Source organism: Amycolatopsis pigmentata (genome assembly GCF_042684065.1).
GTDB lineage: Bacteria > Actinomycetota > Actinomycetes > Mycobacteriales > Pseudonocardiaceae > Amycolatopsis_E > Amycolatopsis_E pigmentata.
Window position 1 is genome coordinate 909,105 of the sequence record NZ_JBHUKR010000004.1, and the last position, 57,671, is coordinate 966,775.

Sequence of the window (57,671 nt, forward strand, 5' to 3'; positions counted from 1 at the left end):
CGCCTGCGCCGCCGCGATGTCCTGTTTGACCGCGTTCGCGTCGAAGGCCGCGCCGTCCTGGAACTTCACCCCCTGGCGCAAAGTCATCGTGAGCACCGTGCCGCCGTCCGAGAAACTCCACTCGGTCGCCAGCCCCGGCTGGATCTTCCCGTCCGGCGTCCGCGTGATCAGGCTGTCGTACACCGGCTCCAGGAAGAGGGTGTCGAGGGTTCCGGACTTGCGCGGGTCCAGCGATGTGGGCTGGTACGTGCCGTAGCGCAGCACACCGCCCGAGCCGGACCCGGCGCTCTGCCCACCGGAGCCGCACGCGGCCAGCACGAGACAAGCCGCGACCGCCGCGCTCGCCCGGGTCCTGAGGGTGAATCTCATGGTTTGGCCCCTTTGCCAACTGTCTGATTCGAGTCCTTTGTGGCCAGTCGTTCGGCCGCCAGTTTCGCCGCCCACGCGCGGCTGACCTTGCCGGCGGGGCTGCGGGGAATCTCCGGGACGGTCACTACCGACCGCGGATACTTGTACCGGGCCAGACGGCCGTTCAGGTGGGCCGTGACCGTGTCACGGTCGACGGTCGCGCCCGGCGAAGGGGACACCACCGCGGTCACCGACGCTCCCCAGAGTTCGTCGGGGACGCCGACGACCACGACATCGGCGATCCCTGGGCAGTCGGCGAGGAGTGCTTCCACTTCTTCGGGGAAGACCTTTTCGCCGCCGGTGTTGATCACACCTTCCTTCCGGCCGATGAATTCGAGCGTGCCGTCCGCCGCGATCGACGCCAGGTCTCCCGGGACGCAGTGACGAACCCCGTCGAGACTGCGCCAGACGCGGCCGGTTCTCTCGGGATCGCCGAGATAACCGACCGCCTGGGCGCCTCGGCTGGCGAGGACGCCCACTTCACCGGACCCTGGCCGGACATCCCGGCCGTCCTCGGTGACCACCCGCGCGGTCGGCGCGAGGTGGAAGCGCGCGGCCTCGACGTCGTCTCCGCGCGAGACGATCGACAACCCGTAAGGGCCGCCTTCGGAGGCCGAGATCATGTCGAACAAGGAGACATCGGCGTAGTCGAGCAGCCCGCGTTTGACCGCGGGGGTCCACGCGACTCCGGCGCTGGAGATCCGGCGCAGGCTGCTCAGGTCGTAACCGCGGCCCTCCGCTTCGGCCGCCCTGAGTTCGGCCAGCAGCCGGGCGCCGAACGCGTCGCCGACGATCGCCAGGTCGGTCACCGACCGCCGGGCCACGGCCGACCACGCCTCACGGGCATCGAGCGTCTTGGACTCGCAGAACACGACGGTGCCGCCGACCTGAAGCGTGCGCAGGGCATTGAGCAAGCCGGTCCCGTGGATCAGGGGCGCCAGCGGCATCATCACCGGCAACGCGCGCTCGGCCCGCAAGCGGTCGATCAACGCGACCTGCTCCGGCCACGACCGCGGCCGGTCGACCTTGAGCAGGACGAAGACCGAGGAGATGATCTCCATGACCGCGGCGTGGTTCCACACGACCGCCTTGGGACGGCCGGTGGTGCCTCCGGTGAGGATGTAGAGCATCCGCTCCGCGCGGACCGGCTCCTCCACCGGCGTGGCCGACGCCATCAGGTCGTCGTAGCGCTCGGCTCCCTCGATCTCCTCCGCTCCCGTGTGGACAAGGACCTCGACGCCGGACGCGGCGACCGCCTTCGTCGCCTCGGCGGCCACCGACGGGTCGCAGACGAGGACCTTGGCGTCGATGTCGTTGAGCACATAGGCCATTTCCTCGGCCACATACCGGTAGTTGATGTTGGCCACGATCGCGCCGAGCTTGAACGCGGCGAGCACGCACTCCAGGTACTCCACCGAGTTGTAGAGGGCGAGCGCGACCACCGCGCCGGAGGAGATGCCGCGTTCCCGCCAGGCACCGGCCAGCCGGGCGCCGCGCGCATCCCACTCGGCGAAGGAAAGCGACTTCTCTCCACAGTGGACGGCCTTCGTGCTCGCCGGCAGATGCCGGGCGAGTTCGGCGATGGCGTCAGGGAAGCGTTCCAGCGGTGTGGTCGGCATTTCGTCCCCCGGCCCTATCCGTCGAGGCCGAGCAGGAAGGCGGGATTGACACAGGCCATCTGGTGCAGTTCCTCCGCCGTCAGGCCGAGTTCCAGCAAGATGCCGCCCACCCGCAGGAAGCCGTCGACCGGCATCGGCCGCCCCTTCTGACCGAGGTCCGAGGCGAGCACGGTCTTCGACGCGCCCACGGCACGGATCCAGTCCAGCAGATCGGCGGGATCCCACTTGATTTTGCCCGCGGGGTCATAGGCACCCAACTCGTGTTCGATGTAGACACCCATACCGGCCAGGCCGATACAGTCCTGCTGAGTCGCGCCGACGACGTGGTTGGGATGTGTCACCACCATCCGCTGGACCCCTCGCGCGGCTCCGGCCTCGAACACCCTCCGCGCTTCGGCGAAGCCGAGATGCCCGGAGGAAAGCAGGCAGTCGTTCTCCGCGATGAGGTCGAGCACTTCGTAGACCTCGTCGAGGAGCTTGCCGTCGTCGTCGGCGATCTCCACGATCCGGTTCGGCAACTCGACCGCCATCGGCGGGTTCTTCGGACCGTGCGCCACGTGCTGACGGCTGGAAAAGGTGGGAAACCAGACCGCCTTGCCTCCCATGCGCAGCGACATCGCGACCGCGTAGGGGTTGATCCCACCGACCTGCGCGTTGAGGGCGATTCCGCCGAAGGCCTTCGTTTCGTACTTCTCCAGGGCCGGGCGCATCGCCAGGAGGTCCATCACGGTGTTGTGGTGATGGGACTTCATCAGGATGGCGCGCATGCGCAGGCGGGCGCCGTCGGCCACCGCCTCGACGTGGTCGAACTCCCGCAACAACGGGTTCGGCCCCGAATGGCAGTGCAGATCGACCGCGCCGTAGAGCGCCTCCGCCGCCTCGCTGGTCACCGCCATCAGGCCCTGCCCCTTCCGGCCGTGACGACGGGAACCCCGTCTTCACCGGGAGGTGCCAGGTAGGGAATGTCGGTACGCCAGTCCGCCGGACCGTCGTAGGGGATCTTGACGTGCACCGGTTCGTAGACCGGCACGAAGTTGCCGTCGTAGGGGAAGCCGCAGAAGATGGCCGGGCGGAGCGCGTCCCAGCGGATCTTTCCGGCGGGGTCGTAGCAGTCCTCGTCGATCGAGACCGCGACCACCCGCCCGACCGCCATCAGCCGGTTCTCCCACTCGTGGATCCAGTCCACTTTGCACTCGAAGTGCGCCTTGCACTCGGCGATGCGCGGAGGCTTGACCTCCAGGGAAGGGATCGGGGTGAGGCCGGCCTTGTCCAGCTCGTTCACCTCGTGTTTGAAGGGAAGGCCGGCGACGCGCACCTTGCCGAGCATCGTTTCGTCGAACGGCACGACGTTGACCACCCATTCACCGGTGGCCTTGAGGTTCGCCGCGGTGTGCGAGTAGGCGCTCACCGTCACCGCGAAGGAAACCGGATCGTGGCAGACCCGGATGGCCGTGGCATGCGGGGCCGCGTTGACGAATCCGTCCTCGCTGACCGTGGTGTCGAGCACCAGGCACGAGCTGGGCGCGAACATCGCGTCCCACTGCTCGCGCGGGACCGTGATCTTGTTCTGGTTCATCGCGGGTACTCCTTTCTCCGACATCGCGCCCCGGCTCATGTCCACCCGAGCCAGTCGCTGACTGCCTTGCCCATCACCAGTTCGAGGTCTTCACCGTCCAAAAAGGTCAGTTCTTCGGTGAAATGGGTCACGGCCTGGCGGTAGTCGCAGGGCAACCGCGTGAGGTCACTGCCCCAGAAGACCCGCCTCGGACCGAAGGCGTCCACCACCCGCCGCACGCGGTCGCGCAGGGAGGGAAACGGGTACTCCTCGGAGGTCAGGCTGGGCACGCAGGTCGCCTTGACCGCGATATTGGCGAACTTCGCCACCTTGACCAGTTCGTCCAGTTCGGGGTCGACCTGTTCGTCGCGGAACCGGGGATGCACGGCCAGGTGGTCCAGGACCAGACGAAGGCCGGGATGCCGCTCGGCGACGTCGGCGACCTCGGGCAGGAATCCCGGCGGGTAGAGCATGACCGGCACGTTCGCCGCCTCGGCCGCGGCCCAGAACCACTCGCAGGTGCCGTCGCGCAGCCAGTTCATGGACTCGCCGAACCCGAAGGTGAGCCGGACGCCGAGCATTCCCGGGTTGTCACGCCAGCCCGCCACCGCCGCGGCGCCCGACGGGTCGGTCAGGTCGATGCGGCCCATCACCCGGAACCGGTCCGGATGAGCGGCCGCCGCGGCCAGACAGAAGTCGTTGCGGTCGCCCTCGAACGAAGGAGGGACCAAGATGGCCCGGTCCACGCCCGCCGGAAGCATCCGTTCCAGCAGTTCCTCCGCCGAAAACGGCGGCCCCTGCGGGCGCGGGCGGGTCGCCGGTGGCGGCCAGGGCCGCTCCGGCGTCTCCGGGGCCCACACGTGTACCTGCGCGTCGGTGACCAACATCGTGCGTGCTCCTATTCGAACAAGCCGGGTTGGGCGGCGGCCAGTTTGATCAGGCCCCCGGCCTCGAGCATCTGGAGCAGGAAATCGGGCGCGGCCGGGGAGGTGCGCACCGCGCCGGTGGTGAGGTTGCGGAACTCTCCGGAGGAGATGTCCACGCTCACCTCGTCACCGTCGGAGACCAGGCCGGTCACCCCGTCCACGGCGAGCGCGGGCAGGCCGATTTCGAAACAGTTGCGGTAGAAGGTGCGCGCGAAGGTGTCCGCGACGACGCAGCCGATTCCCGTGGCCTGAAGCGCTTTCGTGGCGATCGCGCGTCCGGACGACTGTCCGAAGTGGCGTCCGGCGATCACGATGTCACCGGGCTGGACCGAACGCGGGAATTCCGGGTTGAGATCCTCCAGGACGTGCTTGACGATCTCTTCCATCGGCTCCAGCACGTACTTCGACTTCACCAGCCGGTCGGTGGGGATGTTGTCGCCGAACTTCCAGCACCTGCCCGTGAACTTCATCGCTGTTTCTCCGCAAGTTTGCGCGCCCCCGCGATCGTGTCGACAGGGCGCTCCTTACCGACACACCTCACGTCGAGCGGATGGGCGCCCTGCCGCCCCGATGAGGGGGTCTGGGGGCTTGCCCCCAGCGGGGGGTGCGGGGGGCCGTGCCCCCCACAGAACAGCGGAAGGAAAGGGCGCGCTCTTTGGTCACCTCGACAGCCGCGAGTTGACACCATCATCAGTTTCCCTTCAGTCCGGCGGGATCGGTCACCACGCCGGCGACCGCGGACGCGGTGACCGAGGCGGCCGAGGCCAGATACATCTCCGCGTCCGGGCTGCCGTTGCGTCCCGGGAAGTTGCGCGAGTGCGTGGAGATCATCGTCTCGCCCGGTGCCATCGCGCCCATGTTGTAGGCCTGGTTGCCACCGGTGCTCGGCGGGAACCAGGTGGCGCCCGCCTCGTGCAACGCGGAGACCAGTCCTTCGCTCAGCGCTTCGCTGAACACCTCACGGCTGGACGGCACGATGTTGAACCGCACGGACGGGTTCACCCGCTGCCCGTCCAGAATCTTCGCGGCGATCCGGATGTCCTCCAGCCGCCCTCCGCCGTGTCCGCCCAGTTCGGCCCAGCCCAGCGGTTTCCCGGCGACCGAGGAGACCGGCTTGACGTTGCCCACCGTCGGCGGGCAGGCGATCTGCGGTTCCACTTCGCCGACGTCGAACCTCAGCACCTTGGCGGCTTCTTTCCCGTCACTGCGCGGAAAATCCGCGGGCATGGCACCGGGCAGCGACCGCACGTACGCCTCGCTGACGGCGTCCGGTTCGACGAAGCTGCACTTCGCGCCGAGGTCCACACACAACAGCGGGAACAGCCAGCGGTCCCAGAACCCCAATTGTTCGAGGTAGGGCCCCGCGAACTCGACCGCGGCATAGTTCAGTTCGCCCTCACCGATCTGCCCGACCAGCCACAGCGCGATATCGCGCGCCGTGGTCTCCGGGCGCGTCCGGCCGTGCAGTTCGACGCGCACCGTCTCCGGCACCTTGAACCACGCCTTCCCGAAGGGCAGCACGGTCCCGGCGTGGGAGTCGTTGCCGAGCGCGACCGCGAACGCGCCCACCGTGCCGTGCACCGGGGTGTGGCTGTCGGACCCGACGACGATCATGCCGGGCTTCACCAGCCCCCGTCGCACCAGCACGTGGTGCAGGTTGCCGTTGCCGCAGTCGAACAGGTGGATACCGTGCCTGCGCGCCCATTCCCGGTTGAACTCCAGCACCGACGCCTGTTGCTCGGTGGGCGGCGAGAAGTGATGGTCGAACACCATCACCACGCGGTCCGGGTCCTTGATCTTCGCGCCGTCCTGCTTGTCGAACACGCGCGCGGTGAGATAGCCCGAAAGGTCGTGCATGATCAGGCGGTCCACGTTGGCGATCACGATTTCGCCGGGCTCGACCGAGGCGCGGCCGCTCGCGCGGGCCAGGATCTTTTCGACGATGTTCACCGGGCCACCGCCGCGGCCACCTCGGCCGGGTGGGTGATGCTGCCCCGGATCGCGGTCGCCGCGGCCGTCGCCGGGCTGCCCAGGTAGATCTTGGAGTCGTAGCTGCCCATCCGGCCCTGGAAGTTCCGGTTGGCGGTGGAGAAGGTCACCTCGCCGTCGGCCATCGCGCCACCGTTGCCGGCGCAGGCCCCGCAACCCGGGTTCGTGATCATCGCACCGGAGTCGATGAGGGTGGCCAGCACACCGGTCGACGCGGCCTTCGCCATCACCTCGGCCGAGGCCGGCGTGACGATCAACCGCACCCCGCTCGCGACCCGGTGGCCCGCGAGCACTTCGGCGGCGATCATCAGATCGTCGTACTTGGCGTTCGCGCAGGAACCGATGAAGACCTGGTCCACCTTGGTCCCGGAGACTTCCTCGATTCCCACCACGTTGTCGACCGTGTGCGGCGCCGCGACCTGCGGGGAAAGCCGCGACCCGTCGATGGTCACCGTCCGCGCGTATTCCGCTCCGGGATCGGGCAGCAGGACCTCGTAGCTTCCCGGATCGGCACCCGCTTCCCCGAGGTAGTCCAGGGTCTTCTCGTCGGGGGCCACGAACGCGTTCTTCGCGCCCATCTCCATCGCGAGGTTACAGAAGGTCATGCGTTCCGAAACCGACATGGACCGCGTGAAAGACCCACCGAACTCGACGGAGCAGTACGTCGCGCCGTCCGCGCCGAGGTCGCCGATCAGCCGCAGCATCAGGTCCTTCGGGTAGGTACCGGGCGGCAGAATCCCGTCCACGTCGATCTTGATGCTCTGCGGCACCTTCATCCACAGCTTGCCGGTCACCCACGCCGCGGTGATCTCACTGAACCCGACACCGGTGCCGAACGCGCCGAGCGCGCCGTAGATCGTCGAATGCGAGTCGGTGCCGATGATCAGCTGGCCCGGTTTGACCAGGCCGTTCTCCATCAGCACGATGTGCGCGATGCCGGCGTTGACGTCGAAGAAGTTCTTCACGCCGTGCCGGCGCGCGAACTCCCGGCAGAGCTGGTGGTCGGCCGCCGTTTTCGCGGTCTGCGCCGGCGAAATGTGGTCCATCACCATCGCGATGCGGTCCACGTCGAACAGTTCGTCGACGCCCATTCGCTCCAGGGTCCGGATACACCGCCAGCTCGCCGTGTGGCTCATGTAGAGGTCGGGGAAGGCGTCGACGATCCGGCCCGGTTCGAGGTCGCTCTCGCCCGAGGCACGCTCGAGCGCCTTCTGCGCGAAGGTCTTGTTCATGCTTTTGCCGTCCCTTGCGCGAGTTTGCGCGCACCCGCGATCGTGTCGACAGGGCGCTGCCTACCAGCCCGCATCACGCGGGACCGATAGGCGCCCTGCCGCCCCGATAGCGGAAAAAGAGAGCGCGCGTTCTGGTCACTTTGATTGCCGCGACTCGTCATGGCATTGCCTTTTCTGACTTGTTCCGCATCAGGTAAGGGATCAACCCACCACTGGCCAGGATCGCCTTGAGGCCCTCCGGATAGGGCGCGAAACCGAAGGACTGTCCGTCCACTTCGACCACACCGGTGTCGTAGTCGACCCAGATCGACGAGTCGTCCCGCACCGCGGCGGCCGCGTCCGGGCATTCCACCGCGATCAGTCCGGTGTTGATCGCGTTGCGGAAGAACACCCGCGAGAACGAAGCGGCGACCACCGCCTTGATCCCCGCACCCAGCAGGCAGCTCGCGGCCTGCTCACGGGCGCTGCCGCAACCGAAGTTCCGTCCGGCCACCACCACGTCACTGGCGCGCAGCCGCTGCTGCACCTCCGGCCCGAGCGGCTCGAAGGCGTGCTCGGCCAGTTCCTTCGGGTCGATGCTGACCAGGTACCGCCCGGGAATGATGACATCGGTGTTGACGTCATCGCCGAACACGATCGGTACCCCGCCCACGCGGGTCGTCACTGTCTCCTCCGTCACGGACTCGTCTCCTCGCAGAACCATTCAGTCGGAACCTCGTGCCCCAGGCCGCGTTCCTCGGCGAGGGCGAGCGTGCGCGCGCACACCGCGGCGAACTGGATGCCCATCCCGGTGTTGTTGGCGAAGATCGTCACGTCGTCCGGGTTGCGGCGCGCGGGGGCGTCGTCGGCGAGGACCTCACCGAGTTCGGCGATGTCCTCCCACGCCATCCGGCCCCGTTCGACCGGGCCGAGGATGTCGAACTGCTTGTCGTGATGCACCTGCTCCCGCGAGAGCACCACGATCCGGTCGGCCCGGTCGAACGTGGCGTCGTCGAGTTCGCGCCGGGTGGCCGTGCCGTCGGGTGAGGTGATCGCGGTGATGTGCGTGCCGGGCTCGATCCAGCGGCCGTCGAAACACGGGTCCATCGCCGCCGTCGCGCAGGTGACGATCCCGCAGCCCTCGACCGCCTGGCGCGGATCGTCGACCGCAACGATCTTCCGCCCGGTGCGTTCGCTCCAGACCTTCGCGAACTCGATCCGGTTCGCCGGCGTCGGGCTGTACACCCGGACTTCCTCGATCTGCGGCCGCACCATCAGCAGGCATTCCAGGTGCGCCTGTGCCTGCCAGCCCGAGCCGAACATGCCGGCCACGCGGACGTCCTCGCGGGCGAGTTCACGAATACCCAGCGCCGATGTCGCGCCCACGCGCATCTTCTGGATGAAGCTGTCGTGCAGGATCGCCAGGGGCTCCAAGGTGGTCATGCTGTAGAGCGTGACCAGCCCGACGTACCGGCCGCCGGGTGCGGCGGGAATCAGGCGGCGCCGCTTGACCCCGTTCGCCAGCGTTTCCACGCCGGCGAGGTCCGAGGTGATGCGCAAGGCCCACACACCGGCGGAGACGTTGCCGCCTTCCTGCGACTTGAAGCGGAACCGGAAACCGGGATAACGCTCGTCCTCGACCGGGAAGTAGGTGTGATTACGCGGCCGGTTCGCGCCGAGGCCCGCCGACAGTTCCTTGTACGCGACCTCCAGCGCGGACATGGTTTCGTCCGGGGTGAGCACCTTCTCGACGTCCTCATTGGACAGTATTCTCATGCGCTCACCTCCGGCGAGGTCAGGTTCTCGGCGCCGGTCGCACCGATCAGCACGGTGTCGGAGGCGCCGAGTTCCTCCGGCCCTCCGACCGAGATCACCACCACTTCCCCGGCCGCGAGCACCCGGTCGGACGAGGAGTCCGCGTACTCGCCGTCGGTGGTCAGGTCCACGTGGTCGATCACGCGCAGGTCCCACGGCGCGACCGCGCCGGCCAGTTCGCCGACGGTCACACCGTCGGCCGCCCGTGCGACCGCCGACCGCAGGGCCGCGGCCGCGTCACCCCGGCCCACGCGAAGCCAGCTGGTGCGGTGCTGGCCGGTGATCTCCACCGCGCCGTCCTCGGCCCGGACGATCACGTCGGTGAACCCGGCGTCGCGCACGATCCGTTCCGCGACGGCGATCCTTTCCCCGTCGGGCAGCCCTTCAGCGGTCGCCGCGCCGATGGCTTCGGCCAGCACGGCCCCGGCACGCCGGAGCAACGCCACTTCCGCCTCCGAGGGACGCTTCCGCAACTCGCGCACCAAGGACCCGAGCGGACGCACGGTCCAGTCCGCGGCGGCGGCCTTCACCTCGTCGACGACCGACTCGGCCCAGAGCTGCCCGTCGATCAGCCCGATCGTGCCCGGCTTGCGGCCTTCGATCAGACCCTTCACGAGGGACTCGAAACTCTTGCCACTGCGCAGATCCGTCAGCGTCGTGGTCTGGCGCATCCAGGTGTGCACCCGCGGCGAAAGCTTCGTCAGAAGCGTCACTTCATCCGCGCCGCCGTCGGTCGGAATGGCGAGCACACATTCGTTCCAGTAAATGCAGAGGTTCGTCAGATAGTGGATGTCGTCCGAACGGAAGACATCGCCGTAGACCAGCGCCAGGTCGACCCCTTCGGCCGCCATCAGCTCGCGCACCCGGTCGGCCCGTCCGGCCCATTCGGCCTCGGAAACCTCGTCGTGATCCAGAATCACCAAGCCACGCTTCACGCTGTTACCTCCGCGATGTAGCTGTAGTCGCCTGGATGGCCGCGCCTTGAGTTGACGAGTGTCATGCGGCATCCTTTGCGGTTTCGAAGAGCTTCCGCTCGGTTTCGACGAGAATCTCGTAGCCGTCGGCGGTGACCCGGACCGGATCGCCGAGCACGTGGTAGCCGGCGATCGGGGTGAAGGTGTTGGGGTGGACGATGAACACCGCGTTCTCCGGCAGGACGGTGTGATTGCCTTCGATGATCGGGGCTTCGTCCAGATGCAGCCCGTGCCCGTGCCCGCGCACCCGGGTGTACTGGCTGGTGCAGTACTCGCCGTAACCCTTACGGCGGAACACATCGTTCTGCGCCACGGCCACTTCGTGTGCGGTGATTCCCGGCCGTACCACCGAAAGTCCCGCTTCCACCGCCTCGTTGAACAGGTCGAAGGACCGGCGCTGCGCGTCGCTGGCCCGGCCCACGATCGCGGAGCGGCAGATCTGCAGCCAGTACCCGTCCATCTGCGGGGTCAGCTCGGTGCGCACCATGTCGCCGTCGGCGAGGAGACGGTCGCCGGGCGGGACCATGCCGCGGACCTCGTCCTTGCCGGAGGCGATGAGCATGAAGTTGTCCTCCGCGCCCAGCCGCTTGACCTCCGCCTCCACCGCCGACACGATCCGGTACTCGGGCAGCCCCGGCTCCAGCACGTTCACGAACGCTTGCCAGCCCGCGGCGCAGACCTTGGCGCTGCGCCGCATCCTCGCCAGCTCCCAGTCGCTCTTCACCATGCGCGCATCGTCCATAAGGGACGTCGCGGACACGAACTCCGCGCCAGGCAACGCTTTCCGCAGCAACTCCGCCCACACCACGGGCAGCAACTCCTGGTGCGCCACACCGACCCGTTTCGCGCCGCTGCCCCGCAACCACTCGACGAGTTGCTCCGCCCGCCCCGGAGTCGCGAAATGCACGTCGGTCACCCAGCCACTCCCGGCGATCACCGGCACGTCCTGCCGCCGCGTCGTGAACGCGGCAGGCGCACCGGACCCGGGCACCGCCACGAAGGCCGCGCTGGCGCCGACCGGGGCGTCCGCGAGATAGCGCACGTTTTCCCGCCGCCAGCCCGGTCCGAACGCCAGCAACACGTCCAGCCCGGCCTCGGCCATCGCCGCGCGAACCTTGCGATAACGCAGTTCGCGCTCAGCCTCATCCTCGGCACTGATCATTTTTTCACCGCTCACCCGTAGTCGAGCCGATCTTCTGTCTCTTGGTAAAGCCGTCGCATGAACGCGAGCAGATTCGCGCGCACGTCGTCGTCCAGTTCCCCGGTGAGTTCGGAGCTGAACTTCTCCAGCGCGAGGCTGCCCGCCTCGGCCGCGGCACGGCCCGCCGGGGTCAGCGCGAGCACCATCGCGCGGCGGTCCGACTCGTCGGTCTCCCGCGTGAGAAGTCCTTGCCGCACAAGCTTGTTCACGCTCTCCGACATCGTCGGCGGGTTGCGATGCGCGAGGCGGCACAACGCCATCAGCGACGTGTGCCCCGCGTCGACACGGCGGAGGATCCGGTACTGCCGGATCGTGAGCGGCACCGGAAGGCCGGCCAGGATCTCGGTCTGCAGACGGTAGATGCGTCCCGAGAAGGACAGCAGCATCTCGCCGAACCGCTGCGCGGTGGGGACATCAGCGTTGTTCACGCCACACCACCATTGGCAACCTCACCTCGTGCGCGGACCCGTTCGGTGAACTCATTTCGCCACCCAGAAATTTCGGCGACCGAACTATTAAGGAGGAGTGTACCTCCGGTTTCGTTGGCTCACAAGGGTTCTAGGACGCTACGCTGGATGCTCGCTTGCCGTCACGGTGAATGCACGCCACGAAGTGGTCCTGGCCCACCTTGGTCAGCGCAGGGTCACTGCTCGCGCACTCCGCCGTCGCGATCGGACAGCGGGTGCGGAACCGGCACCCGGACGGGATCGCGATCGGGCTCGGCGGATCGCCGGCCAGGACCTGCCGCCGACGGTGCCGTTGCGCCGCCGGGTCGGGCTCCGGCACCGCGGACAACAGGGCCTGGGTATAGGGATGTCTCGGCGTGTCGACGACTTCGCCGACCGATCCCTCCTCCACCACGCGGCCGAGATACATGACCGCGACCCGGTGCGACAGGTGCTTGATCGTGGTCACGTCGTGGGAAATGAGGATCATCGCCTGTCCGGAGTCCTGTTGCAGGTGCAGCAGCAGGTTGAGGATCTCCGAACGGGTCGACAGGTCGAGCGCGGAGGTCGGTTCGTCCGCGACGAGGACCTTCGGGTCCAGAGCCAGCGCCCTGGCGATACAGACCCGCTGCCGTTGACCACCCGAAAGCTGGGCGGGATAACGGTCCACAATGGCCGGATCGAGCGCCACCCGCTCCAGCAGTTCCCCCGCTCGCCGGTTCATGTCACGGCGGGACACCCGCCCGTGCACCAGCAACGGCTCGGCGACCGCGTTGCCGATCGTCTTCGTCGGATCCAGGGCGCCATAGGGATTCTGGAAGATCATCTGCAGGTCGGCCCGGGCGCGCCGGGCCGCGCGCCCGCGTGTCTTCGTCAGCTCGCGGCCGGCCACCTCGACCGAGCCGGAATCCGCGATGAGCAGGCGCGACACCACCCGGCCGAGCGTGCTCTTGCCCGAGCCCGATTCACCGACGATGCCCAGCGTCTCACCGGGATGGACGACGAGATCGACGCCGTCGACGGCATGCACCCGCTGGGTCGGCCTGCCGAAGGCGTTGCGCCGCACCGGAAAGGTCTTGACCAGGTTTCTCGCCCGCACGACCGGCGCCGGCGCGTCGTCGTCGACGCTCACCTCTCCGGCGGTCGGCTTGGTCCGCGGCACCGTCATGACTTGCTCCCTAGCACCAGGTCGCCGTCGGCGACACGGTCGCAGAACGTGAAGTGGACGTCACTGGTGTTGCCGTGCTGAGCGTGCCGGCACGGCTCGAGCGCGTAGCCGCACCGCGGCCGGAACCGGCATCCCTCGGGCAGGCTCCCGCTGGGCGGCACCCGGCCGGGCACCACGCTCAGCATCGTGCGCGCCCGGCCCGCCTGCGGGACGGCACCGAGAAGCGCCTCGGTGTAGGGATGCCGCGGCGTGCCGAACAGCGCGTCCGTGCCCGCCCGCTCGACGACGTGCCCCGCGTACATCACCACGACCTGCTCGCAGAAGTCGGCCACCACACCGAGGTCGTGGGTGACGAACAGGATGCCGAGGCCGAGATCCTTGCGCAGATCTTCCAGCAGTTGCAGGATGTCCGCCTGCACCGTGGCGTCCAGCGCCGTGGTCGGCTCGTCGGCCAGCACGATCGCGGGATCGCAGGCGATCGCGGCGGCGATCATGACCCGTTGCTGCATACCGCCGCTCAACTCGTGCGGGTAGGCGCGGGCGCGCTCACCGGCGTTCGGAATGCCGACCCGGTCCAGCAGCTCCACGGCCTTCACTCGCGCGCTCCGGCGGGACTCGCCGAGATGCAGCCTGCGGGACTCGCCGATCTGGTCGCCCACGGTCATGGTCGGGTTCAGGCTGCTCATCGGTTCCTGGAAGATGGCGCCGATGGTGCGGCCCCGCAGGTCGCGCAGCTTCCGTTCGCTCGCGCGGAGCACGTCGACCCCGCCGAGCACGATCGACCCGCTCGCCACCCGCATCCTCGGGGGCAGCAAGCCGAGGATCGCCAGTGAGGTGAGCGTCTTGCCGCACCCCGATTCGCCGATCAGCGCGACCGACTGACCGGGCAGCACGTCGAAGTTCACGCCCTGCACGAGCGCGGGCTGCGCGGGGCGGCCTTCGAAGTCGATCACCAGGTCACGAACGGAAAGGACCGGAGTGTTCACGCGCGCCTCCCGGCGGTGATCACGTCGCGCAAGGTGTCACCGAGGACGTTGAACGCCAGCACGGTCAACGCCAGCGCGATACCCGGCGCCACGGCGGCGAACGGCGCGTCGTACTGGTTCTGGTAGGCGTCGGACAGCATCGAACCCCAGCTGGTGTCGGGCGGCTGGACGCCCAGGCCGATGAAGCTCAGGCTGGCCTCGGCGAGCAGGGCGATGCCCATCAGGATCGTGGCCTGGACCAAAAGCGGCGCGGCCACGTTGGGCAGCAGGTGTGACCACAGGATCCGCTTGGTACTGCAGCCGATGGACTCCGCGGATTCCATGAACGTCTCCCGCGAAGTCGCCAGCGCGGCCCCGCGCACGACCCGGAACAGCGTCGGCGCGAACGCGATCCCGACCGCGATCATCGAGTTGACCAGTCCCGGGCCGAGCATCGCGATGATGGCCATGGACAACGCGAGGGCGGGCAGGCTCATCACGGCGTCGGCGAACCGCCCCGCCACGGCGTCGACGAAACCGCGCCGCAGTCCGGCCAGCAGCGCGACCGGGACGCCCAGCACGATGGCCGTGGCGATCGCGATGGCCGGCGCGAGCAAGGCGATCCGCGCGGCCGACATCATGCGGCTGAGCACGTCCCGGCCGAACTGGTCGGTGCCCAGGAGATGGCTCGCGCCCGGCCCCAGGAACTTCTCGCCGAGGCTTTGCGCGGCGGGGTCGTAAGGCATCACCAGTGGCGACGCGACCGCGAGGAACACCAAGAGCAGCAGGAAGGCGAGCGCGGCGAGGCTGGCCGGGCTCCGGAGAAACCCCCGGCCGATGTCCTTCAACGGCGAACGGGCCGGTGCGGCCACCGTCGTGGTCACCGGAAGCACTGTCGTCATGCTCGTCCCTCCACAAGTGCTGTCATGCGGCACGCACCTTCGGGTTGACCCACTGGTACGCCATGTCGACGACGAGGTTGACCACGACCATGACGACCGCCACGAACAGCACGTAGCCCTGGATCATCGGGTAGTCACGGTCCTGGACCGCGCGCAGCGCGAGCGTGCCGATCCCGCTGACGCCGGCCACGGTTTCCACGATGATCACCCCGCCCAGCAGGTGGCCGGTCTGGAGGCCGATCACGGTCAGCACGGGGATCGACGCGTTGCGCAGGACATGCCGCCGCACGAGCACGGAACCCGAGGCACCGCGGGCACGCGCGGTGCGGACGTAGGGCTCGACCATCACATCGGCGACGGAGCCCCGGGCCTGGCGCGCGATCTGCGCGGCCGTCGCGAGCGCGAGTGCCGCGCCGGGCAGCAGAACGTGCTGGAGCCACGGCCCGAACCCGTCACCGAGCGGGCTGTAGCCGGTGGCGGGCAGAACGTGCAATTTCATGGCGAAGATCGAGATCAGCACCATCGCCACCCAGAAGCCGGGCATCGCGATGCCGGCGGTGGTCACCGCCGTCACCCCGCGATCGAGCCAGCCTCCCTGGTGCAACCCGGCGACGACCCCGGCCGCGACCCCGAACACGGTCGCGAGGACCAAGGCCACCAGGGTGATCGACAAGGTCGCCGGGATGGCATTCATGATCGTCGCGGCCACCGGCCGGGACGAGGTCAGTGACGTGCCGAGGTCACCCTGGAGGACGCTGCCGAGCCACCGAAAGTACTGAACCAGGAGGGGCCTGTCGAGCCCCAGTTGCGCGCGGATGGCGGCGATGTCCGCGGCCGACGCGTGCTCTCCGGCCACAGCGGCCGCGGGGTCGCCGGGGATCAGGCGGACCATCAGGAACGTCATGATCGACACGATCCAGAGGACCAGCAGACCGGCGCCCAGCCTCCGGGCGACTACGACCAGGCTCATCGGGGCCCCCACAGCGCACCGGCCGATCGCGACCCGGCAGCGTTCAACGGGCGGCGAACCATGGCGTTCCCTCCGTAACTTCGTTGTCCATATTGCGAACACCACGTTCAAAACGACGCCTGCAGCCTATGTCGGTAGTGGCGCCGGACACAAGCACCCGGCGGCCACGATCGGAGCCGGACCGCTCCCCCACGGCCACCGTGTCGCACACGGCGCGGCCGGGCCGCCGCGTCCGCCACCCAGGCAGGCCGGACCGGCGGCCGCACTTCGCGGCCGGTGAACAATCGTCGAACTTCGCCGCCGTTTGTTATTCCTTTGCGGCGAGATCTCTTACAGGCCTTGACACTTCCCCAGAAGAATACGCCTCCGAGCACCGAAAGAGGTGACGTATAGATCGTTATACACATGTCCACTGTGGACGGACCTATCGGCGTCCGATTCCGGCGGGCCCGGACGGCGGGCGGGCAAGGGGCCTATAGTCCCAGCGTGGCAAGGCATTCGTCGGTGCATCTGGCCAACCTGGACCTCAATCTCCTGGTGACGTTGCGGGAACTGCTCCGCGAGCGCAACGTCACGCGAGCCGCCGCGAAGCTGGGGGTGACCCAGCCCGCGGTCAGCGCCTCGCTCGCCCGGCTGCGCCGCCACTTCCGCGACGAACTGCTCGCGCGCACCAGGAACGGGTACACGCTGACCGCGCTCGCCACGCAACTGGCCGATCAGGTCGAGAAGGTCTGCGACGCCGCCGAGCGGCTTTTCGCCACCGGGCACGACTTCGACCCCGGGGTGTCCCAGCGGGAGTTCACCCTGTTCATGGCCGACTACACCATCGAAGTGCTGGCCGCGCGGCTGTCCACGCGCCTGGCCGAGCAGGCACCGGACGTGCACCTGCATGTCCGCCTGGTCCGCGAGGCATTCGCCAGCCACGTCGCCGGCACGATCCGGCTCATCGACGGCATGGTCGCCCCGCCGGTGAACCGGTTCGAGGTGCCCGACGTGCGCTCCGTCGAACTGTTCACCGATCGCTGGGTGTGCGTCGTCGACGCGGCGAACCCGCACGTCAAGGACGACGAGCTGACCCTGGACCAGCTCACGGGAATGCCCTGGGTCGCGCCGTTCCAGCCGGATCGCGGGTTCACCCCGGCCGCGCCGATGAGCCGCCAGCTGGTGCTGCTGGGCATCCAGCCCCCGATCCAGGTCCGGGTGGAGAGTTACCAGGCGGTGCCGCATTTCGTGGCGGGCACGGACCGGGTGGCGCTGCTTCAGGAACGGCTCGCCACCCGGGTCGCCGGGCGGCTCGGACTGCGGGTCCTGCCGTGCCCGGGAGAACCGGAACCGATCGTCGAACGGTTCTGGTGGCACGCCGACTACGACGACGACCCGGCTCACCGCTGGCTCCGGCAGGTACTCACCGAAGTCGCCGTCGACCTTTGATGACCGGGCACTGCTGTGCCGATCGATACCAATCCGACCACAGCCACGGCGGAAACAGTGTCTACGAGCACATCGGCTGAGGACCGTCTCCGCCTACTTTTGGGTCGGATCGGTATAAATGGCGTTGATGCGCCCGCAGCGACATTGTCTATTTCCAGGCAGTGGAATACCCGGCTTACGGTGTGATCCATGCCGCATCCGCTCACCGACCTGAAGGTCCGCACCGTCCGCAAGCCTCCCGGCCGCGCCGCGCACCAGGCGAACGCCGACTGTTGCGTCGTCGGTGCCGGGATCTCCGGGCTCTCCGCCGCGATCGAGTCGGCGCGCCTCGGCCGCAGCGTCGTCCTCGTCGACGCGCTGCCGGTACTCGGCGGCCAGATGGTCAACTCGCTGATCGGCCTGTTCTGCGGAGTGTTCGGCAACGCGCCCGAGTATCACCAGCTGACCCACGGCATCTTCGACGACATCTTCGGCGACCTGGAGGCCACCGGCAGCCTGTTCTACTCCCGGCGCCACACCATGACCGTCGGCTACGACGAGGTGGCGCTCGGGCGCTGGGTCGAGAACACCGTCAGCGAACTCGGCATCCAGGTGATCACCAACGCGTCGATCACCGGCGTGGTGTGCGACGGCGAACGGATCGAATCGGTCTCGTTCGCCACCCGCTACGGCACCGTCGAGGTGAGCGCGACGGGTTTCGTGGACGCCAGCGGTGACGCCTCACTGATCTGGGAGGCCGGACTGCCGTGTCGTGTGCCGGAACGGGAAATTTACGGCTCACAGCAACTCGTCGTCGAGCACGTCGACGAAGACCGCACACCCCCGCCGGACGAACTCGCCGCGCGCGTGAACGCCAAAGCCGGGGAGTACGGACTGCGCCGCCACGACGGGCTGGCGTTCTATTTTCCCGGCCGCGGCACGGCGGTGCTCAACATGACGCACATCGAGGCACCGCTCGACCCGATCGCCGCCGCCAGGGCCCAGCTCGAAGGCAAGACCCAGGCCGACCGGGCGGTGGCGTTCCTGCGCGCCGAATTCCCCGAGGCGTTCAGCCGGATCCGCGTGCGGGCCTACGGTTTTCCGGGCAGGCGGCAGACACGCTGGGCCCAGGGCGTTCACCAGCTCACCATCGACGAAGTCCGTGCGGGCACACGGTTTCCCGACGCGGTGGCGCGCACCGCGTGGCCCGTCGAATTGCACGACGCTCCCGAAGGCTATGTCTGGGAAACCTTTGGTCCGGACCACGTGCATTACGTGCCACTGCGGTCGATGACCCCGCCCGGCACGCACAACGTGCTCGTCGCCGGCCGCTGCGTGGACGGTGACGCGGCGGCGCTGTCGAGCGTGCGCGTGATGGGCCCGTGCGCGGCCATGGGCGCCGCCGCAGCGCACGCGCTGGATCTGTCCGGAAAGGACAGTGTGCACGACATCGCCTACCCGGAACTGGCCGCCCGCCTCACCGCCAATCTCGACAGCTGAACGGGGAAGATCCTTGGTACGCAGCAACTTCACGCCGGGAACGGTGCGGTGGGCGACCCGCCGGGCACAATGGCGGGCACTCGGTCTCACCGACGAAGACCTCACCAAACCGAAGATCGCGGTCGTCAACTCCTCGTCGGAGCTCGCGATCTGTTTCCGTCACCTCGACGAAATCGCCGCCAGGGTCAAGAAGGGCATCGCGGCGGCGGGCGGGCTGCCGTTCGAGGTCCGCACGACCGCGCCCAGTGACTTCATCCACTCGGCGGGGCACGGCGGCGGGTACATCCTGTCCGCGCGGGACCTCATCGTGAACGACATCGAGGTCGGTGTCGAAGGCGCTCAGCTCGACGGCATGATCTGCCTCGCCAGCTGTGACAAGACCGCGCCCGCCCAGCTGATGGCCGCGGGACGGCTGAACATCCCGACCCTGCTGCTGGCTTGCGGTTATCAGGCCAGCGGCTGTTTCCGGGGCGGTCACTGCGATATCGAAGAGGTCTTCCTCCACGCCTGCGCGGTCGGCGGAACCGCCTCGCTCGACGAACTGACCGAGATGAGCGACAACGCCGTGGGCGGCCCGGGCGTATGCCCCGGCATGGGCACCGCGAACTCGATGCACATCGTGGCCGAGGCGCTCGGCATGGCGTTGCCGGGCAGCACACCGGTCGCGGCCAACTCCCCCGCCATGTGGGCGGCGGCGGACGCGGCGGCGATCCGTGTCGTGGAAATGGTCCACGAAGATCTTCGCCCCCGGCAGGTGCTCACCGAGGCCGCCTTCCGCACTGCCGTCCGGGTCGCGCTCGCGATCGGTTCGTCGATCAACGTGGTCAAACATCTGCAGGCGGTCGCCGAAGAGTCCGAAGTGGACGTGGACGTGCTCGCGCTGTTCGCGGAATTCGGCCCGCGCACCCCGGTCCTGTCCGCGGTCCGGCCCAACGGCCCGCACACCATCGAACAGTTCGAGGCCGCGGGCGGCGCCGCCGCGGTGATGCGGCAGCTCGGCGACCTTGTCGATCCGGCGCCCATGACCGCGACCGGCCGCACGGTCGGCGAAAACCTCGCGGGCATCACGGTGGCCGACGAGGAGATCATCCGCCCGCGCCAACGGCCCTACGCCACCGAACCGTTGATCGTGATCCTGCGCGGCTCGCTCAGCCCGTCCGGCGGGATCGTCAAACTCGCGGTCGGCGACGAGCGCCCGGCCACCTTCACCGGTCTGGCCCGCTGTTTCTCCACACAGGAAAGCGCCGTCGCGGCGCTGGCCGAGGACAGAATCGGCCCCGGGGACGTGGTGGTGCTCCGCGGTCTCGGGCCGCGTGGCAGACCGGGAATGGGCATGGCCTCGCAGATCGTCTTCGCGCTCGATCGGGCCGGCCTCACCGGAAAGGTCGCGGTGGTCACCGACGGCCAGCTCTCCGGGCTGGTCAACCGCGGCATCGTCGTCGGCGAAGTACGTCCGGAAGCCGCCGAGGACTCCGCACCGTCATCCACCGCTTTCGCTCCGCCTCTCGCGCTGGTCCGCGACGGCGACATGATCCACATCGACATCGCGGCGCGGGTGTGCGACCTGGTGGTCGATCCCGCCGAACTCGAAGCCCGGCGCCCGGAATCCCTCCCCGAACACGACGAGACCGGCTGGCTGTCGGTCTACCGGCGCACCGTGCGCCCCCTCGGTCAGGGCGCGGTCCTCCGCCCAGGACACCGCTGACCACCGCCTTCGACGGAGGTCCCGCACTCCCCCACCCACCACCAGGAGGCCGCGATGGCTGAAATCGCACCACCCGGCGTTTCCCCCGCCACCGTCATCACCGAGGCCGACGAGCGGCGATCCGCCCGCGGCGCTGTCTTCTCGATGTTCGTCGACAGCTTCGACGTCTACCTGCCCGCGCTCGTGCTGCCCGCGGCGATGGCGTACTTCATGCCCCCGGGTCTCTCGCCCGCGATCCGCGCCACGTTCACCACGCTGCTGTTCACCATCGGCCTCCTCGGGCGGCCCATCGGCAGCGTGATCTTCGGCAACCTGTCCGACCGGATCGGCCGCAAACCGGTCACCATGCTCAGCGGCTGGGGTTTCACCATCGCGACCCTGGTGATGGGCCTGCTGCCGGGCTACTCCGCGTGGGGCTTCGGCGCGATCGCCGTGTTCGCCGTGCTCCGGCTGATCGGCGGGATCTTCCTCGCCGGCGGGTACGCCGCGCCGATCCCGCTGGCACTGGAGCAGGCCCGCCCGGCCCGCCGCGGCCGCATCGGCGGACTCATCGGCATCGCCGCGCCCGGTTCCGTCCTGGTGGTCAACCTGCTGTTGCTCGGCGAGCTCAACGCGTTGCCGCACAGCGGTTTCCTGTCCTGGGGCTGGCGGCTCCCGTTCTTCCTCGGGTTCGTGATCGGCGTGGTGTACCTGTGGCACTACCGCCATGTGGTCGAAGACTCCTCGGTCATCGCCGGGCGGCCGAAGGGCAGGCAGCCGGTGGTCGAACTGTTCACCACGCACCGCAAGCTGATCCTGGGCGTGTTCCTGTTCACCTGCGGCTACTGGTTCGCCACCCAGATGTCCGTGTCGTTCATGCCCACTCTGCTTCTGCAGGTACTGGACCAGAGTCCCAAGCTGTCCACCACGGTGGAGATCATCAGCGCGCTCGGCACGATGGTGATGATCGTGGTGCTTTCCCTGATCGGGCAACGGATCGGGCGGCGCGCACTGCTCGTGCGGTGGGCGCTGGTGATGACCTTCGCGGTCGGCGGCGCGTTCACGCTGCTGCCCGTGGCCGCCAAGGCCGGCGCGCCCGCCTGGCTGATCGGGCTGATCGCGGTGGCCGCGAAGGTGCTTCCGTCCGCGCCGCTCGGGGTCATCCTGGTGTACCTCAACGAACGCTTCCCGGCTTCCGTGCGAGCCAGCGGCTACGGCATCGGGTACATGTTCGGCCTGATCCTGCCCGGTCTCTACACGTTCTGGCTGCTCGGGCTCAGCTCGTTCATGCCCTACGCCTACACGCCGGTCGTGCTGATCGTCTTCGGCGGCCTGCTCATGTTCTTCGCCGTGCGGCGCGGCCCGGAGACCAACGGGCCTGCCGTCGAACGGGAGGAGGAAGCCCGGTGATCCTCACCGACGAGGAGAAGGCGATGCGCGACGGCGCCGAAGGACCGGCGGTCGCGGCGGCCATGGACCTGCTCGTCCGCTACGGCGAAGCCCTGGACGCGGAAAAACTGTGCGACACGCGCAACGTGGCGGGCACCACCACGCAGCCGTCACCGGTGAAGGCGAAACTGGTCGCCGAAGGCGGTTGGCACAAGGCGTTCGCCGTGCTCAACCTCGAATGCGACGACGAGATCGCGATACCGGACATGAAGGTGCCGACCTGCCAGCTGCAGCAGGGTTTCGGCCCGGACTCGGTCGGTATCGCGCCCTATCCGAAGGAGTTCGTCGAACTGCAGAGCGACGCGGAATCGTTCTACGGGCGGCGCGGCGTCAACATTCTCGCCACCTGCACGCCCTACCAGGTGGGGAACCTTCCGGTCCGGGGCGAGCACTGCGCGTGGATGGAGTCCTCGGCGGTCGTCTACTGCAATTCCGTGCTGGGCGCGCGGACCAACTGCGAGGGCGGCGCCTCCACCGGCGCGGCCTCGCTGACCGGCAAGATTCCGTGCTGGGGCAACCATCTTCCGGAAAACCGGTTCGGCACGCATCTCATCGAAGTCGACGACGGCGTCCGCGACTTCCTCGACTGGGGCATGCTCGGCTACTTCGCCGGTGGCCTGGTGCAGGACGAACGGCCGGTGATCAGTGGCGAATTCGCGCACCCGGATCTCGTCGACCTCAAGCACTTCGGCGCCGCGGCCGCGTCTTCGGGTGGTGTGGAGCTCTACCACATCCCCGGTATCACACCGGAAGCGCCGACCCTCGAAGCCGCGTTCGACGGCAGGCGACCGTCCGAAACAATCCACTATGGACTCTCCGAGCGACGGCGGGTCTACGAAACGCTCAACAACCAGGGCACCTCGACCGACGTGGACTTCGTGCTGCTGGGCTGTCCCCACGCGTCCATCGACCAGATCCGCGCCGCCGCGCGGGCTCTGGACGGCAAGCGGCTGCACTCGGGAACCCAGCTGTGGATCATGACGCCCCGCGCGCTCAAGGCGGTCGCCGACCGGAGCGGTTACACGGAGATCATCGAAGCGGCCGGGGGCAGGCTCCTGACCGACTCGTGCCCGGCCATGTCCCGGGTGGCGCCCCCGGGAACCAGGGTCTTCGCCACCGACTCCGCCAAGCAGGCCCACTACCTTCCGGCGATCCTGGGCATCGAGGCGTGGTTCGGCTCGCTGGCCGACTGCGTCGATGCGGCCGTCACCGGCCGCTGGCGAGGAGAGCTGCGATGATGGTCGCCGCGGAACAAGGAGAGCTGCCATGAATACCGGGGTGATCACCTTGCACGGGCGGACGGTGGTGCCGGGTGTCGTCGAGGGTGAGGCACTGGTGTCGCACGAGACGATTTCCGGCTGGGGCGGCATCGACCCGGCGACCGGGACGATCATCGAACGGCGGCACGAGCTTCACGGCGTCTGCTTCACCGGGAAGATCCTGGTCTTCCCCGGCGCCAAGGGATCGTCCGGCTGGTCGGGGTTCTTCCAGTCGACCCGCCTGCTCGGCACCGCGCCGGCGGGCCTGATCTTCACCGTGACCACCACCAAGGCCGCGCTCGGCGCCGTGGTGACCCGGGTGCCGTCGATCAGCGATCTCGACCGTGATCCGGTCGAAGTGATCGGTACCGGCGACTGGGTGCGCCTCGACGCCGACCGCGGCATCGTGGAAATCAAGCCCCGCTGAGATCAGCCCGCGCGATCGTCAACATCAAACCCGGCCGCGTCGGCGGTTACCTGGAAGCACGACGAGTGCACGACGTCGGCCGCGCCGCGGGAATTCCGGTCTGGGCGGGCGGCATGCTGGAGACCGGCATCGGCCGCTCGGCCAACCTCGCGCTCGGCGGGCTTCCCGGCTGCACACTGCCGTCGGACATTTCGGCCCCGGACCTCACCGAACCCGTCACGATGAGCGAGGACGGTCTCATCGAAATTCCCACCGCACCGGGCATCGGGATCGAGCCGGTACCGGAGATCCTGACCGAACTCACCGTGTCCGCGCGGACTTCCCGGCCGTGACCGAAAAGCGGGTCAGACCTTCACGGTGCCGAGTGCCCGCTCGTATTCGCCGAGGCTGCGCTTGATGCTCTCGCCGACGGCGAGCATGTCGAAGCGGAAGTGCTCGGTGAGCACGCTCCCCTTGGCCATCAGCTCGCGGAATTCCTGGTTTTCCAGGAGCTCGAACACGTGGGTCACTTCGCCCTTGAGGATGAAGAATCCGGCTTCGACCTCGGCGTCACCGCTGGCGAGCATGAAGGGTTCGCAGTAGCTCAGCTTCCCGTCCGTGACGAGGGAACGAAAGAACTCGTTGTTCTTGCGGAAGAGGGCAAGGGCCTCCTTTTCCCGCCCCTGCCTGGGCATTCCCCACCTGATCAGGATACCGGTTTCCATCTGTCGCCTCCTTGCCTCGTCCGTCACCGCCGCTCACGGCGGCCTTGCGTCCACGGAACGCGCCCGGAGCGCCCGCGGGCAAGAGACCAAGGTCCTTGACCGCGGGCCGTTTCGCCGACCGGTATCGGACCCGGGTGCCTACGGCGTGTCGGGCGCGGGAATCTCGAACGCGTTGAGCAGGGCCGCCATCGCCAGGTAGATGCCGATCAGGTGCACCATGTCGATGACGCCGGTCTGCCCGAACTCCTCCAGCGCGCGCCGGTAGGTTTCCTCGCTGACCCTGCGTGCGCGGACGAGTTCGTCGGTGAAGGTGTGGGCGGCGAGTTCGGCGGCGGAGAAGTCGTCGTTCGGCTCGTGGTTCAGCAGTCCCTCGATCACCGATTCGGACATGCCGACATGCCGGGAGACGGCCTTGTGGGAGTAGATCTCGTAGTCGGCCTGCCAGAACGCCGCGATGGTCAGGATGATCGACTCGCGCACGTTGCCCGGCAGTGACGACGCTTCCCGGTCCGCGCGGATCCAGTCGTTGAAGGCCCGGCCCGGCCCCGGCTGCTGGGTCAACAGGCTCCACGGCCCGATCAGATACCCGTCGTCGGTGGTCGCCACGAACCCGGCCTGCTCCGCCCAGGGCACCGAGAGTTCGTGCAACCGGTCGGCGAGCGCGCGCTGCTTGTCGTCCAACGTTCCTGATTCGGCAAGGGGCAGCCGCCCGCCCCAGTCCCGCTCGCCGGTCGATGGGTGCTTGAGCACGAGGAATCCTCTCCAGCCACGATGATTGTAGGGCGATCCTACAACCACTGATGGCCCCTTCCCCGCCGCTCGCGGGCACCCCGGCGATCAGCGGATGACCGCGGTGAGGACGTCGATTCCCAGGTGCATGAGCCGCTGCAGGTTGAGCCGGTGGTAGACCATGCGCCCGTCGCGGTGCGAGATCAGCAGTCCGGTCTCCCGCAGGCCACGCAGGTGACGCGAAACCTGGGGCGCCGTCATCGCGGTGCGGGCGGCCAGCTCCGACGTGGTGATCGGTTCGTTGACCAGATGACGGCACAGCGCCAGCCGCGCCGGGTCGGCCAGCACCGCGAGCCGGAGCCGGACCTGCGCCAGCCGTTCCGGTTCGCTGCCGGACGCGCTCTTCACCGGAAAGTGCACCACCACCGGAAAAGTCGGCTCCACCTTGACGATCAGGTGCGGTCGCGCGTGGACCGAGGGCACCAGAAGGCAGCGGCGGCCACGGAGGTCGGCGCGGAGCGACTGAAGCTTGTCGAACACGACCGCCGGAGGGTTCTGGCGCACCACCGCGTTCGTCGACAACGACGCGAGCGTCTCGGGGACGGGCAGGGCGTTGACCCGCGCGCGCACCTCCGAACACTCGCTTTCCAGCCGATGCCGGACTCTCGGCCATTCGTCGGAGAAGAACTCGTCGGCACACCGCCGCAGCAGTTCGAGCAGTCCGCCGCGCAGGTTTTCCGGATCGCGGACGAGGTGCCGGGCGAGTTCTCCCCGGCTGAACGATCGCCGTTCGCACGATGCGACAAAGGCGTCCTGCGCGGCGGTGTCGTCGGGCAGGACACCGATGTCCATGTCGATCCCGTGGATCGCGTCGGCGGCGATCGCCGTGAACCGGCTCAGCGGCAGGTTCGCCAGAAGGGCGAGTTCGTCCTCGAGCGTCCGGCCCAAGGGGAGTTCGAAGGGCAGCAGGAGCCGACACCGGCGGCGGGCCCAGAGCGGGGCGAAAGTGGTCAACTGGTTCTGCAGTCCGGGCGTCAGGCCGCCGCGGACGCGCTGGAGCCAGGAACGGCTTTCCACGTGATGCTCCGGTTCGGCGATCGCGTGCAGGCACGCCATGAGTTCCGCCAACGGCGAGACACCGACCACCAGGTCGGCGGCGGTGGCGCCGACCGTGTTGAGGACTACGGCCACCACGGCAGCGTAGAGGCAACGCTTACCGCGTGCGCGGTAAGCGTCCACCGTATCGCCGCCGGCCGGACTTAACCTTTCCACCACCCGCCGGCCGGGCCCGGTTTCCTTCGTTGCCCACTGACAGGAAGACCAGAAAGTGCGTGACTTCTTCCATACGTTCTTCGATTTCCCCGAAATACTGGGAATTCTTCCGGCGATCCTCACCGAAGGGTTGCGCAACACCCTGCTGATCGCGGGGCTCGCGATCGTCTTCGGGGTGGTCGCCGGGATCGTGCTGGCCATGTTCCTGCTCTCGCGGCGCCGGCTCGTCCGGCTTCCCGCCCGCCTCTACGTCGACGTGTTCCGTGGTCTTCCCGCGATCGTCACGGTGAGCCTGGTGGGCGTGGGCCTTCCCGCGGCCGGGATCCGTCCCTTCGGCCGCGACCCGCTCGGGTACGCCGTCCTCGCCATCGGGCTCATTTCCGCCGCCTACTCCGCGGAGATCTTCCGCTCGGGTATCCAGGCGGTCGCGGCCGGTCAGCTCCACGCCGCCCGCAGTCTCGGCATGTCCTACCTCACCGCGATGCGCGTGGTCGTCATTCCCCAGGGCGTGCGCAACGTCCTGCCCGCGCTCGCGGGCCAGTTCATCATCGACATCAAGGAGAGCGCCCTGGTGTATCTGCTCGGACTCGGCGTGGGGCAACGGGAAATCTATTTCCTGGCCCAGGAACGCCAGGCCGCCACCTACAATTCGTCGGCCCTCGTCGCGGCGGGTCTGTGCTACCTGCTGCTCACGGTTCCGTTGACCTACGCGGTCAACCGGCTCGACCACCGCATGCGGGAAGGCCGCCGGGCACCCGTCGCCTCCGCGGCCGCCCTGACCGAAGAGGTGGGCTGATGCGGACACAGACCACGACCGAAAAGGACAGTGTGGGTAACACCGGTGAAGAAGTGCCCGCCGTTTCCGTGCGCGGCCTCCACAAGCGTTACGGGGCGCTCGAAGTGCTCCGTGGCGTCGACCTCGACGTGGCCAAAGGCGAGACGATCTGTGTGATCGGCCGCTCCGGTTCGGGGAAGTCGACCCTGTTGAAGTGCCTCAACCTGCTGGAACCGCCGGACGCGGGCGAGATCCGGCTCGGCGGGGAACGCATCACGGGATCCGGAGTGGACGCCGACGCGGTACGCGCGCGGGTGGGCATGGTCTTCCAGCACTTCAACCTGTTTCCCCACATGACCGTGCTCCGCAACGTGACCGCCGGGCTGCGGCACGTCCGGTCGTTCACCAGGCAGGCGGCCGAGGCCGCCGCGATGGCGCAGCTGGACCGGCTGGGGCTCGGCCCGCTCGCGCACCAGCGCCCGAACCGGCTCTCCGGCGGGCAACAGCAGCGGGTGGCCATCGCCAGGGCGCTCGCGATGGAACCGGAAGTGATGTTGTTCGACGAGGCCACGTCGGCGCTCGATCCGGAACTGGTCAAGGACGTTCTCGATGTCATGCGGGCCCTCGCCGGCTCCGGCATGACGATGGTCGTGGTCACCCACGAAATCTCCTTCGCCCGCGAGGTCGCCGACCGCGTGGTGTTCATGGACGAAGGTCTGGTCGCCGAGACCGGCCCCGCCCGTCCGACACTGGAAAACCCCCGCACCGCGCGGTTGCGCGAGTTCCTCGCCCGGGTCCTCTGACCCGGGCCTCACCCCTCTTCCAGGAGGATTCCCATGCCTGCATCACGACGTCGTCTGCCGGCCGCGGCCCTGTGCGGCCTGTTGCTTTCCGCCTGCGGTGCCGGACCCGCCCAGCCCGCGAACGGCAACCCCTACGGGTTGATCGACCCGGGCACGATCCATGCCGCCACCCAGACCACCCTTCCGCCCTTCTCCTACGGTGACCCGTCGGGCAAGCCCGTGGGCTTCATCATCGAGGTGAGCGACGAAGCCGCCCGCAGGCTCGGGCTCAAGGTCGACTACAAGACCACGACGGTCACTTCGGTCCTGGCCGGGCTGACCACCCACCAGTACGACCTGGCCGCCACGGGACTCGGCGTGACCGAAGAACGGCAGAAGACCGTCGATTTCACCAAGCCGCTGTTCTGGAGCACGACGGCGGTGCTCACCACCGCGGCGAACGCCGGAACGGCGCTCACCGGATTCTCCGGCAAGAAGGTCGGCGTGGTGACCGGTGCCGCGCAGGAACCGTTCGTACCGAAGAACATGCCGGGCGCGTTGCCGATCGGGTTCCCGAACTCGAACACCGCGGTGAGCCAGCTGCTCAACAACAACATCGACGCCTTCGTCGTCGGCGGCCCCGACGCCGAGCAGTTCATGAAGCAGTATCCGGCCCTGAGGGTCACCGCCTCCGTGCCGGTCGACCACCCGACCTCGATGGCCGTACCCAAGGACCACGGCGCTTTGCTCAAGGCGCTGAACGACCAGATCGCCGCGATGGTCGACGACGGAACCTACGTCCGGCTGTACCGGAAGTACTTCACCACCGCGCCCGAGCCCGAACTTCTCGCCGCCTGGCCCACGCTCGCCGCGCGGTTCGCCGGAGACAAGTGATGCCGGTGACCGAGCGTGAATGGGAACACGTGCGCCTGCCCGGCGGACGATCGTGCTGGCGGCTGGTCGTCGACGTTCCCGCCCGCGACGGGACGATCCTCGTCGCCGATCTCTATGCCGAGGCGCCCGGGCCGGCCGCCGGACCGGTGATCCTGGAACGGACACCGTACGGGCGCCGGGACGCCCGGCAGTCCGACGGCGCGTTCGGCGGCGACCTCCCACCGCGGCCCGAGATCGTGGCGGAGCGCTTCGTGCGTGGCGGGTACCGCCTGGTGCGTCAGGACTGCCGCGGCCGGGGCGATTCCGGCGGCACGTTCAGCAAGTACCTCAACGAGGCCGCCGACGGTTACGACACCGTCGAATGGATCGCCGCGCAAGACTGGTGCGACGGTCGCGTCGCGACAATGGGAGTGTCCTATTCGGCCCATGCGCAGGCGGCGCTCGCGTCGTTCTCGCCGCCGCATCTGGCGGCGATGTTCCTCGACTCCGGCGGGTTCGCCAGTGCCTACGAAGCGGGCACGCGGATGGGCGGGGCGTTCGAGCTCAAGCAGGTGACCTGGGCCTTCCACCGTGCCCGCAACAGCACCAAGGTCCTGGCCGATCCGGTGCTGCGGTCCACGCTGGCCGGGGAGGACCTCAAGGCGTGGTTCACACGGATGCCGTGGCGCCGTGGCGCGACCCCGCTGCGGTTCGTGCCGGAGTACGAGCACTACCTGCTGGAGCAGTGGGAGCACGGCGCGTTCGACGAGTACTGGCGGCAGCCGGGGATCTACGCGCGCGGCTACTACGACGATTTCCCGGACGTGCCCAGCCTGCACATTTCCAGTTGGTACGACCCCTACATCCGAACCGCCACCGAGAATTTCCTGGAGCTGAGCCGCAAGAAGCGCAGCCCGGCCTATCTGGTGCTCGGACCGTGGACGCACGGCGCGCGCAGCTTCGCCTACGCGGGTGACGTGGATTTCGGGCAGCACGCACCACTCGACGGCAATCTCGACGAGGACTACGTGTCGATGCGCCTGCGCTGGTTCGACGCCCACCTCGCCGCGACGCCTGCCACGGAACCTCCCCCGGCCGTGCGGTTCTTCCTCATGGGCGGAGGCTCCGGACGCAAGAACGCCGACGGACGTCTCGACCACGGTGGTCGCTGGTACACCGCGAAGACATGGCCGCCGGAGAACACCGACCACCGGGTCTTCGAACTTCACGCCGACGGTTCGCTCGCCGCCCCCGGACACCCGCACCCGGACGGTCCGTCCTATTTGGAGTACGACTTCGATCCGCACGATCCGGTGCCGTCGATGGGCGGGCAGATCACCTCGGGCGAACCGGTCATGGCGGGCGGCGCGTTCCACCAGCATCCGGACGAGCGGTTCTTCGGGGCGTCTCCCCCGTATCTGCCGCTGGAGAGCAGACCCGACGTCCTGGTGTTCCAGACTCCGCCGCTGGAGGAAGACCTCGCGATCGCCGGACCCATCACGGTTCACCTCGCGGTCTCGTCGTCGGCCGCGGACACCGACTTCACCGTCAAACTCGTCGACGTCCACCCGCCCACCGAAGACTATCCCCAAGGATTCGCCATGAACCTCACCGACGGCATTCTCCGGTGCCGTTACCGCGATTCCTTCAGTGCCCCGGAACCCCTGGCCCCCGGCGAAACCTACGACATCGTGGTCGAGGCCCCGGACACCGCCAACCTTTTCCTGGCCGGGCACCGGATCCGGCTCGACGTCAGCTCCAGCAATTTCCCGCGTTTCGACGTCAACACGAACACCGGACGCCCCGAGGTCGGCGACCGCCGGAAGGTCGTCGCGACCAACCGGGTCCACACCGGCGGCCGGTCCTGGCTGACCCTGCCGTGCCTGCCTTCTCCGGCAGGTGGCGCGTGACCGTTCCCGACGGCAAGCTCGCACCCTCCTGGCGGCAGGCGAACGTCCCCGGCGGCTTCACCCTCGCCGCGGTCGGTGACCTCATCGCCGACGACGAGCTGACACCGGTGCTCCAGCGGCGGGACCCGGATCTCTTGGCTCTGCTGCGGTCGGCGGACGTCACGTTCGGCAACTTCGAAAGCACCGCGATCGACTTCACCACGTTCACCGGCTGGCCGGAAGCCGAGTCGGGTGGCGCCTGGCTGGTCAGCTCTCCCCGGGTCCCGGCAGATCTGCGCGGGATGGGTTTCACCCTGATGTCGCGGGCGAACAATCACACCACCGACTGGGGCGTCGCGGGTATGCGGTCCACGGACCACCTCCTCACCGAAGCGGGCATCGTGCACGCCGGAACCGGTGAGAACCGCACGGACGCCTGCTCGCCACGGTTCCTGAACACGCGGAGCGGCCGCGTCTCGCTCGTGTCGGTCGCGACCCGGTTCGAACCGATGTCCCGGGCCATCGACCCGCTGGGCCGGGTGCGCGGACGGCCGGGGGCGAACACCCTGCGCACGACGCGAGAGGTGTGCGTCCGTCCGGAGTGGCTGGAGGAACTCGCCCGCGTCCGGGACGCTCTTCCCGCCGGGTCGATCCGCCCGTCGATCGCCAAGGCCGACGCGGACAACGGCACGGTGACCCTGTTCGGGACCACTTACGCCGCGGGAAAGTCCACGATGGACACCGTGGAGTTTCGCTTCACACCTCATGAAGCCGATCGCCGGGAACTCCTGCACTCGATACGGCAGGCGAAGCAGACATCGGATTTCGCGATCATGGCGATCCATACCCACGAACCCGGGAACTACAGCGACGTGCCGCCGGACTTCCTTCCCGTCATCGCCCGGGAAGCGATCGACAACGGGGCGGACGCGGTCATCGGCCACGGCCCGCACCAGCTCCGGGGCATCGAAGTCTACTGTGGACGACCGATCTGCTATTCCCTCGGCAACTTCGTCTTCCGGGAAAACACCCAGCAACCGCTGACCCGTGACGAATACGAGAAGAACGGAATCCTGCCCGGAGAGACCGAAGCCGAACACTCGGAACGCAAGCGGGTCCACGGCGTGTTCGCCGAACGGATCTGGTACGAAAGCGTGGTCACCGTGGCCCGTTTCCGGGACGACGGCCGGCTCGACCACCTCGAGCTCCATCCGGTCGAACTCCGCTGGGAGGGGCCCCGGGACGCCGATCGCGGTATCCCGAGGCTCGCCGAAGGAGAAGTCGCGGCCCGGATCATCGGGCGCCTCCAACGGCTGTCCCAGCCCTACGGGACGGCCATTGCCTTCGACGGCCGGATCGGGCGTATCGCGATGTGAGGAAGGCGGACCGGCCGTGTTCCGATGTGGACGGCCGGTCCGCCGGACCGGCAGGGTCACCGGCAGTCGAACAGGAGCCCGGCCGACGCCGCGTCCGGCCCGATCCGCGCCGGGGGAACGGGCCGGCAATGGTGGGTGAACCAGCCGACCCGCGCCACGATCTCGTTGTCGTCGCCGACGCCTGCCGTGCCGGTCCGGTTCTGGTCACCGCCGCCGAGGTGGAGGAAAACGTCGGGAAGGAGCACGAACCGGACCCGGCCGGTGCGCACCCAGTCCGCCAGCTGTCCGGCCGTCGGCGCGGGGTCGAGGCCGAGATACCCGCCCAGCGCGACCACCTGTGCGTCAGTGTTGAGCAGGAAGGGATCGGTGCCGTAGGTGCCGCCCTCGACCGCCAGCGAAATCGGTGCGTGCGGGTCCTGCGCGGTCGTGTAGGCCAGGATTTCGCGCTGACCGGCGGAAAGCCGCGTGGCGGCCTCCATGAACCGCACGTAGGCGCGGGCGGCGCTGCTCCCCAGGGCAACCTGCGCACCGGCGCTTTCGTCCGATGTGGACGGTCCGGCGGAGGGGTCGGCGGCGCTGACGACGTCGGGATGGGAAGCGGCGGTGTCCACCACGAACGCGGCGGGAGCCGCGATCATCGCGAGCGCGCCGGTCACGGCCACGAAGACCATTGATCGGCCGGTGCGGGGCTCAGCGGCGCCTGGTTGTCCGGCATTTCGATTCCAGCGCGCCGGCACGAGCATGGCCAGGGCGGCGAGGACACCGGCGACGAGGATCGCGAACCGCAGCCACGGCAACCAGTCCGGCGTGCGGTCCAGGAGCACGAACGCGAGCAGCGCGGTCCCCGCGATCGCCGCCGGAAGCAGCAGACCGGCGCGCTTGCCCGCGCGGTACCACCGCAGGCACGTCACCAGCCCGGCCGCGGCGCAGGCCGCGACCGCGGGGGCCAGCGCGCAGGTGTAGTAGGTGTGGAAAATGCCGCCCGCGAAGGAAAACACCAGCCCATAGCAGACCAGCCAGCCTCCCCACAGCAGCCAGCCCGCGACCTGGACCCGGGTCCCGGAGCGGGAACGCACCCCGATTCCGGCGGCGATCAGCACGGACACCAGCGCCACCGGCAACAGCCACCCGATCTGCCCACCGACCTCCGCGCCGAACAACCGCAGCGGCCCCGGAGAACCACCGAACTGGCTCCCCATGACGTTCCCCAGCGCACCGAGCGGGCTCGTGTCCGTGCCCAGTACGCGGCCGAAACCGTTGTAACCGAAGATCAGCCCCCAGATGGAGTCGTCGGCGGTGCTGCCGACGTAGGGCCGGTCTCCCGAAACGCTGACCAGTAGTGGCCACGACAACGAGACGACCAAGGTGATCGCCCCGGCGAGCGCGAGTTGCCAGGCTTTCCGGCCCGCACGGACCGGTGCCGCGAGGTAGGCCACCGCGAGCGCGGGCAACACGACCCAGGCCGCGAGCATTTTCGCCAGGAAGGCGAACCCGGCCAGCGCACCCGCGGCGGTCAGCCACCCCGTACGTCCGCCCTCCACGGCGCGGGTGACGCAGTAGGCCGCGAGCAGCAGGAGCAGCACCAGCAGCGCGTCCGGCTGGATGTCCCGGTCGATCGCCACGGTCACCGGGGACAGCGCCAGTAGCGCGGCGGCGACCAGCGCCGTGGTCTCCCCCGCCCACCGCCGCACCGTGCGGTGCAGCACGAAGACCGCGGCCACTCCCTCCGCCGCCTGCACCAAGGCCACCAGCCACGTGTGGTAGCCGAAGACCGAGGCGAAGACGGCCTGCACCCAGAACGCCATCGGCGTCTTGTCGACGGTCACCACGCCCACCGGGTCGTAACCGGCGAAGGAGAACGCGGGGAAACTCCGTGCCATCGAATGCACGGCCGCCGCGTAGTACGGCTGGACCGTCCGCCCCGTCAACGACCAGCAGTAGAGCACCGCCGCTACGGCGAGTACCCCGGCCAGCACCCCGTTTTCCCAGCGCACGCCGGGTTTCCGGATCACCCCAGTTGTCATGGACCCATGACAGCGGGTCACGAAGCCCGCGTCGTCAACCCACGGGTTGAGCCCAGGCTGACTTCCGTGCCGTCAGGTTCGACCGTGGTGTCACCCGTGTGCGACACGATGAGACGGAAGCCGGCGTCCCACGGTGCGCCGTCCCAGCGAGTAACCGGTGCCGATCTCGTCGTAGAGCGCCGTTGTTGCCACGTGTGCACCCTGGCCTGCCCAGCAGAACCGCCCGGCGGGGCCGTGTCCTGCCGAGGCCACACCGGGATCGCCCTGGCCGAGTTCTGTCACCCGGCATCGCCGAGCGGGCGGAGGACGTTTCAGGCATACCTCATTTTATCGAACGCACAGGCGACCGAAAGGCCAAAGAGTTACACGAACAGGTGACGTCGTGTCAGGACGATCCGTCCTGCGCGGGGGGAACCTCGGCAACGAACCACACGAATCCGTGCACCGCAACGAAACGCGGCAACTGATCCGAGGCTTCAAACACCAGCTCAACCATCGGAGGGTCGTGCACCGAACCCGTCAGGTGCCGAGCCGGAAGGGGTCCCGGTCACTGCCCGAAAGGTCGATCATCGTGTTCTTGGTGCGGGTGTACTCCAGCAACGCTTCGGTGCCGCGCTCGCGGCCGTAGCCGCTTCGTTTGACGCCGCCGAACGGTGCCTGCGCCGCGCTCGTGCGGTAGGTGTTGATCCACACGGTGCCGGCCGCGAGACGCTTGGCCACGCGGTGCGCGCGGGTGATGTCCGTGGTCCAGATGCCCGAGGCGAGCCCGTAGTCGGTGCCGTTGGCCATCTCGACCGCTTCGGCCTCGTCCCGGAAGCGCATGATCGCCAGTACCGGCCCGAACACCTCGTGCTGGGCCAGCCGCATTTCGGGGGTGACGTCGGCGAACACCGTGGGCCGGACGAAAAGCGCGTCCGGGGCTCCGTCCACATCAGAGCGACCGCCCGCCACCAGGCGCGCGCCGTCGGCGATCGCCTCGTCGATGCGGCTCAGCACGTATTCGTACTGTCCCCGGTGCGTGATCGGGCCCAGTTCGGTCGCGGGGTCCATCGGGTCGCCGAGGCGGATTTCGCCGGCCCGCGCCGCGAGCGCGGTGACGACCTCGTCATAGATCGTGTCCTGGACCAGGAGCCGGGAACCGGCGATGCAGGTCTGGCCACCGGCGGCGAAGATGCCCGCCACCGCGCCGACGATCGCGCGGCCGAGGTGCGCGTCGTCGAAAATGATGTTGGCCGACTTCCCGCCCAGCTCGAACACGCACGGCACGAGGTTCGGCGCCGCGTTCGCCGCCACCCGGCGGGCCGTGCCGACCCCACCGGTGAAGCTGATCTTGCCGACCCTGGGATCGGAGGTGAGGGCGTCCCCGGTCTCACCCGCCCCGGTGACGACGTTGATCACACCGGGCGGGAAACCCGCTTCCTCCGCCAGGCGCGCGAACTCCAGTGTGCTCGTGCTGGCGTGCTCCGACGGTTTGACCACCGCCGTGTTGCCGGCGGCCAGCGCGGGGGCGAGCTTGTTCGCGAGCTGGCTCAACGGCGAGTTGCAGGCGGTGATCAACGCGGTGACGCCGATCGGCTCCCGGGTGGTGAAGTCGACCATGTCGTAGTTGTCGAGCGGTTTCGACTCGCCGGTCAGTTTGTCCGCGTTGCCCGCGTGGAAATGGTAGTTCCGCGCGGCGAACGCGATCTGCGCCTTGTTCTCGCGGTAGACCTTTCCGCTGTCGTGCGTCTCGATTTCGGCGAGCGCGTCCAGGTTGTCGCGCAGCGCGCCGGCGAGTTCGTCCAGCAAACGGCCCCGTTCCACGCCGGGCGTGCGCGCCCATTCCGGCGCCGCCTTCTCCGCCGCGCCGATCGCGCGTGCCACGTCCTCGCGCGTCGCGGAGGTCAGCCGCACCCACTCCCGGCCGGAAAACGGGTCGACGGAAGAGAATTCGGGACCGGAACCCCGGACCCACATGCCGTCGACGAACTGATTCGTGTAGTCCTTGGTCATCGGGATTCCTTCACCCAGTCGGCGACCCGCTCACCGATCATGATCGCGGTCAGATGCGTGTTGGCCCTCGGCACGGTCGGCAGCACGGAGGTGTCGGCCACGCGCAGGTTCTCCACACCCCGCACGCGGCACTCCAGGTCCAGAACCGCCGGATGGTCCGGACCACCGATCGAGCATCCGCTCGCGGCGTGCGCCGTGTCGCGGATCACCGCGGCCGCCCAGCCGTCCAGTTCGGGGTCGGACATGGCGAGGTCGACATCATCGCCGTTCACGTCGACGAACGACGTTCCCGCCGGGAAACCGCCCGCCCGCACCAGATCGAAGGCGTGCCGCAAGGCGAACCGGGCGAGCGCCACGTCCCGAGGGTCTCCCAGCAGGTTGAAGTCCGCCGACGGCGGTGTTTCCGGGTCCCGCGAAGAAATCCGCACCGAACCCCGCGAATGACAATGCGCCAGCTTGCACAGCAGGCCACCCAAATCGCCGCCGGGCGCCACATTGACGTCGGTGAGCAACAGGTCGCCGAACCCGGAATCCGGAAGGCCCGAACTGTGCCGCACCGTACAGTTACCCCGCCGCCTGCCACTGGCCGCCGGGCGCGCCCGCGGGATCTTCAACAGCAGTTCGAAACCGGCATGGTCCTGCAGCCCGACCCCCACCGGGAGATCGGCCACCACCGGAATGTCCAGTGCGGAAAGCAACCCCGCGGGACCGATCCCGGACCGTTGCAGAATGGCCGGGCTGAGCAGCGCACCGGCGGACAGGATCACTTCGCCCGCCCGGAACTCGCGAGGCTGACCGTCCACAATAGCCGAAACACCGGTCGCCCGGCCCGCGGTCAGCAGGACGCGGTCGACCAGCGCGTTGCCGACGATGCGCAGGTTGTCCCGCTTGCGCGCGGGCTCCAGATAAGAATCGTTCGTGGTGGCGCGAAGCCCGTTTTCGATGTTGGAGGCGGTCAGCGCGACACCCTCGGTCCGCGGCGCGTTGTGGTCGGCCTCCCACTTGTGGCCCAGCCGCAGCGCGGAATCGCGCAGCCCTTCGTCGATGCTGCCCCACTCCTCCTGCGGCACCCGCGTGATCGGCGTGGGCCCGTCCTGACCGTGATAGGGCTCGTCGGGGAAGTCGGCGTCGCGTTCGAGGCGCGCGAAGTAGGGCAGGACGTCATCGGGACCCCAGCCGTGGTAGCCGGCGGCGACCCAGTCGACGAACTCCTCGACCGGTGGCCGGATGGCATAACAGCCGTTCACCGACGAGCAGCCGCCCAAACCACGGCCACGCAGATACGGTGCCGCGGAACGACCGGCGATCCGCCGCGCCGACTGGCCCTGCCACTGGTATTCCGGCGGCACGGCACCCTGGGTGGTGACGTCCCACTTGTACATGTTGGTGGGGTTGCGCAGGGTGGGCGGGCAGTCGGCCGCCAGCCAGTCCGGTCCCGCCTCGAGCACGAGCACCCGCAGCTCCGGCCGCTCGCTCAACCGGCCGGCCAGTGCCGCGCCCGCCGAGCCCGCGCCGACGACGATGACATCCCAGTGATCGGACTCCATCTGCCCCTCCTGTAACCGAATTCAGGCTCGCGAGACCGTTTCGCTGACGATGGTCCGCGCCGCGACCGCGTCCTCGTCGATCGTGATCCCCAGTCCCGGACCGGTGGGCACGTCCACCTTCCCGTCGGAGATGGTGAAGTCGCTCTCCCCCACCAACGGGTCGGCCCCGGCCACACCGAGCCCGAAGATGAACTCCGCGCCCGGCATCACGTGGCGTTCCGGCAGGCTCGCGCAGAAATGCGCGCCCGCGGCGGCTTCCAGCTGCGACTGCACCGCGAGACCGCCTATGTTGAGCCGGAGGTGGCCCGCCTCGGCGATCGCGGCGATCCGCTTGGCCTGATGGATGCCGCCGGTCTTGTAGAGCTTGATGCACAGCACGTCGACGGCCTCGGCGCGGGCGAGTTCGTAGGCGTCGCGGATGGTGAACAGGCTTTCGTCCGCCATCACCGGAACACCGGCCGCCGCCGCGCGGACCCTGGCCAGGCCCTCGATGTCGCGCCGCCCCACCGGCTGCTCCACGTACCCCAGGTCCAGCGGGGCGAGCGCGGCCATCGCCTGGATCGTCTCGTTGACCTGCCAGCCGGTGTTCGGGTCGACCCCGATCACCACGTCCGGGCCCACCGCCTCCCGGACGGCGGCGAAGTTCCGCACGTCCTCGCGCCAGCCGCCGCGCCCACCGGCCTTGAGGCAGACCACGCGGATCCCGAACTCGTGCACCGCGCGCTCGGCGTCGGCGACCATCTTGCCCACGTCGTCGGCGAGACTGACCGACCACTCCAGGGGAATGCGGGACTGGCACAGGCCGCCGATCAGCTTGTGCACCGGCAGTCCCACGGCCTTCCCCATCGCGTCGTGCAGCGCGAAGTCGACGGCCGCGCGCGCGTTGGAGTTGAACGGCAGGAGGAGATCGAAATCGGCCCAGATCGCGTCGATGTCGAAGATGTCCTTGCCGATCAGATACGGGGCGTAGATGTCCCGGACCGCCGCCACCACGCTGTGGACGGTGTCCGGGACGAAGTGACCAGGCGCGGTGGGTCGTACCTGGCCGTAACCTGTGACGCCTTCGGCGTGTATCCGCACCAGGACCGGTTTGCCCATCGGCGAACCTTCCGGCCCGGTGTCGTAGGAGCCGCTGGACATCGTGCGCCGCACGCGTCCGGCCAGCTCCGTGACGACGATGTCAACCCGTTCGATCTTCACACGTCACCACTTTCAGTCGAACAAAGCCAGGGCCCGTGCCGGGGCGCCGTCGCCGCCGAGCACCCGCAGGGCGCCGAGGAAGAGCGTGACCCAGCGATCCGGGATTTCGTGCAGCACAAGGTTTTCCACGATCAGGGTGCCCGCGCGGAGCAGCCGTCCGTGTACTTCGTGGGTGTAGTCCGGCGGACGCATGCCCATCGGATACTCGGGCGTGATCGTGTCGACGCCGACCAGCCGCAACCCGGTTTGGGCGGCCCAGTCCGCCGCGTCCGGGGTCAGGTAGGCGTGCCGGTCCACATAGTCCGGTTCGTAGTACCGCTCGTCCCAGCCGGTCCGGATCAGCAACGCGTCACCGTCCCGCAGCACCACTCCGCTTTTGTCCAAAGTAGACCTCAGGTCCGCGGCCGACACCGGGTCCGGTCCCTCACGCAGCGCCTGCACGCAGTAGGCCCGCCCGATCAGGGCCGAGGGGGGCACCTGGTCGATCGTCGCCCCGTCCTCGACGAAATGCGACGGGGCGTCCAGATGCGTGCCGATATGGGTCGGCATGTCCAGGCGCATCGCCCGCATGTGATGCTCGGGCCAGGTGCGGACCTGGGTGAACTCGGCCGCCGGGATGGTCCGCGCGTGCGGCATTCCCGGTTCCAGCGGACGGGTCAGATCGGCCACGCGAGCCATGGACATCGTCGTCCCTCCTCGAAGCCACTCAGTCACGGAAGGGATCCGCCGGTTCTTCCGTGGACAGATCGACGTACACGGCCTTGGTCTCCGTGTAGTCGTCCAGCACCTCGAGCCCGTTTTCCCTTCCGATACCGCTCATCTTGAATCCGCCGTAGGGCAACGCGGGCAGGATCGGCCGGAACGTGTTCACCGACACCAGTCCGCAGTCGATACGGGCCGCGACGCGATGGGCACGGGCCACATCGGACGTCCACAAGCCACCGACGAGACCGTAGGGCGTGCCGTTTGGCCATGTCCACCGCGTCGTCCTCGGTGTCGAACGGCAACACCGACAACACGGGACCGAAGACCTCCTCCTGCGCGAGCCGCGACGAGTGATCCACGTCGGCGAACACGGTCGGTTCGACGAAGTAGCCCCGTTCGAAACCCACGGGCCTGCCGCCTCCGCACAGCAGCCGGAAACCCGCCGAGCGTCCGTAGTCGATATAGGACTCGGTCTTGGCGCGCTGCTCGGCCGAGGTATGGGGACCGATGTGCGTGCGCGGGTCCCTCGGCAGGCCGACCCGGATCCGGCGGGCCCGCTCGGCCAGCGCGGCGGCGAAGTCCTCGTACACCGGCCGCTGGACCAGCACGCGGGACGCCAGTGAACAGGACTGCCCGGTGGAGCGGAAGGCGCTGTGCACCGCGACGGTCAGAGCACGGTCCAGATCCGCGTCGGCGAACACGAGGTAGGGTGATTTTCCCCCGCACTCGAAGGAAATCCGCTTCAGCGTGCCCGCCGCCGCGGCCATGATCTTCTGCGCCGTCCGGTGTTCGCCGGTGAAGGTAATCTTGTCGACGCCGGGATGCGCGGCGAGCGCCGCACCGGCCACGTCACCGTAACCCGGCACCACACTGACCACACCGGGGGGAAAACCCGCTTCGGCCACGAGCCGGGCCAGTTCCAGCGCACTGACCGGGGTGAGTTCGGCCGGCTTGAGCACCACGGCGTTCCCCGCGGCCAGCGCCGGTGCCAGTTTCCACGAGGCGAGCGAAATCGGGGAGTTCCACGGCAGGATCGCCCCGACCACGCCGACCGGCTGACGGCGCGTGTAGGCGTGCGCGCCCACCCCGACCGGAACCTCCGCGCCGCGGATCTTGTCGGCGGCACCGGCGAAAAAGGTGAACCAGTCGGCCGCGCGCAGCATCTCCCCGCGCGTGTCGCGGACCGGTTTCCCGTTGTCCCGGCTTTCGATCTCCGCCAGGCGATCGGCGTCACGGCGCAGCAGTCCGGCCAGGCGCAGCAGGAGCGCACCTCGCCGGGCCGGCGTCGTCTCGGTGGTCCACGGCCCGGACATCGCCGCCCTCGCCGCGGCCACCGCGGCGTCCACGTCTCGCTCGTCGGCCTCGGCGACTTCCGCCCACACCGCCTCGGTGGCCGGATCGATGGAACGAATGACACGGCCCGAGTGCGCCGTCACCCATTCACCGCCGATGAAGATCCGGTGGTACTCGGCGACCCCTTCTCCCGCGAGCGTCTGTGTCACGGGTGACCCGCCCGCACCATGGCCAGCGCCTCACGGACCGGCGTCTCGCCCGGCAGCTCCGCCAGTCCAGCGGCGATCTTCCGGGCGCGGTCGCCGAAGAGCCACGCCGTGTTCCGCTCGAACTTGTCCAGCACGTCGTCGTCGGACAGCGGCGCTTCCGGACAGCCCGGGTGGTAGGGCACGCGCTTGTGGAACGTGACGCCACCGGCCTCGACCGCGATCACGGCCGGGCAGTGCGCCGGATAGTCGGAATCGGGGTCTTCGCCCGTGACCACCTTCGAAGCCAGCGCGTGCACGGCCGGATCGGCCAGCGCCGGTTCGCGGAACGTGGAGAGGTCGACGTCGCCGCGGATCAGCGCGCTGGCCACCACGTAGGGCAGGCTGAACCGTGCCTCGTGCGGCTGGGACGGGTGCACCTTCCGCTCGGCAGGCTGTGTCACCAGGGTCAGTCCCGGCTCGGCCAGGAGACACCTCACGCTGTCGATGTCCTCCACGCGCACGCCTGCCTGTGCGAATTCCCGCAGCAGTTCCTTCACCCCGGCGATGAAGGCGTGCAGCAACTGGCAGCAGGGGTAGGGCTTGATCGCCGTGTCCGGCAGGTACCAGCGAGAGCCGAGGCCCGCCTCCGCCTTCGCCCAGTCCAACTCGCCCTCGATCGGGGTCAGATGGGTACGGAAGAACCCGAACTCGCCCTCGAAGACGCTGTCCGGCCCGGTGATTCCGGCGGCCGCGAGGTCCACCGCGGCGATCCCGGCATGCGCGCCCCAGCCGCCGTGCAGGATCTTCGAGGTCGAACCGGTGCGGGTGGACTCCTGGATACCGGAGGCGAAGGTGCCCGCGATACCGAAGGCGTCGGAGATGCCGTCCGCGCCCAGCCCGGTCAAGGCGCCCACGGCGGCGGCCGCGCCGAATCCGCCGATCAGTGAGCTGGTGTGGTAGCCACGAGCGAGAAAACGCTTTCCGGCGACGAACCCCAGGCGGATCATGACCTCGTAACCGGCGACCATGGCGGTGAGCACCGCACCGACCGTCGCGCCACGATCCTCGCCTACCGCGAGCACGGCCGGTGTGACCGTGGACCCGGGCCGCGCCAGCGAGGAGCCGTGCTTGTCGTCCATTTCCAGCGCCTGCGCGAGCGAACCGTTGAGCAACGCGGCGGCTTCGGGCCGCACGGTGGTCCTGGTGCCCAGCACGGTCGCGCCGGTGCCGGTGCGCCACTGGCGCGCCACCTTGGCGAGGGCATGGCCGCTGGGCTCCTGAGGATCGGCGCCCGCGATGGCGACGCCGATGGAGTCCACCAGGTGCCATTGGGCGGACCGGCGGACTTCCGGCGGCACGTCCCCGGCCCGGAGCCCGGCACTGAACCCGGCGAGCGCGGACGAGAGATTCTTCGACACGCCCTGGCCTTTCACTCGCGTACCTGCTGAACGAGCCCGGCCAGTTCGGTGGCGGGCTCCGGCCTGCCGTCCAGGTCGAGCACCGCCTGCCGGATCCCCTCCGCGGCGTCGTCCGTGATCACCCTGGTGGCCAGGTTCTCGAACTTCGCGGCGATGTCGGAGTCGGACAGGGGATTCTTCCAGTGCCCGCTGCGATAGGTGACCGCCTCGGTGAACACCGCACCCGACTTCGTCGTCAGCTTGACGCGCACGGCGCGCATTTCGTCTTTGCCGCCGGCGTCGAGATCCGGCGCGACGACCACCTTGACGCGATCGGCGAGCGCGAGGATCGCCGGGTCCGTGAGCCGTTCGTCGGTGTAGCCGTCGATGAACGCGGTGCCGTCGATCAGCGTCACCGCCGCCGTGTAGGGCAGGTTCATCTGCGCGGCGATGGTTTCACCGTTGGGCACGTACGGCCAGCCACAGTGGACGTAGACCATCTCGGTGGTTTCCACGAGCACGCTTTCGACGTCGTCCGGGGAAATGCCTTCGCGGGCCCGGATGGCGCGCAATGCGTCCACACTGGTCTGGCTGCTCGCCAGCGACGAGTACTGCTTGAAGCCGTTGCGCAGGATTTCCCAGTGCTCGCCAAGACCTTTCGTGGCGTAGTCGAGGTCGTACTCCGAGGCGTAGGTGGAACAGAAGCCCCCGTACGGCGCCTCCAGCACGTTCCGCACGCCGGTCAGGCCCTCGCGGGCGGCCAGCGCGGCGATGATGCCGTTCTGCGCGGCCTTTCCCGAATGGAATCGCTTCGCCATGGCCCCGAACTGCGACGCCATCAGGCCCGCGGCCTGGGAACCGGCGAGGCCCAGCGCGTTCACGTACTGCTCGGCGTCCAGCCCGAGCAGGGTGGCGATCGCGGCGGCCGAGGCGAACGTACTGGTGAGGCCGCACGGATGGAAACCACGATGGAAGGCGCTCGGACTGACGGTGTTGCCGACCCGGGTGCCGACCTCGTAACCGGCGGCCACGGCCGTGACGACCTGCTTGCCGTCGAACGGGCCCATCGCCTCGGCGACGGCAAGCACGGCCGGAACCACACCCGCGCCGTAGTGGGACATGGACTGGTCGTGACAGTCGTCGAGTTCGTAGCCCTGCGCGGCGGTGCCGTTGATGAACGCGGCACCCAGCGGGTCGGCCTTCACCGGCCTGCCCCAGGCGCTCGCCGTCTGCGCCTGTCCCAGCAACCCGACGGTGCGGACGACAGCGTCGACCCACGGAGTCGCCGAACCGTAGATGCCACACCCCAGGCTGTCGAGCACGCATCGCTTGGCCATCGCGATGACGTCGGCGGGCAGGCTCTCGTACCGCATTTCCGACGCGAACGTGGCCAGTTCCCGGGTCACCGGCCGGGCCGCGATGTCACTGACTTCTTCGACAGTGCCCGTCATGCTCGTTCCTCCGCGACTTTGCGCGCCCCCGCGATCGTGTCGACAGGGCGCTCCCTTCCGATGCCAGTCACGCGGTGCGGATGGGCGCCCTGCCGCCCCGATAGCGGACTAAGACGGCGCGCTCTGTGGTCACCCTGACATTCGCGAGTTGCCAAATGGGCCGTCATGCGCTGAGGTTCCTTTCGCTGGTTTTCGTCCCCGCCGCGAGCGCCGCGCTCGCGCCGGCGAGGCGGCCGAACACCGCGCCGCTGGTCAGTCCGCTGGCGCCGGGATAGTTGTGGTAGAAGATGCCGCCGACCATCTCGCCCGCGGCGAACAGGCCGGGAATGGTGTTTCCGTTGACGTCGACCACCTGACCGTGGTTGTCGATCTTCACGCCGCCGAAGGTGAAGGTGATCCCGCAGGTGACCTCGTAGGCCGTGTAGGGCGGGGTGTCCAGTTTGACGGCCCAGTTGCTGCGCGCCACCGGCAGTCCGTCCGCGCTGCGCCCGTCCTTGACGTTGGGGTTGAACGGAACCTCGTCGCGCACCGCGGCGTTGAACTCGGCGATCGTGCGCAGCAACTGCGCACCGTCCAGTTCGTCGCCCAGCTTGGCGGCCAGTTCCTCCAGCGTGTTCGCCTTCACCTTCGTGACGTGCCGGGTGCGGTACTCGTCGCGCATCAGGTGTTCGGTCTTGCTGTCGAAGATCTGCCAGGCGACCTGGCCGGGCTGGTCCAGGACCGCGCGCCCGTACTTGGCGTAGGTGTAGTTGCGGAAGTCCGCGCCCTCGTCGATGAACCGCCTGCCCTCGCTGTTCACCACCACGGCGAAGGGATAGTTGTGCCGCTGGAACTGCGGTGTCAGGACGAGATCCCCGAAGTCGGAGGCGTTGCGCTCCCAGGCCACCGCGTGGCAGCCCGACCAGTGCCCGAACGGTTGCGCCCCGGCCCGCAACGCCATCTCGAGCCCGTCGCCGGTGTTGTAGCGGCTCCCCCGCACCTTGGCCAGATCCCAGCCGGGACCGAGATACCGCGTGCGCATCTCGGCGTTGGCCTCGAACCCACCGCAGGCGAGCACCACCGAACCCGCGCGGTATTCACGGGTGGCTCCGTCGACCTTGACCAGTACGCCGTGCACGCCGTCGTCGTCGTGGATCAGGTCCCGCACCCAGGCTTCGTAGACCACCTCGACGCCACGCCGGTGCGCGGCCTTGTACAGCGAGTCGACCAGGCCGGGGCCACCGGCGGCGACCGCGATGGTCGCGCCGCCCCAGAACGTGAACCTGCCGTCCACTTTGTACGCTTGACGGCCGAAGTTCGGCATGAACCGCACACCCTGCTCGCGCATCCACAGCAGCGTCTGCTTGCTCTGCTTGACCAGGATCTCGCACAGGTCCGGATCGGTGCGGTACTGCGTGATCCGTCCCATGTCGTCGAAGAAGTCCGACTCGGTGTACGCGCCGAAGTCGCTGATCGCCATTTCCTCGTCGGTGAGGTCGGGGGCCAGCGCCCGGATGTCCTCGGCGCCGTCGTAGACCACACGCATCAACCCGTCGGTGAACACGCTGTTGCCGCCGCGCTGTTTCTCCGGCGCGCGCTCCAGCACGATCACCCGCGCGCCGTCCTGGGCCGCGGACAGCGCCGCGCACAGGGCCGCGTTACCGCCTCCGACGACGATGACATCGGCGGAAACCACGTCCGCCGGTACTGTTCGGTCTGCCATCCGGAAATCCCTCCCGCCAGGCCCCGCGACCGGCCATCAGGGAGCGTATCACCAAAACGCATACCAGAGCAGAACATTATGCTATAGTGGCATACTGAACGTGAATACTGAGGGAACCCGAAAAGCCGGAAACCGAAAAGCGGAGCGTGCGGTGAAACTACAGCAACTGCATTACGTGCTGGCGATCGTGGAGCACGGAAATCATCTCTCCGCCGCGGCGCAGGCGCTGCACACCTCGCAGCCGGGCATCAGCAGGCAGTTGCAGCTCCTCGAAGCCGAGCTGGGTTTCGAGATCTTTTCCCGCAGCCGCAACCGGATCGAGGGGCTGACCCCACCGGGCGAACTCGTGGTGGAGATCGCGAAACGGATCATGAGCGACGTCGCCGCGATTTCCGCACTGAAAGCCGATCTCGCCGCCGCAGACGAGGGCACCCTCACCATCGCCACCACGCACACCCAGGCGAACTATGTCCTGCCCAAGGTCATCGGGCCTTTCGTCGCCGATTTCCCCAAAGTGCAGGTGATTCTCAAACAAGGCGATCCGGAAGGAATTTGCGCGCTCGTCGACGCCGGTGAAGCCGATATCGCGATCGGCACCGACACGCTGCATTCCTTCCCCGCGCTGATCAGCCTGCCCTGTTTCGCCATGCCGCGTACCGTGGTCGCGCCCGCCGGGCACCCCGTCCTGGACGGGGAAGAACTCACCCTGGCCAGGATCGCGCGCTACCCGATCATCACCTACGACTCCCGCTTCAGCGGCCACCGCAAGGTCCGCACGGCCTTCGAACGAGCCGGGCTGGAACCCAAGGTCGTGCTCAGCGCGATCGACGCGGGGGTGTGCAAGACCTACGTCAAACTGGGACTGGGGCTGGCCATTCTCGCGAAGATCACGTTCGACCCGGAGGAGGACACCGGTCTGCGCGCGATCGACGCGGACCATCTGTTCGAGTCGAGCACCACCTACCTCAAGCTGCGCCACAACGCCTATCTGCGCCCGTACCTGCTGGAGTTCATCCGCCGGTTCGCACCACACCTGACCCCGGAGGTCGTGCGCGCGACGCTGCGCGAGCGCCGCCAGGTCAGCTCTTGAGCGGACCACCGTTGATCGCGACCCGCAGCCCGTAGCGGGTGTGCGGATAGTAGTCGTAGAGTGCGTGATGCTGGACGCACCGGTTGTCCCAGAACACCAGCGTGTCCGGCTCCCAGCGCACGCGGCAGGTCAGCATCAGCCGGCGCTGCACCAGTGAGCACAACAGCTCGAGCAGCGCGCGGCTCTCGTCCTTCGACAGCTGCGGGATGTGCGAGGTGTAGGCGGGATTGACGAACAGCACTTCGCGATCGGTGTCCGGATGCCGCACGACGACCGGGTGTTCGCTGGTCTTCATCACGTAGTTCGGCGGGGGCGTGAGACCCCGGAAGGCGTAATGGTCGTCGTGCACGGCGGTGAGGCCGTCCAGCATCGACTTCATCTTGGGGGACAACATGTCGTAGGCGAGGTGCATGTTGGCAAAGCAGGTGTCGCCGCCACTGCCCGGCTCGGGGATGTTCCTGACATAGAGCATCGACCCCAGGGAGGGCTCCGGCGAGGAGGTGCCGTCGGCGTGCCAGCCGTCACCGGCCACGGCGGTCGCCGCGGGAGTGGTCTGGACCGCCATCACCGAGGGATCACCCACCTGTTCCTCCGCCGGTTCCACCACCTGGGGCTCGCCGAAGTAGGTGGCCAGTCGTTTGTGCTGGGCCGGTGTGATCGCCTGGTCCCGGAACACCAGGACGTGGTGGTCGGTGAACGCGGTCTTCACCTCGGCGAGCTGATCGTCGGTGAGCTCCTTCGAGAGATCGAGGCCGGAGACTTCGGCACCGATGACCGGGGTCAGCGACCGCACCTTCAGCGTGCGGTAACCCCGCGCCGGCCGCGTGGTGACGCGCTTGACGGCTTCGAGTTCGTAGTCCTCCATGGTGCCCTCCCGATTCACTGGTCTCCGATCACCGAGCCGGTGCTGATCGCGCCGGCCACGGCGTGCACGTGGGGTGGCCGCACGATTCCGTAGTGCGTGGTATCCAGCCGCCGCCACTGGCTCGGCTCCGGCAGCACGTCCCGCCAGCCCGTTTCGTCGCTGTCCGAGGGAAATCCGGGTTCCGGGCGGCCGGCGAGCCAGACCCGGCTGGGCGTGGCGGCCAGCCGGGGCAACTCGTGTCCGGCCATGCTGCGGAGGTTGTGCCGGCACGCGCGCGCGAGCCGCTTGGCGTAGTCGCCCGCCGTGCCGCCGGAGGCGCCCAGTTCGCGCTCGAACACGGCTCGGAGGCCACTTTCGTCGTCCTCAGCGAACCTCGTGCCGGGCGGGGGCGGGTCGATCAGGTGCAGCGCGCGCAGCGGGCGGCCGCCTGCCTCGGCTTCGGCGGCCATGCCCAGCGCCACCCACGCGCCGAACGACCAGCCCGCCACCTGCCAGACCCCTTTGTCGCCGGGAAACCGGGCCCGCAAAGCCGCGTGGTAACGGCGGGCGCGCTCGGCGACCGACCAGCCGAGCGGTTCGTCACGACGCAGCGCGGGGTCGGCGATGACGCACACGGTCAGGGCGGACTCCAACGCCGAGACCAGCGGCCGGTACGCCTGGACGTCTCCGCCGACGGGATGGACCAGGCACACGATGTCTTCTCCGGTGCCCTCCCGCCATACCTGCACCGTGACGTCGTCGCCCCCGGCGGCCTCCGCTGTCCCTGCCAACCGGGCGAGCAAGCCCGCCAGCGTGACCGTGGGTTCGAGCCAGGCCAGTTCCAAATCGACGTGGAAAAGCCGCTTCACCGAGTCGACGACATCCAGCAGCGTCAAGGAATCCGCGCCGAGGTCGTACAGCGGCACGTCCGGATCGAGTTCGTCGATGCCGAGCAACTCGCGTATTTCCTGGGAGAGCAGTTCGGCGGCCGACTCGTCCGGAGCCGCGACGGGCACGGGCGAACGCACCTCGGGCTCGTAGAACGAGCGGGCGTCGGCCAGGTCGGTGGTGGAGACGTAGAGCCGCGGCAGCCCGGCACCGAGAGCCCGCCGGAACACCCGCTTGCCCTCCGCGTTGGTCAGGCCGACGGCCAGGTGCGCCTGGTGACGCGCGTCCGTGTTCAGCGCCGACAGGGGGGCCACGGCCATGCCGGTGTCCCGCCAGACATCCCAGTCGATCCCGATCCGGGCCGTGGCCGCACCGGTTTCGTGCTGGGCCAGCGCGTCGAGGAAGCCGTTGGCGGCCGCGTAGTCCAGTTGCCCGACGCCACCGAAGTGGGCCGCCATCGACGAGCAGTACACGGCGAGAGCGGGCTGGTGCCGCTCGATCAGCCGCTCCATCAGCAAGGCCCCGGCCAGTTTCGCTTCGGCGCCGCGCCTCGCTCGCTCCGGATCGCGCGAGGCGATCAACCCACCCGACGCCACACCGGCCGCGTGGACGACCGTGGCGATCGGTCCGCCGAGCCGGGCCGAGATCTCCTCGGCCGACACCGTGGTCAGATCGGCCCGGACCAGGCTGACCCGGTCCGCCCATGGTGTCAGCGATTCCGGCAGAAGCGGATTCCTGGCCACGAGCACCACCCGGCCTCCGGCGCTCGCCAACAGCACCTCCGCGACAGCCGAACCGATCCCTCCGGTTCCGCCGAGCACGAGGTGCACTCCATCGTCCACAACGGACTCTTCGACGGGAGCGTGAACCGGTGAAGTAACCTGTTCCCACCAGAAACCGTCGCGTAGCGCGAGAAGTGACGGTGGCTCGGGACCCGTCATCAGTCCGGTGAGCCGCGATGCCCACCGCTCGAGGTCCTCGTCGGGCAGATCGACCCACCAGCCTGGCACGCCGGTCTCCTGCGGACCGACGGCGGTGACCCCGGCGAGCAGACCGGCCTCGGGACGGACCACCGGACCTCGCGCCGAGGCCGCCCCGGCGGAGAGCCACCACGTGCGCAGCCGCCGCGGTCCGGCGGCGCGCAGCACCGCGGCCGGTGCGTCCAGACACGCCCACCGTGCCGCGCTCAGGGATTTTTCGCCCAGCGGACCCGAAATCCCGAGCGGCAGGACATGCAGCCAGTCGATGTCCTCATCGCCCACCTCGGCCAGCACCCGCCGGATCGACTCCTCCTCGACCGGGTCGGCCTCGAAGACATCGGCGTCGAGCCGAGCGAACACGCTCGACGCGTGGACCACCACGACGCGCGAAAACCCGGATGCGAAGGCCGCGGTGTTCACCAGTCTGTCGGTCATCACCACCAGCACCCGTGAACCGCGCGCGCGGGCGATTCCGGCGCGCCGCAGGCGAGTCCAGTGTGGCTGGTGCAGCCACTCCCCCTCCGGCAACCTGCTGACACCAGCACTGCGGCGGGTGAAGTCGTAGTCGGAGAGGTCGAACGCGGGCGGCGGAAAGTCCCACGGTGCCGGGGCGGACTCGCGTCCCCAGTCGACACGCTGCCCGCTCAGCCACGCGTCCATCGCCTCAGCCGGGTCGGTCGAACCCGCCACCGTGTCCTCCGGTTCGACCACGCGCGGCTCGGCCGTCCGCAACCATTCGACGGCGCTGGCCGCGTCCGCGCAGACGGCAGCGACCCGCCAGCGACGGGCCGGGCGGCCGGCCTGGAGGTGCCAGAGAACGTCCTGATAGGACTCCGGGTGATCAGCGAGATAGCCGGCGATCCGCCGCAGGTCCGTCCGCAACGCGGTTTCGCTGCTGCCGGAGAGCACCAGGCACGGCAAGGGGGTGCGGACGACCGGGCTTGTCGCGGCCTGCTCCATCACGACATGAGCGTTCGTCCCGCCGATGCCGAAACTGCTGACGCCCGCGACACGATCCCCGTCCGGCCACGGCTCGGCCGTGGTGGGGACGCGGAAGGAGACCAGTTCTTCCGCGAGCCGCGGGTTGGGCGCCCGGAAATCCGGCGTGGGCGGGATCAGTCCATGATGGACGGACAGGGCGACGCGGATGAGGCCGGCCACTCCGGCGGCCGCGCCCAGATGCCCGATCTGGCTCTTCACCGAAGAAAGCGCGCGGTGCCCGCGCGCTGCGGGTCCGAGGGCGTCCCGGAGCGCGGCGACCTCGATCGGGTCGCCCAACTGGGTGGCCGTGCCGTGGGCCTCGACGTAGCCGACCTCCGGGCCGGTCCGCCCGCTGCGGCGCAACGCGGCGCGGATCACCTCGCGCTGTCCGGCCGGGGACGGCGCGCTGTAACCCATCTTCGCCGCGCCGTCGTTGTTCACCGCCGAACCTGTGATGACGGAGTAGACGGTGTCACCGTCCAGACGAGCCTGCCGCAACGGCTTGAGCACCACCACGCCGACACCGCTGCCGCCGACCGTGCCGCCCGCGTCCTCACTGAACGGACGGCAGTGACCGTCGGCGGAAAAGATGTGCTGTGGCCGGTAGCGGTAGCCCTCCGCGAGGGACAGGTCGATCAGTACGCCGCCGGCCAGCATCACGTCGGCCTCACCGGCGCGCAGCATTCCGGCGGCGAGATGCACGGCGACCAGCGAAGACGAACAAGCCGTCTGTGCGCTCAGCGCCGGGCCGGTCAGGTTCAGGTGGAAGGCGACCTTCGTCGCGAGGAAGTCCTTGTCGTGGTGGAGCGCGAGCTGGAACCCGTCCGGCAGCGTGTCCGGGTCCGCCTCACGCAGCATGTCCTGGAAGTAGGTGTTCTCCCCGCACCCGGCGATCAGCCCGACGCGCCCGGACGGCTCGCCGATCCCCGCGTGAGCCAGTGCCTGCGCGCAGCTCATCAACAGGTGCCGTTGTTGCGGGTCCATCAGCGCGGCATCCCGTTTGCTGATACCGAAGTGCGCGGGGTCGAAGGCGAGCGGGCCCTCGAGCATGCCGCGGGCGCCCACCAACCCGTCGGCCGCCGCGAAATGGTCGATGCCCCGCCTGCCTGTCCGCGCCAGTTCCCAGAACGCGGCGAGGTCCGGCGCACCGGGCAGCCGGACCGCCATCCCGATCACCGCGATCGGCTCGTCGGGGCGAACCGCCTCGCCGGGAACGGAAAGGCCCCCCTCACCGCCAAGGGCACGCGCCAGCTCCCGCACGGTCACGCGCTCGAACAGGTCCGCGACCGTGAACCGCAGGCCCTCCTCGGCGCACCGCAGATGGAACCGCATCAGGCCCAGGCTCGACGCTCCGGCGGCGAAGAACGTCTCGCCGGGCCCGATCGGCGCGCCGGTCACCTCCTCGAACAGTCCGGCCAGCCGGCGTTCCCGCGCCGAGAAGCCCTGGGCCGAGCCACGGCGCAGGTCCTCCCCCGGTGCCCGCGATGCCGCCTGACGGTCGAGCTTCCCGCTCGGCGTGCGCGGTAAAGCGTTCATGACGCGGAAGCGGTTGACGCGGGCGTGCGGCGGCAAAAGCGGGCTGAGATGTTCCGCCAGTTCCTCGGCCGTGGGTGTCCGGCGGCACTCCAGGCACGCCAGCAGTCCGTCGCCGTCGTGCACCACCACGGCGCCCGCGATGCCGGGGTGCCGCAGCAGAGCCGCCTCGACCTGACCCAGCTCCAGCCGGTGACCGCTCACCTTCACCTGTTCGTCGGTCCGGCCCGCGAAATGCAGCAGACCGTCCCGGTCGAACCAGGCCAGATCCCCGCTGCGGTAGAACAATTCCGGCAGTTCGGCGAACCGCTCGCGGTTGAGCGCCGCATCGCCGAGATAGCACGGGTTGGCCATCAGCCCGCCGATCAACAACTCCCCGAGTCGTCCCGGCGGCACGGGCGCGCCCGATTCGTCGGCGACCCGCAGCACCGCGCCCGCCACGGGCCTGCCGATGGCCGGGTGCTCGGGCCATCGCGCGGGATCGCCTTCGAGGCACAGACTGCTCACCACGTGCGTCTCGGTCGGACCGTAATGGTTGTACAGCCGCGCGTCGGTCAGCCCCGCGAACCAGCGCCGGATCGCGTCGGTGCAGACGAGCCGCTCCCCGGCGGTGATCACTTCGCGCAGCTTCGACGGGTACCGGCCGAGGCGCACGCCGTGCTCGGCGAGCAGTCGCAAAGCGGCGTAGGGCACGAAGATCCGCTCGATGCCGGCGGTCTCCAACCGCTCCAGCAGCGCCGGCATGTCGTGGCGCCAGGCGGGACGGATCAGGTGCAGACAGCCGCCACCGCACAGCGTCGTGAAGATCTCTTGGAACGACACGTCGAAGGCGAGCATCGAGAACTGCTGGGTCGCCATGGCCGGTGCCGCCTGCCACCGCACGAGGTTGCACAGGGTGCGGTCCGGCACGCGGACGCCCTTGGGCACACCGGTGGAGCCGGAGGTAAACAGCGTGTAGAGCGGACGACCGTGATGACGAGCCGGGACTTCGGGGGCCGGACCGGCGGTCAGGATGACGAACTGCCGTTCGACGCCGGAGCCGATCGCGTCGAAGTCCTTCTCCGTCCCCGGCGCGAGCAGCACGAGGCTCGGCTTGACCTGGTCGAGAACCTGGCGCAGGAGCACGGGCGGGTAAGCCGGATCCAGCGGCACCGCGGTCACGTTGAGGCGTGCGAGCGCGAGCAACGCGACGACGTGTTCCACCGACGGTTCGAAGTACAGCGCGATATCGGTCGCGTCCGGGGGCAGTTCGGCGGCCAGAGCGGCGGCGTAGTTGTCGAGACGCGCGTAGCTGACTGGGCCTTCCGCCGTCCGCAGGGCCGGAGCGTCGGGAGTTCGCTCGACCTGCGAGGCAAAGCCCTCGGCGATCGTCTCGTACCCCTGACCGGGCGGCTCGCCGCGGCCGTGATCCGGCAGCGTCTTCCGATAGGGAGCGGCCAGTTCGGCGGGCGTGGCGCTACCTTCGGAAAGGCTGTCCAGGGCACGGCCGAAAAGCCCGGCGAGCGCTTCGGTTTCGGCGGCGGTGAGGCGGCCGTCGCAGTACTCCCACAGACAGTCGAATCCGTCCGCGCTCTCGACCACGGAAAGGGTGAGCGCGCATTTGGCCTCGGCCGCCTCTATCCATTGTGGACGAACTACGCAGCCGGGCAGGCTCAGCGTTTCGTATTCGGTGTTCTCCAGTACGAAGAGAAAGTCGAACGGCGTGTCCATGCGGCCGCTCAACACGTCGGCGAGCGCGACATCGGACCGGTCGAGCACCTCGCCCGCCGTCGCAGCCAGGCGGGGAAGTTGCGCGCGCAGGTCTTCGTCCGGCTCGACGGCGAGCGGGACCAGCACGGTGTTGGCGAACATCCCGACGCTGTCTTCGAACTCGCGAACCGGCCGGTTCGCCACCGGCGCGGCGATCCGCGGGCGAGTCTGTCCGGTCACGCCGTAGACGACCCCGGCGAACACACCCAGCAGCAGTTGGAACCGGGTCAGGCCGAGTTGCGCGCAGCACCGGTCGATTCCCGCACGCCGCGTGGCGTCGAGCCTGCCAAGCAGGAGCCTTCCGTCGTTCGATTCGGGGACAACCTCGCGCCGAGGAGACTCCTGTCCACTGTGGATACTTCGCAGTTCGTCCCGCCGAGCGAGGTAGACGGGTGAAGCGAACCATTCCGCCTGCCAGAGGGCGAAGTCGAGCGGCGAGGCCACCGTTCCGTGCGGCGGGCGACCGGCGTACGAGGCCGACAACTCGCGGAACAGGACGTTGAGCGACCAGCCGTCGACCGCGATGTGATGCAGGCACAATCGCAACGTCCCGCCGTCCGGTTCCGGCAGCCATGCCGCGCGCAGCGATCTTGGCCGGGCCAGGTCGAACGGTGCCGCGAAGAACTCGCGTTCCGGCAGTTCGGTCCACGGGTCGTAGGGCTCGCCGACGATCTGGCGCAACCCCTCGGCCGTCGCCTCGAAGGACGTCCGAAGGGCCGGATGCCGCTCCACGAGCCCGCGCACGCCGTTTCGCAGAGCCTCGACGTCCACGGGTCCGGTGATGCGGAACGCCAGTGGCACGTTGTAGGCCACGGACTCCGGTGCCCGCTGCTGAAGCAGCCAAAGTCGCTGCTGCTCGCTGGTGGCCGGGGCCGACATCGTCGTCGTGGGCTCCGTGGGAACGGGGTATAGCGTGGCGCCCGCCTCCGTGATCGCGGCGGCGAGGTCGGCGAAATTTCCGCGCTGCACCGAGGAATGTGGCAGATCGGCACCCCATCGTTCACGGACGGCGAAGCGCAGCCGGAGCGCCTTGAGCGAGTCGCCGCCGGAAGCGATCCAGCTCTCGTCCGGTCGTGGATCCGCGATGCCGAGCACGTCCCCCACGACGCCGAGCACCTCTCGCTGCCACGGTGTCGCGGCTTCACGTGTGCCCTCCGGCCGCCACGGCGGCGGGTCCCCGCTCAGCAACGCCGCCTCGTCGACCTTGCCGTTGGCGGTGCGGGGCAACGCGGCGACACGGAAGACGTGGTGGGGCCGCATGTATTCCGGCACCCCGGCGGCCAGGTGCTCATCGAACCCGGCGAACGTCAGCCCGTCGGCCACCAGGAAGGCGAGCAGTTCGTTCGGGCCGTGCTCGCCCGTGCGGCGGGCGCACACATGGGCCTGCCGCACGGCGGGATGTGCGACGATCCGCCGCTCCACCTCTTCCGGCTCGACGCGGAAACCGCGAACCTTCACCTGCCGGTCGCTCCGCCCGACGTATTCGATGCGGCCGTCGGTGCCGGATCGCACCAGATCGCCGGTGCGGTAGTAGCGCTCACTCCCCCCGTCGAGCCAACGCAGACGGACGAACCGCCGCGCGGTCTCGCCGGGCAGGTTCCGGTATCCCGTGGCGAGTCCGCTCCCCGCCAGGAGGAGTTCCCCGACTTCACCGGGTGCCGCGACACGCTCGGTGCCCGGCGCCACCACGACCGCCGTCGTGTCCGGCAGGGGCAGGCCGATCGGCACCGTGTCGCCCGCGAAATCCCGCGGGATCGGATGACTCACCGCGAAGGTGGCCGACTCGGTCGGCCCGTAGCCGTTGATCAATCGAGTGGAACTGCCCGGGTTGTCCGAGTACCAGCGACGGATCAGGCCGGCGTTGAGCTGCTCACCCCCGATGAGGACCTGCGCCACGCCGGCGAAGCAGTCCGGGACCGCGTCGATCACCGCGTTGAACAGCGAGGCCGTGACGAACAACGTGTCGATGCGCTCGGCCACGAGCGCCGCCGCCAGCGCGCCCGGATCCCGCACGGTCTCCTCGTGGAGCACGACGCAGGTCCCGCCCGTCAGCAACGGCACCCACACCTCGAAGCTGATCGCGTCGAAGGCGGGATTGGCCAGGCACGCGTAGCGGGCGCCCGGCTCGATCCGGTGGTAGCCGGGCTTGGCCAGCCGGAGGATGGCCTCGTCCGGTATTTCGACGCACTTGGGCCTGCCGGTCGTCCCAGAGGTCGAGAAGACGAAAGCCGTCGCCGCCGGTTCCCGGGGAGTGCCCGGCGCCCCTGGCGGACCGCCGAGCAAGGCGTCCGCGGTGAACAGCGGGAGATCCGGTGGATCCGCGATCCCGTCATGGACCAGGGCGGACGCACCCGAGTCGGCAAGGACGAGGGCGCGACGGCCCGGAGGGCTCAGCCGGTCGAGCGGCACCACCTGCCCGCCGAGCCGCAGCACGCCGAGCATGACCACGACCAGTTGCCACGACCGTGGCAGGCTCACCGCGACCGCGTCACCGCGGTCCAGACCGGCCCGGGACAACGATTCCGCGACGGTGGCCGCGGCGATGTCCAGTTCGGCATAGGTCAGCCGCCGTCCCCCGTCGGCCACGGCGACCGAGTCCGGCGTCCGCCGCGCCCGCGCGTGCACCCCCCGGGCGATCGACCTCGCTTCGGTATCTTGCGGGACACCCGCACCCGGTCGGTCCCGGCGAGCGGCTTCGCCCTTGTCGCTCACCGGACCTCCAGTGCGGCGAGTTCGGCCGTGATCACCTCGACCACCCGGCGGAGCCCACCGCTTTCCAGCAGGTCCCAGTGCCCGGATCCGACGGGTTCGACGCGGAACTCGCCCCGGGCACGCTTCCGCCAGAACTCCACCGCCCCTTCGGTGGCGTCGTCCGCCGCCCGCACGAACACCACTCGCGCACCGGACGCGCCGGGCCGGTACTCGCCCGCGGTGGCCCGGTTGTGGTTGTAGGTCCGGTGGTAGCGGTCGATCTGCGAGTCGTCGATTCCCGGATACATCCCGTTGAAGCGCACCAGCTTCTCGCGGAACTCCTCGGCGGGCACCGGCCCGGCGGTGTCGTCGGTGTCGTCGGTGCCGTTCGTGTCGAGCAGCACCACGCTCACCCGTGGGTGGTCCGCCAGGGCACGGCCCATCTCGTAGGCGACCAGGCCGCCGCAGGACAGTCCACAAAGGACCAGAGACTCGTCCGGCTTCGGCGCGACCAGCCGCAGATACTCCTCGGCCATCGCCTCGACGCTGGGCAGCGCCGTCTCGCCCGGATTGATCCCGCGTGCCTGGAGACCGACGACTCCGACCCGTTCCGGCAGCGCCGTGCTCAACGGGAGGTAGCAGAACGCGGTGCCGCCGGCGGGATGCACGCACACCACACGCTGCCGTCCGTCACCACGGCGGAACTCGATCAACCCGCCGTCCGCCTCCACGGGCGCGTCCGACCGCAGCAGGGCGGCCAGTTCCTCGATGGTCGGATGCAGGATCACCTCGCGGACGGGCAGCAGCCGCCCGAACTCCGCGCTGATCGCGTGCACCAGCTTGATCGCCGAGACCGACGTGCCACCGACGTCGAAGAAGGTGTCGGAGATGCCGATCGCCGGATGACGCAACAGGTTCCGCCAGATCCGGTACAGCGCGAGTTCGACGTGATCACGCGGGCTGGCCGTGTTGACCTGCGCCGGGACGGCGTCGCGGATGTTCTCCAGCAACGCTTCACGGTCGAGTTTCCCGTTGCGGCTCAACGGAAGCCGGTCGAACTCGGCGATGGTGGACGGGATCATGTAGTCCGGCAGCCGGTCGGCGAGCGCCTCCCGCCACTCGTGCGGGGTCCATCCCT

44 protein-coding genes and 2 pseudogenes (2 of these 46 cut by a window edge) are annotated in these 57,671 nt (G+C 69.0%); 13 read left to right on the top strand and 33 right to left on the bottom strand.

The genetic code is table 11. The features are described from left to right. The 17 genes from ACFSXZ_RS05920 to ACFSXZ_RS06000 form a co-directional block, all read right to left on the bottom strand. A protein-coding gene (locus ACFSXZ_RS05920) for an ABC transporter substrate-binding protein (protein ID WP_378262046.1) crosses the window boundary here: on the bottom strand, positions 1 to 369 show its 5' end (the start). The gene continues 1,146 nt to the left of window position 1, outside the view; 369 of the gene's 1,515 nt are visible here — the first part of the coding sequence; the start codon lies at positions 367 to 369; the stop codon falls past the left edge of the window. Beyond that, positions 366 to 2,027 carry an AMP-binding protein gene (locus ACFSXZ_RS05925; RefSeq protein WP_378262048.1) on the bottom strand — a complete coding sequence of 554 codons (1,662 nt, stop codon included), beginning with the start codon at positions 2,025 to 2,027 and terminating at the stop codon, positions 366 to 368. Before ACFSXZ_RS05925 ends, ACFSXZ_RS05920 begins: the two co-directional genes overlap by 4 nt. 14 nt (positions 2,028 to 2,041) lie before the next feature. Next, a complete protein-coding gene (locus ACFSXZ_RS05930; protein ID WP_378262050.1) occupies positions 2,042 to 2,923 on the bottom strand; it encodes a DUF6282 family protein in 882 nt (293 codons plus the stop codon). Next, positions 2,923 to 3,603, bottom strand: a complete 681-nt coding sequence (locus ACFSXZ_RS05935) for a flavin reductase family protein (protein ID WP_378262052.1) — start codon at positions 3,601 to 3,603, stop codon at positions 2,923 to 2,925. The genes ACFSXZ_RS05930 and ACFSXZ_RS05935 overlap by 1 nt, the downstream gene beginning before the upstream one ends. 35 nt (positions 3,604 to 3,638) lie before the next feature. Beyond that, complete coding sequence (locus ACFSXZ_RS05940) at positions 3,639 to 4,469, bottom strand: amidohydrolase family protein (RefSeq protein ID WP_378262054.1); 831 nt, start codon at positions 4,467 to 4,469, stop codon at positions 3,639 to 3,641. Between the two features lie 11 nt (positions 4,470 to 4,480). Continuing rightward, positions 4,481 to 4,978 carry a LeuD/DmdB family oxidoreductase small subunit gene (locus ACFSXZ_RS05945; RefSeq protein ID WP_378262056.1) on the bottom strand — a complete coding sequence of 166 codons (498 nt, stop codon included), beginning with the start codon at positions 4,976 to 4,978 and terminating at the stop codon, positions 4,481 to 4,483. A gap of 220 nt (positions 4,979 to 5,198) precedes the next feature. Next, a complete protein-coding gene (locus tag ACFSXZ_RS05950; RefSeq protein ID WP_378262058.1) occupies positions 5,199 to 6,458 on the bottom strand; it encodes an aconitase family protein in 1,260 nt (419 codons plus the stop codon). Next, positions 6,455 to 7,729, bottom strand: coding sequence for an aconitase/3-isopropylmalate dehydratase large subunit family protein (locus ACFSXZ_RS05955; protein WP_378262060.1), 1,275 nt, complete (start codon positions 7,727 to 7,729; stop codon positions 6,455 to 6,457). Before ACFSXZ_RS05955 ends, ACFSXZ_RS05950 begins: the two co-directional genes overlap by 4 nt. Before the next feature lie 157 nt (positions 7,730 to 7,886). After that, the gene (locus ACFSXZ_RS05960) at positions 7,887 to 8,408 is read right to left on the bottom strand and encodes a LeuD/DmdB family oxidoreductase small subunit (RefSeq protein ID WP_378262062.1); all 522 of its coding nucleotides are present in this window, start codon (positions 8,406 to 8,408) and stop codon (positions 7,887 to 7,889) included. Beyond that, positions 8,405 to 9,484, bottom strand: coding sequence for an ornithine cyclodeaminase family protein (locus tag ACFSXZ_RS05965; RefSeq protein WP_378262064.1), 1,080 nt, complete (start codon positions 9,482 to 9,484; stop codon positions 8,405 to 8,407). The genes ACFSXZ_RS05960 and ACFSXZ_RS05965 overlap by 4 nt, the downstream gene beginning before the upstream one ends. After that, positions 9,481 to 10,458: an aminopeptidase P family N-terminal domain-containing protein gene (locus tag ACFSXZ_RS05970; RefSeq protein ID WP_378262066.1), complete on the bottom strand. Its 978-nt coding sequence runs from the start codon at positions 10,456 to 10,458 to the stop codon at positions 9,481 to 9,483. Before ACFSXZ_RS05970 ends, ACFSXZ_RS05965 begins: the two co-directional genes overlap by 4 nt. A gap of 61 nt (positions 10,459 to 10,519) precedes the next feature. After that, the gene (locus tag ACFSXZ_RS05975) at positions 10,520 to 11,659 is read right to left on the bottom strand and encodes a M24 family metallopeptidase (protein WP_378262068.1); all 1,140 of its coding nucleotides are present in this window, start codon (positions 11,657 to 11,659) and stop codon (positions 10,520 to 10,522) included. An 11-nt stretch (positions 11,660 to 11,670) separates the two neighbouring features. After that, positions 11,671 to 12,126: a MarR family winged helix-turn-helix transcriptional regulator gene (locus ACFSXZ_RS05980; RefSeq protein ID WP_378262070.1), complete on the bottom strand. Its 456-nt coding sequence runs from the start codon at positions 12,124 to 12,126 to the stop codon at positions 11,671 to 11,673. A 130-nt stretch (positions 12,127 to 12,256) separates the two neighbouring features. Next, positions 12,257 to 13,312, bottom strand: coding sequence for an ABC transporter ATP-binding protein (locus ACFSXZ_RS05985; RefSeq protein ID WP_378262072.1), 1,056 nt, complete (start codon positions 13,310 to 13,312; stop codon positions 12,257 to 12,259). Then, complete coding sequence (locus ACFSXZ_RS05990; RefSeq protein ID WP_378262073.1) at positions 13,309 to 14,298, bottom strand: ABC transporter ATP-binding protein; 990 nt, start codon at positions 14,296 to 14,298, stop codon at positions 13,309 to 13,311. Before ACFSXZ_RS05990 ends, ACFSXZ_RS05985 begins: the two co-directional genes overlap by 4 nt. Next, positions 14,295 to 15,179, bottom strand: a complete 885-nt coding sequence (locus tag ACFSXZ_RS05995) for an ABC transporter permease (RefSeq protein WP_378262075.1) — start codon at positions 15,177 to 15,179, stop codon at positions 14,295 to 14,297. The genes ACFSXZ_RS05990 and ACFSXZ_RS05995 overlap by 4 nt, the downstream gene beginning before the upstream one ends. A 22-nt stretch (positions 15,180 to 15,201) precedes the next feature. Then, entirely contained in the window at positions 15,202 to 16,149 is a 948-nt protein-coding gene (locus ACFSXZ_RS06000; RefSeq protein ID WP_378262077.1) for an ABC transporter permease, read from the bottom strand. Positions 16,150 to 16,635: 486 nt separating this feature from the next. Here ACFSXZ_RS06000 and ACFSXZ_RS06005 point away from each other — a divergent pair, with 486 nt between their 5' ends. The 7 genes and pseudogenes from ACFSXZ_RS06005 to ACFSXZ_RS06035 form a co-directional block, all read left to right on the top strand. Beyond that, complete coding sequence (locus ACFSXZ_RS06005) at positions 16,636 to 17,580, top strand: LysR family transcriptional regulator (RefSeq protein WP_378262079.1); 945 nt, start codon at positions 16,636 to 16,638, stop codon at positions 17,578 to 17,580. A gap of 189 nt (positions 17,581 to 17,769) precedes the next feature. Then, on the top strand, positions 17,770 to 19,059 hold the full coding sequence (locus tag ACFSXZ_RS06010; RefSeq protein ID WP_378262081.1) for an FAD-dependent oxidoreductase: 1,290 nt from the start codon (positions 17,770 to 17,772) through the stop codon (positions 19,057 to 19,059). A gap of 13 nt (positions 19,060 to 19,072) precedes the next feature. After that, on the top strand, positions 19,073 to 20,764 hold the full coding sequence (locus ACFSXZ_RS06015) for a dihydroxy-acid dehydratase domain-containing protein (protein WP_378262083.1): 1,692 nt from the start codon (positions 19,073 to 19,075) through the stop codon (positions 20,762 to 20,764). Positions 20,765 to 20,818: 54 nt separating this feature from the next. After that, positions 20,819 to 22,153 carry an MFS transporter gene (locus ACFSXZ_RS06020; protein ID WP_378262085.1) on the top strand — a complete coding sequence of 445 codons (1,335 nt, stop codon included), beginning with the start codon at positions 20,819 to 20,821 and terminating at the stop codon, positions 22,151 to 22,153. After that, positions 22,150 to 23,430: an aconitase X gene (locus ACFSXZ_RS06025; protein WP_378262087.1), complete on the top strand. Its 1,281-nt coding sequence runs from the start codon at positions 22,150 to 22,152 to the stop codon at positions 23,428 to 23,430. The genes ACFSXZ_RS06020 and ACFSXZ_RS06025 overlap by 4 nt, the downstream gene beginning before the upstream one ends. A gap of 28 nt (positions 23,431 to 23,458) precedes the next feature. Then, positions 23,459 to 23,878, top strand: coding sequence for an aconitase X swivel domain-containing protein (locus tag ACFSXZ_RS06030; protein ID WP_378262088.1), 420 nt, complete (start codon positions 23,459 to 23,461; stop codon positions 23,876 to 23,878). Between the two features lie 14 nt (positions 23,879 to 23,892). Further along, positions 23,893 to 24,210: pseudogene (locus tag ACFSXZ_RS06035) on the top strand (enolase C-terminal domain-like protein); the annotation flags it as partial. 12 nt (positions 24,211 to 24,222) lie between these two features. On the opposite strand, the gene ACFSXZ_RS06040 reads toward ACFSXZ_RS06035, so the two are convergent. From ACFSXZ_RS06040 to ACFSXZ_RS06050, 3 genes are all read right to left on the bottom strand, one after another. Continuing rightward, positions 24,223 to 24,582, bottom strand: a complete 360-nt coding sequence (locus ACFSXZ_RS06040; RefSeq protein WP_378262089.1) for a hypothetical protein — start codon at positions 24,580 to 24,582, stop codon at positions 24,223 to 24,225. Positions 24,583 to 24,720: 138 nt separating this feature from the next. Further along, positions 24,721 to 25,332: a carboxymuconolactone decarboxylase family protein gene (locus tag ACFSXZ_RS06045; protein ID WP_378262090.1), complete on the bottom strand. Its 612-nt coding sequence runs from the start codon at positions 25,330 to 25,332 to the stop codon at positions 24,721 to 24,723. Positions 25,333 to 25,419: 87 nt separating this feature from the next. Continuing rightward, positions 25,420 to 26,502: an ArsR/SmtB family transcription factor gene (locus tag ACFSXZ_RS06050; protein WP_378262091.1), complete on the bottom strand. Its 1,083-nt coding sequence runs from the start codon at positions 26,500 to 26,502 to the stop codon at positions 25,420 to 25,422. Positions 26,503 to 26,638: 136 nt separating this feature from the next. Here ACFSXZ_RS06050 and ACFSXZ_RS06055 point away from each other — a divergent pair, with 136 nt between their 5' ends. Genes ACFSXZ_RS06055 through ACFSXZ_RS06075 form a run of 5 tightly spaced genes read left to right on the top strand, consistent with a single transcriptional unit; the run spans position 26,639 to position 32,278 of the window. Then, positions 26,639 to 27,379 carry an amino acid ABC transporter permease gene (locus ACFSXZ_RS06055; RefSeq protein ID WP_378262093.1) on the top strand — a complete coding sequence of 247 codons (741 nt, stop codon included), beginning with the start codon at positions 26,639 to 26,641 and terminating at the stop codon, positions 27,377 to 27,379. After that, positions 27,379 to 28,161 carry an amino acid ABC transporter ATP-binding protein gene (locus ACFSXZ_RS06060; RefSeq protein ID WP_378262095.1) on the top strand — a complete coding sequence of 261 codons (783 nt, stop codon included), beginning with the start codon at positions 27,379 to 27,381 and terminating at the stop codon, positions 28,159 to 28,161. The genes ACFSXZ_RS06055 and ACFSXZ_RS06060 overlap by 1 nt, the downstream gene beginning before the upstream one ends. 33 nt (positions 28,162 to 28,194) lie before the next feature. After that, positions 28,195 to 29,034, top strand: a complete 840-nt coding sequence (locus ACFSXZ_RS06065) for an ABC transporter substrate-binding protein (RefSeq protein ID WP_378262097.1) — start codon at positions 28,195 to 28,197, stop codon at positions 29,032 to 29,034. Continuing rightward, complete coding sequence (locus ACFSXZ_RS06070) at positions 29,034 to 30,923, top strand: CocE/NonD family hydrolase (protein ID WP_378262099.1); 1,890 nt, start codon at positions 29,034 to 29,036, stop codon at positions 30,921 to 30,923. Before ACFSXZ_RS06065 ends, ACFSXZ_RS06070 begins: the two co-directional genes overlap by 1 nt. Further along, positions 30,920 to 32,278: a CapA family protein gene (locus ACFSXZ_RS06075; protein WP_378262101.1), complete on the top strand. Its 1,359-nt coding sequence runs from the start codon at positions 30,920 to 30,922 to the stop codon at positions 32,276 to 32,278. Before ACFSXZ_RS06070 ends, ACFSXZ_RS06075 begins: the two co-directional genes overlap by 4 nt. A 56-nt stretch (positions 32,279 to 32,334) precedes the next feature. Here the strand turns inward: ACFSXZ_RS06075 and ACFSXZ_RS06080 are convergent, their stop codons facing one another. The 10 genes and pseudogenes from ACFSXZ_RS06080 to tcuA all read right to left on the bottom strand — a co-directional run bounded on the left by ACFSXZ_RS06080 (position 32,335) and on the right by tcuA (position 45,777). Continuing rightward, complete coding sequence (locus tag ACFSXZ_RS06080) at positions 32,335 to 34,302, bottom strand: ArnT family glycosyltransferase (protein WP_378262103.1); 1,968 nt, start codon at positions 34,300 to 34,302, stop codon at positions 32,335 to 32,337. Between the two features lie 519 nt (positions 34,303 to 34,821). Continuing rightward, a complete protein-coding gene (locus ACFSXZ_RS06085; RefSeq protein ID WP_378262105.1) occupies positions 34,822 to 36,294 on the bottom strand; it encodes an aldehyde dehydrogenase in 1,473 nt (490 codons plus the stop codon). Further along, positions 36,291 to 37,841 carry a GMC family oxidoreductase gene (locus ACFSXZ_RS06090; RefSeq protein ID WP_378262107.1) on the bottom strand — a complete coding sequence of 517 codons (1,551 nt, stop codon included), beginning with the start codon at positions 37,839 to 37,841 and terminating at the stop codon, positions 36,291 to 36,293. The genes ACFSXZ_RS06085 and ACFSXZ_RS06090 overlap by 4 nt, the downstream gene beginning before the upstream one ends. 21 nt (positions 37,842 to 37,862) lie before the next feature. Next, positions 37,863 to 39,041: a mandelate racemase/muconate lactonizing enzyme family protein gene (locus ACFSXZ_RS06095; protein WP_378262109.1), complete on the bottom strand. Its 1,179-nt coding sequence runs from the start codon at positions 39,039 to 39,041 to the stop codon at positions 37,863 to 37,865. Between the two features lie 12 nt (positions 39,042 to 39,053). Further along, positions 39,054 to 39,725 carry a cyclase family protein gene (locus ACFSXZ_RS06100; RefSeq protein ID WP_378262111.1) on the bottom strand — a complete coding sequence of 224 codons (672 nt, stop codon included), beginning with the start codon at positions 39,723 to 39,725 and terminating at the stop codon, positions 39,054 to 39,056. A gap of 22 nt (positions 39,726 to 39,747) precedes the next feature. Then, positions 39,748 to 39,963, bottom strand: coding sequence for an aldehyde dehydrogenase family protein (locus ACFSXZ_RS06105; RefSeq protein WP_378262113.1), 216 nt, complete (start codon positions 39,961 to 39,963; stop codon positions 39,748 to 39,750). A 58-nt stretch (positions 39,964 to 40,021) separates the two neighbouring features. Further along, positions 40,022 to 41,248: pseudogene (locus tag ACFSXZ_RS06110) on the bottom strand (aldehyde dehydrogenase family protein); the annotation flags it as partial. Continuing rightward, positions 41,245 to 42,645 (bottom strand): MmgE/PrpD family protein, encoded by a 1,401-nt coding sequence (locus ACFSXZ_RS06115; protein ID WP_378262115.1) that lies wholly within the window; start codon positions 42,643 to 42,645, stop codon positions 41,245 to 41,247. The gene ACFSXZ_RS06115 and the pseudogene ACFSXZ_RS06110, both read right to left, overlap by 4 nt. Before the next feature lie 11 nt (positions 42,646 to 42,656). Further along, the gene (locus tag ACFSXZ_RS06120) at positions 42,657 to 44,075 is read right to left on the bottom strand and encodes an MmgE/PrpD family protein (protein WP_378262117.1); all 1,419 of its coding nucleotides are present in this window, start codon (positions 44,073 to 44,075) and stop codon (positions 42,657 to 42,659) included. A gap of 163 nt (positions 44,076 to 44,238) precedes the next feature. Further along, on the bottom strand, positions 44,239 to 45,777 hold the full coding sequence (gene tcuA, locus ACFSXZ_RS06125; RefSeq protein ID WP_378262119.1) for an FAD-dependent tricarballylate dehydrogenase TcuA: 1,539 nt from the start codon (positions 45,775 to 45,777) through the stop codon (positions 44,239 to 44,241). Positions 45,778 to 45,928: 151 nt separating this feature from the next. Here tcuA and ACFSXZ_RS06130 point away from each other — a divergent pair, with 151 nt between their 5' ends. Next, positions 45,929 to 46,867, top strand: coding sequence for a LysR substrate-binding domain-containing protein (locus ACFSXZ_RS06130; RefSeq protein WP_378262121.1), 939 nt, complete (start codon positions 45,929 to 45,931; stop codon positions 46,865 to 46,867). On the opposite strand, the gene ACFSXZ_RS06135 is transcribed toward ACFSXZ_RS06130, so the two are convergent. The 3 genes in view from ACFSXZ_RS06135 to ACFSXZ_RS06145 are tightly spaced (at most 14 nt apart) and all read right to left on the bottom strand, a layout consistent with a single transcriptional unit that may run on beyond the window. Continuing rightward, positions 46,857 to 47,732, bottom strand: coding sequence for a TauD/TfdA dioxygenase family protein (locus ACFSXZ_RS06135; protein WP_378262123.1), 876 nt, complete (start codon positions 47,730 to 47,732; stop codon positions 46,857 to 46,859). The two genes, ACFSXZ_RS06130 and ACFSXZ_RS06135, sit on opposite strands and share 11 nt — an antisense overlap. A 14-nt stretch (positions 47,733 to 47,746) precedes the next feature. Continuing rightward, positions 47,747 to 56,554: an amino acid adenylation domain-containing protein gene (locus tag ACFSXZ_RS06140; protein ID WP_378262125.1), complete on the bottom strand. Its 8,808-nt coding sequence runs from the start codon at positions 56,552 to 56,554 to the stop codon at positions 47,747 to 47,749. Next, on the bottom strand, positions 56,551 to 57,671 hold the 3' end of the coding sequence (locus tag ACFSXZ_RS06145) for a non-ribosomal peptide synthetase (protein ID WP_378262127.1). Its footprint extends 2,674 nt past the window's final position; only the last 1,121 of its 3,795 coding nucleotides appear in the window; its start codon lies off the right edge, out of view — the gene reads right to left on this strand; its stop codon occupies positions 56,551 to 56,553. The genes ACFSXZ_RS06140 and ACFSXZ_RS06145 overlap by 4 nt, the downstream gene beginning before the upstream one ends.

What these genes read in the sequence shown, in the direction of transcription:
- ACFSXZ_RS05965 (WP_378262064.1), bottom strand. Translation starts at nt 9,484, where the DNA reads ATGAGAATACTGTCCAATGAGGACGTCGAGAAGGTGCTCACCCCGGAC.
- ACFSXZ_RS06040 (WP_378262089.1), bottom strand. Translation starts at nt 24,582, where the DNA reads ATGGAAACCGGTATCCTGATCAGGTGGGGAATGCCCAGGCAGGGGCGG.
- ACFSXZ_RS06030 (WP_378262088.1), top strand. Translation starts at nt 23,459, where the DNA reads ATGAATACCGGGGTGATCACCTTGCACGGGCGGACGGTGGTGCCGGGT.
- ACFSXZ_RS06010 (WP_378262081.1), top strand. Translation starts at nt 17,770, where the DNA reads ATGCCGCATCCGCTCACCGACCTGAAGGTCCGCACCGTCCGCAAGCCT.
- ACFSXZ_RS06120 (WP_378262117.1), bottom strand. Translation starts at nt 44,075, where the DNA reads ATGACGGGCACTGTCGAAGAAGTCAGTGACATCGCGGCCCGGCCGGTG.
- ACFSXZ_RS06020 (WP_378262085.1), top strand. Translation starts at nt 20,819, where the DNA reads ATGGCTGAAATCGCACCACCCGGCGTTTCCCCCGCCACCGTCATCACC.
- ACFSXZ_RS06070 (WP_378262099.1), top strand. Translation starts at nt 29,034, where the DNA reads ATGCCGGTGACCGAGCGTGAATGGGAACACGTGCGCCTGCCCGGCGGA.
- ACFSXZ_RS05925 (WP_378262048.1), bottom strand. Translation starts at nt 2,027, where the DNA reads ATGCCGACCACACCGCTGGAACGCTTCCCTGACGCCATCGCCGAACTC.
- ACFSXZ_RS06085 (WP_378262105.1), bottom strand. Translation starts at nt 36,294, where the DNA reads ATGACCAAGGACTACACGAATCAGTTCGTCGACGGCATGTGGGTCCGG.
- ACFSXZ_RS06090 (WP_378262107.1), bottom strand. Translation starts at nt 37,841, where the DNA reads ATGGAGTCCGATCACTGGGATGTCATCGTCGTCGGCGCGGGCTCGGCG.
- ACFSXZ_RS05940 (WP_378262054.1), bottom strand. Translation starts at nt 4,469, where the DNA reads ATGTTGGTCACCGACGCGCAGGTACACGTGTGGGCCCCGGAGACGCCG.
- tcuA (WP_378262119.1), bottom strand. Translation starts at nt 45,777, where the DNA reads ATGGCAGACCGAACAGTACCGGCGGACGTGGTTTCCGCCGATGTCATC.
- ACFSXZ_RS06080 (WP_378262103.1), bottom strand. Translation starts at nt 34,302, where the DNA reads ATGACAACTGGGGTGATCCGGAAACCCGGCGTGCGCTGGGAAAACGGG.
- ACFSXZ_RS06065 (WP_378262097.1), top strand. Translation starts at nt 28,195, where the DNA reads ATGCCTGCATCACGACGTCGTCTGCCGGCCGCGGCCCTGTGCGGCCTG.
- ACFSXZ_RS06060 (WP_378262095.1), top strand. Translation starts at nt 27,379, where the DNA reads ATGCGGACACAGACCACGACCGAAAAGGACAGTGTGGGTAACACCGGT.
- ACFSXZ_RS05995 (WP_378262075.1), bottom strand. Translation starts at nt 15,179, where the DNA reads ATGACGACAGTGCTTCCGGTGACCACGACGGTGGCCGCACCGGCCCGT.
- ACFSXZ_RS05930 (WP_378262050.1), bottom strand. Translation starts at nt 2,923, where the DNA reads ATGGCGGTGACCAGCGAGGCGGCGGAGGCGCTCTACGGCGCGGTCGAT.
- ACFSXZ_RS05935 (WP_378262052.1), bottom strand. Translation starts at nt 3,603, where the DNA reads ATGAACCAGAACAAGATCACGGTCCCGCGCGAGCAGTGGGACGCGATG.
- ACFSXZ_RS05985 (WP_378262072.1), bottom strand. Translation starts at nt 13,312, where the DNA reads ATGACGGTGCCGCGGACCAAGCCGACCGCCGGAGAGGTGAGCGTCGAC.
- ACFSXZ_RS05955 (WP_378262060.1), bottom strand. Translation starts at nt 7,729, where the DNA reads ATGAACAAGACCTTCGCGCAGAAGGCGCTCGAGCGTGCCTCGGGCGAG.
- ACFSXZ_RS06135 (WP_378262123.1), bottom strand. Translation starts at nt 47,732, where the DNA reads ATGGAGGACTACGAACTCGAAGCCGTCAAGCGCGTCACCACGCGGCCG.
- ACFSXZ_RS06000 (WP_378262077.1), bottom strand. Translation starts at nt 16,149, where the DNA reads ATGAGCCTGGTCGTAGTCGCCCGGAGGCTGGGCGCCGGTCTGCTGGTC.
- ACFSXZ_RS05975 (WP_378262068.1), bottom strand. Translation starts at nt 11,659, where the DNA reads ATGATCAGTGCCGAGGATGAGGCTGAGCGCGAACTGCGTTATCGCAAG.
- ACFSXZ_RS06100 (WP_378262111.1), bottom strand. Translation starts at nt 39,725, where the DNA reads ATGTCCATGGCTCGCGTGGCCGATCTGACCCGTCCGCTGGAACCGGGA.
- ACFSXZ_RS05945 (WP_378262056.1), bottom strand. Translation starts at nt 4,978, where the DNA reads ATGAAGTTCACGGGCAGGTGCTGGAAGTTCGGCGACAACATCCCCACC.